Here is a 54,795-nt window from a genome sequence, read left to right as displayed (position 1 = left end):
GCGCGGACCGGTCCCCGCCGACCTCCTCGCGGAGATCGGCGCGGAGGACCTCGGCCAGGAGCCGCCGCTGACCATCCTGCGGACCGAACCGACGGACCAGCCCGGTCTGCACGGCATGCTGCAGCGCCTCCGCAGCCTGGGCCTGGACCTGATGGAGGTCCGCACGACCGGACCGGAGCAGTACGTCGACGACTCGACGTGACCGCTCCCGGCCGCGTGCCCCGCCCCGTCCCCAACCGGCTCGTGCACGAGGGAGCGTGATGCCCTGTGTCTCCCCTCCTGGTGGTGCTGGGCGCCGTCGTCCTGGTGGGGACGACGGTCGTCGTCCTCGCGGTGTGGGCCCGCATCCACTACGCCCGCGAGCTGTCCTCGTTCCTCGTCAAGGTCGGACCGCCCCCGTCGTCGCGCCGGTACGACGCGCGGTGGTGTCGCCGGCGCACGCGCGCGGCGTGGGTCGACGACGTCCTCCTGCTCCGGTCCGGCCTGCTGCGGCTGTGGCTCACACCGCTCGAGGTCGGGGTCGCCCGGGAGGTGACGGTGCAGGCGCTGGAGCCGGGGGAGGTGCGCGGCCTGGGGCGGCGCCCGGTCGCGCTGCGGCTGACCATGCACGACGGCTGTGAGGTGGAGGTGGCCGCGGCGCACGAGGACGCCGGCCGGCTGGTCGGCCCCTTCCTCACCGCGGCCCTGTCCGGTCTCCCCGAGGCCCCCCGCGAGCGGGGCGCCTGACCTGCGGCGGGTCATCCGACCGGGGTGATGAGCCCCCGAGCCGGCGTTCGCGAGGCTCTACCGGCGATCACCCGGACACGAGGGAGGACCCCATGCCGCTGCTCGACCTGTTCTGGACGATGTTCCTCTTCTTCTGCTGGATCCTCTGGTTCTGGTTGCTGTTCCGCGTCTACGCCGACCTCTTCTCGCGCCGCGACATCGGGGGCTGGGCCAAGACCGGCTGGGTGGTCTTCACGATCCTGCTGCCCTTCCTCGGGGTGTTCGTGTACCTGATCTCCCAGGGCCGGTCGATGGCCGAGCGCACCGAGCGCGCGGTCGAGCGGCAGCGTGCCGCCACCGACGCCTACATCCGGTCGGTGGCCTCCACCGCCGACTCGGTCCAGTCGGCGAAGGCCCGCGACCTCCTGGACAGCGGCGCGATCACCCGGGACGAGTACGACCGCCTGGTGCCGAAGGTCCCCAGCTGACCTCGGGGTGGAGGTCGTGTCCCGGACCACGCGAGCACCCCGGTCCACTCCGGGGCCACGGGAGGACGGCGCCCCGCGCGTCGCACCGTCGGGCACCTGGCAGGGGTGGGCCTTCGCCGGCGCCGGGGTCATGTGCCTCATGGGGCTGTCCTGGGCGTTGCTCGGCCTCGTCACCCTCCTCGACGAACAGCTCGTCCTGCTCCGCGAGCGCCCGCTGCCCGTCGACACGAGCCCCACGACGTGGGGATGGGTGCACCTCGTCGGAGGCGTCGCGTCGTTCCTGGTCGGCGCCGGGATCCTCTGGGGCGGGCACCGGTGGGCGCGGACGGCGGGGATCGTCGTGGCGGTCGCCAGTGCCGTCGTCAACCTCGGCTTCCTCGCGGCCACCCCGGTGTGGGCCACGCTCCTGGTCGTGCTCGACGTCCTGGTGGTCTACGCCTTGACCGTCCACGGCCGGGAGATCGACGAGGCACCGCCACACGGTCGGGTCACGCGGCCGGGACCCGACGGGGCTCGCGGGGGAGCAGCAGCGCGGCCACCCACCCGACGATCGCGAAGCCCCCGACCACCACGAGCGCCGTGACGAACGGCGGGTTGCCGGCCGCGCCCGCCGCGACGAGCACCGAGCCGGCGATCGCGACCCCCAGCGACGAGCCGAGGTTCGACACGCTCCGGGACACGCCGGAGATGTCGCCCTGGACCTCCTCGGGCCACGTCGACTGCACCACGTTCACCGAGGCGGTGAGCATCGCGCCCACGCCGAACCCCATGAGGAACAGGCCGGGCCAGAAGGTCCACACGGCGGAGTCGACCCGGGCCAGGGCCAGCAGCAGGGCGAGGCCGCCGACGGTGAGGGTGAACCCGGACCGGATGAGCAGCCGCTGCGGGTGCCGGCTGGCCATCCGCTGGGCCAGGCCGGAGGCCAGCAGGACGCCGACGGTGGCGGGCACCAGCATGAGCCCGGTCTGGATCGCCGAGTAGCCGCGCTCCTGCTGCAGGAACACCGAGATCACGAAGAACGAGCCCTGCATGACCAGCCACTGCACGGTCTGCGTCAGGAGCCCGAGGTTCGACGTCCGGTTCCCGAACAGCCGGACCGAGACCAGCGGCGAGCGGCCGCCGCGCTCCCGGGCCCACGCGTGCAGGAAGAACGCGGCCAGGACGAGCACCCCCAGGCCCACGTACGCCCACACCAGGGGCGATCCCCACCCGTGGGTGTTGGTCTGCAGGATCCCGAAGACGACGAGGAACAGCCCGGCCGCCGACAGGACCGCGCCCAGCAGGTCGAACCGCGGCCGCTGCGCCGGCAGGGGCGGGTCCTCGATCTTCCGGGCCAGCAGCGCGATCGCGGCCACGACGACCACCTGGAGCAGGAACGAGGCCCGCCAGCTGACGTAGCTGGTGATCAGCCCGCCGATCAGCGGACCGGCGGCGGCACCCAGCCCCGCGGCCCCGCTGACGACGCCGAACCACTTGGCGCGGGTCTTCAGGTCGTCGAAGACCACGGTGATGAGGATGTAGATCGGGGGGATGAGCAGCGCCGAGCCGACACCCTCGAGCAGCGAGTAGCCGATCGTCAGCACGCCCAGCCCCTGGGAGAACGCGGCCAGCAGGGCCCCGGCGCCGTAGACGGCCAGGCCCAGGATGAAGCAGTACTTCCGGCCCCAGATGTCGGTGAGCTTGCTCCCCGGGATCATCAGCGCCGCCATCGTCAGCGTGAACAGCGTGATGGTGGTCTGGATCCCCGCGACGTCGGTGTCCAGGTCGTCGGCGATCGTGCTGATCGCGACGTTCATGTTCGACGCGGCGTAGCTGGCGATGAACTGGGCGAGGGCGAGCGGGAGGACGACGGCGCCTGCCGTCGCCGTCGCCGTCGTCCCGGCGCCGGTCCTGGTCATGGTGGGTTCCTCCGGGATCGGCGCCGGGCGGCGGCTGTCCGAGGGCGGTCAGGAGGAGCGCTGCTCCGGGACCTGGTCGGCCAGGGCGGCCGCGCCGAGGACCCCGCGCAGGATCGCGCCGGCGGCCGCGGTCACCCGCGCGCTGCCGACGACGGGGGCGATGGCGACCAGGACGGCCTGCGCCTTCTCCGCCGTCAGGCCGGCCTCGGCCCCCGCGCCGAGGGTGACCGCGTAGGACATCGGCGCGGCGTCCATGGCGACGAGGGCGGCCAGCCGCACGAGCAGGTAGGTCTCGGCGTCCAGACCGGACCGCTCGGCCGCGTCGAGGTTCATCGCGAGGAGCGTCTCGAGGACCGGCGCGTCGCCCTGGGCGATGCTCTCGAGCGCGTTGTCGGGGGTGGTCTGCGTCATGGCTCCTCCTGGACGGGTGGGAACGGACGTCCAGCGTCGGTGTGCCGGCGGTCGCCCGTCCTCACCCGTTGCGGACGAGGGCCGGTCAGCGGGGCGGACGGCCGTCGAGGGCCGCGTCGAGCGTCGTCGCGGCGTCGATGAGCGCCAGGTGGGTGAAGGCCTGCGGGAAGTTGCCGATCTGCTCGCCGGTGAGGGCGATCTCCTCGGAGTACAGGCCCACGTGGTTGCCGTAGGTCAGCATCTTCTCGAAGGCGGTGCGGGCGTCGTCCAGCCGCCCGGCGCGGGTCAGCGCGTCGACGTAGGCGAACGTGCACAGCGAGAACGTGCCCTCCGACCCGCGCAGCCCGTCGGGCGAGGCCTCGGGGTCGTAGCGGTAGACCAGGCTGTCGGTGACCAGCTCGCGGTCCATGGCCGCCAGCGTGGTGGTCCACATCGGGTCGCGGCCGTCGATGAAGCCGACCATGGGCATGCGCAGCAGCGCCGAGTCCAGCACGTCGGTGTCGTAGTGCTGCACGAACGCCTGCCGCTGGAAGTGGAAGCCGCGCTCGAGCACCTGCTCGTAGATCCGGTCCCGTGCGGCGCGCCAGTGCTCCAGCGGAGCCGGCCGGCCGTGCTCGGTGGCCAGCCGGATGCCGCGGTCGAAGGCCACCCAGCACATCACCCGCCCGTAGGTGAACGGCTGCCGGCCGCCGCGGGTCTCCCAGATCCCCTCCTCGGGCTGGTCCCAGTTGTCGACCAGCCAGTCCAGCACCCGGCTGATCGCCGTCCAGCCCTGGTGGGGGAGCGGCAGGCCGGCCCGCAGGCCGGCGTAGACGCTGTCGAACGCCTCGCCGTAGATGTCGAGCTGCAGCTGCTCGGCGGCGCCGTTGCCGATGCGCACCGGGGCAGAGCCGCGGTAGCCGCGCCAGTGGTCGAGCACGTCCTCCTTGAGGTCGGAGGAGCCGTCGATGCGGTACATGATGTTCAGCGGGCCGCTGTCGGAGCCGACCCGCTCGCGGATCCGGTCGCCCAGCCACCGGCCGAACTGCGCGGCCTCCGCGGTCAAGCCCAGCTTGAGCAGCGCGTGCACCGAGAAGGAGGCGTCGCGCACCCAGGTGAAGCGGTAGTCCCAGTTGCGTTCCCCGCCGACCTGCTCGGGCAGCCCCGCGGTGGGCGCGGCCACCAGGCCGCCGGTGGGGGCGTAGGTCATCAGCTTCAGCGTGATCGCCGACCGCTGGACGTCCTCCCGCCAGCGACCGGCGTACGTCGAGCGGGACACCCACGAGCGCCAGAAGGAGACCGTCTCCTGGAACAGTGCCCGGACCTCGGCCGGACGGATCTCCCGCGGGCCCCCCTGCGCGGCCGTCTCCAGCACCACCCCGCGGGTCTGCCCCGCTTCCAGGGGGAGCGTCGCGTGACCGTCGCCGTCCCCGATGCCCTGGATCAGCCGCTCGTCGTCCGGCTCGCGGACGACGTGCAGGGTGAGCCGCTGACCGTTCGCGGCGAAGACGGCGCCGTTCGCCGTCACCTCGAGCTGGTGCGCCTGCCGCCCGTAGTCGAACCGAGGGGCGAGGTCGATGTCGAACGTCATCCGGCCGCGGACGCAGTCGAGGATCCGCACGATCCGGTGTCTGTCGGTGGCGGAGTCCCCGGCCGGCGGCATGAAGTCGACGACCTGCCCCATGCCCTCCTCGGTGAAGAAGCGGGTCACCAGGACGGCGGTGTCGGGCAGGTACATCTGCTTGGAGGTGTAGGCGACGTCGGCCGGGCGGATGCGGAAGTGACCGCCGCGCTCGTCGTCCAGCAGTGCGCCGAAGACGCTGGGCGAGTCGAACCGGGGCGCGCAGAACCAGTCGATCGACCCGTCGGTGGTGACGAGCGCGGCTGTCTGCAGGTCGCCGATGAGCCCGTGCTCGGCGATGGCGGTCTCGATCCTGGGGGTCGCGGTCATGCCGACGACCGTGACCGCCGGTGATCCGCGGACGCCTCATCCCCCGGGGGTGATGAGGCGGAGCTCCACCGGAACCAGGCTGGGCCGCTGACCGCCGGGCTCCGTGCCCGCGGAGGGGAGGAGCCATGCGCCGCTTCGCCGTCGGCCTGCTGGTGCTCGTCAGCGCCGTCTCCCTGGTCCTGGCCAGCACCTCGCTGTGGACCCGACACAACGTGGTGAACACCCAGGTCTTCGTCACTAACGTCGAGACCATGGTCGACCTGCCCCAGGTGGAGGCGCGCATCACCGAGCGCGTCACGTCCACCGTGATGGACAACCCGCAGGTGCAGCAGGCCGTCGACGACGCGCTCACCGTCCTGCCGCCCCGCCTGCAGACGTTCCGGTCGACCGTGGAGGAGGGCATCAGCTCGCTCGTGTCGGCCGGCGTGCGCCGGTTGCTCACCGACGACCCGTTCCGCCCGCTGACGCGGGCCGCGCTCACCTCCGCGCACGACCAGCTCATCGCCGGGGAGCCGGTGCGGTTCACCCTCGGCCAGGCCAAGGAACGAGTGCCCGCCTCCCTGCAGGACGGCCTCGCCGGCCAGGTCCTCGCGCTGGTGCCCGACGACGTGGGCGTGACGATCGTGACCCCGGCCGACGCCCCGCAGCTCTACACCGCGATCGACCTGCTGGAGTCGGTCTGGTGGTGGCTGGGGCTGCTGGCGCTGGGCACGCTCGCCGGCGCGCTCGGCGTGTCCCGTCGCCGCCGCGGCACGCTCCGGGCGTGGGCGGTGACCACCACCGTGCTCACCCTGCTCGTGCTGCTGGCGCTGCGGGTCGGCCGCGGGGTGCTCCTGACGCAGGCACGGGAGGACAACCGGGACGCCGTCGGCGCGATCTACGACGTGCTCGCCGCCAGCCTGCGGTCGTGGACGCTGTGGCTGCTCGCGGCCGCCGTGCTGGTCCTCGTGCTGACCCTGGTCTGGGGCCGGCTCGGCCTCGTGGCCGGGGTGCGGCGCGGGGTCGCCTCGGCCCGAACGCAGGTGCAGCGCCGGCGCGAGGCCCGGGCGGCCGCCGCGTCCGCCGCCGGGGACGCCGCCGAGGACGAGGAGGCTGCCGCGGGTGTCCGGGAACCCTGGACCCAGCGCGTCGCCGTCTGGTGGCAGGGCTTCGCCGAGGGCCTGGACCTGCCGGCACGGACCGCTCGGCTCGGCGTGCTGGTGCGCGACCACCACGTGCCGGCGCGGTGGGCGGGCATCGCCGTCGGCGCGCTGGTGCTGCTGTTCTGGCCCGCACCCACCCTCTCGGTGCTGGTCTGGATCGGGGCGCTGGTCGCGCTCTACGTCGGCGCGCTGGAGTGGATGCGCAGCCGGGCCCCGGCGCAGGCCCCCGGGGCCGTCGAGCAGCCCGCGACCGCAGCGGCACCCGTTCCCGGGTCCGACGGCGTTGCGCTCCCGGGGGCGCCGGCCGTCGTCCCGGCCCCGCGTCCGGGTCCCGTCCCGGCCGACGGCGCGGCGGACCGCGCGCCCGGCAGCACGCTGGTGGCGACCGCGGTCGAGCCGGCTGCACCGGTCCCGGCCGCGCCCGAGCCGGAGCCGGAGCGGTTCGTGCCCGCGGCGCTCACCCCCGAGACGATCTCCACGCTCAACGACCGCCTCGACCTGCTCGTCCGCCTGGGCAGCGCCCGCGACGCCGGGGTCCTCACCGAGGAGGAGTTCCGCCGCGAGAAGGGCCGGCTGCTGGGCGTGTGAAACCGGGCGTCAGCCGGCGTCCCGCGGTGAGCCGGGATCGGTGGGCCGCCGTCGACGGCGGTCGACGGCGGCGAGGAAGAGCTTGAGCACCAGCCCGATCAGCACGAGGTCGCCGACCATCTGCGCGGTGGTGAGGACCCGGGCGACGTCGCTGACCGGGGCGATGTCGCCGAAGCCCACGGTGGCGAAGACCGTGACGACGAAGTAGAGGCCGTCGATGCGGCTGACGGGCTCGCTGAAGGCGCCCGGGTCGCTGCCGGACAGCTGGACGAAGGCGGTGGCGAACAGCAGGAGGAACAGCGGGAGCGACAGCGCGATGCCCTCGACCGCCCGCAGAGCCGGGTGCGGCGCCCGCAGGATCGACCGCACCTGCCAGGTGACCAGCAACCCCACGACCACCACGCCGGCACCGAGCGCGGCGACCGTCCCGGCGGTGAACGCGCGGTCGAGGGGGAGCAGGAAGTAGACGACGAGCAGTCCGGTGCTCGTGAGCAGCGTCCGCACCACGCCGACGAGCAGGGGACGCCGGCCGGGGTCGCCGGGCGCCGGCCAGTCCGCGGGCAGCGGAGCCGCGGCGCCCCGTCCGGAGGATCGCTGGGCGCGGGCGGGGCCGTCCACCCGGTCGATGCTGGCGCGGCGGTGACCGCCGAGGATCACCCGCCCCGGGTGAGCGGCCCTGCCAGCGGCGTGTCCGACCGCCGGATCCCGATCGGCCGGGACCGCCCGTGGGCGGGCGGACGGCCGCCCACGGGCGGCCTGCGGTCAGAGATCGGTGCGAGCCGGGATCCGACCTCGGGCCACGGCGTCGGCCAGCCGGCGGTGGTCGTCCTCGTTCGCGTCGGCGTAGGCCCCGGCGAAGTCGGCGACCGCGGTCTCGAAAGCGGGCGAGGAACCGAGGTACCCGGAGATGGCGATGCGGTCGCCGGACCGCGCGTGGGCGCGGGCGAGGCACCAGGCGCACTGCTCGCCGTAGACCTCGAGACCCTGGGGACGCAGGTCGTCGACCTCGATCGACCCCTTCCAGTCCCGCAGCTGTCGCACGTAGAAGTCGCGCTCGACCCCGTCGATGCCCGCGGTCCGCTGCCAGCCGAGGAAGATGTCGCTGGCCTGCTGCATGAGGCGCTGGCCGGCCACCACGCGCTGGCCCTGGTTGGTGTACCGGCTCCGGCCCACGAACTCCGCGTGCACCGAGGGCCCGGCCTCCTTGATCTGCAGCAGCAGCGGGTCGTCCTCGTCGCGCCCGATGAGCAGGACGACCCAGCAACGGGTTCCGACGCTGCCCACACCGACCACCTTGCGCGCCATGTCCACGTAGGTGTAGCGCTCCAGCAGGGTACGCCGGTCGGACTGCAGCGTGCCGCGGTACTGCCGGATGAGCGAGCGGAACGCCTCCGCCGGGTCGTCGCCCTCCGCTCCGGGAGCGAGGTCGCGCAGCGGCACGAGCAGCGGGGGGTCGCCCTTGATCCGCGGCGCCCCGTCGACGATCTCGGTGAGCTTCCCGAACGCCTGCAGCGTGTCCCGGGTCCGGGCACGCTCGAGGGCCTGCGCCAGTCGGTCGCGTCGCGCGCGGTCCAGCCGATCGGCGAGCTGCACGCTCAGCTGGTCGGCGTCGATGTGCGAGTACCAGACCTCGATGTCGCGGGCGGCAGCGAACTCGGCCATGGCCGTCCGGTAGCGGGCACCGGCGGCGAGCGCGATGGCCCGCCGCCGCTTGCGCGGCACCCCGTTCTGCCGGCCGGCGATCTCCAGACTGGCGACCAGCCGCTTGACGTCGAACTCGAACGGGCCCGGCAGCGTCTCGTCGAAGTCGTTGGCGTCGAACACCAGCCGCCGTTCCGGCGAGCCGAACATCCCGAAGTTCGAGACGTGCGCGTCCCCGCACATCTGCACGGTCAGACCCGAGCGCGGGGTCCCGGCCAGGTCGGCGGCCATGACCCGGGCGGCGCCCCGGTAGAAGGCGAACGGGGACTGCAGCATGCGGCCGTACCGGATCGGCAGCAGGTCCAACACGCGGGTCGCCCCCTGCTCCACGAGCAGGTCCAGCGGGTCGGGCGAGGACGCCGCCCGGGCGAACTCCGCGTGCGCGGCGAGCGGGACCTGCGAGCGCAGCGCCTTGCCGGCGGCGCGCCGCTCCTTCGGGGTGGGCCGGGGAGCCGGGGCGGCGTCCGGGGCGGGACGGTCGTCGCGGGACGCCGGGGCCGCCGTCAGCACGTCGAGCCCACCTGGTCGGCCAGGGCCCGGGCGTCGGTGAGCAGGACACCGACGGCGGAGGCGACGGCGCCCAGCGTCTGGGCCGAGGCGTCCTGCTCCGCCGCGCCGAGAGCGGTGCGCACCTGATCGGCGTCGGCCTGCACGCGGTCGACGTCGTCGGCGTACTCCGCCCCGGCGTCGGTCCGCAGCTGCGCCAGCGCGCTCTCCACCGACGTGAAGGCCTGCTGCACCGCGTCCGTGCCCTGCTGGACGACCTGGACGTCCCCCAGCGCGGTTATCGACGACCGCAGGTCGTCGACGGCCTTGCACACCTCGGCGCTCGATGTCGCCGCGCTCGCTGACGTGGCTGCCGCACTCGACGACGTCGCCGCGCTGGTGGACGACCCCGAGTCCGAGCACGCGGCGATCGCCGCCGCGAGGACGAGGGCTCCGAGTCCGGCTGCGCTTCTCCGCCTCATGACCCGACGGTGCCGGGCCGGGACGGGCGGCTGCGTCATCCAGGGGGGATGAGGTCACCCACCGCGCCGGAGACCAACCTCGGCAGCCAGGAGCGCAGACCGGGGAGGAACCGTCATGACCGCCAACGTGTCCAGCCCCTACGCCGCCGCCCCGTCGGGGCACAAGGGACTGCGGATCGCCGTCGGGCTGCTCGGCGTGGCCGTCGTGGTCGTCGGGATCGTGCTGCTGTTCAACCCGGTCGCCGCGGCCCGCAGCCTGGCGTTGCTGCTCGGCCTGGCCTTCGTGGTCGGCGGGCTGCTGGAGATCGCGGTCGGCTGGGACGCCGAGCGGCACCGCACGGGCTCGCTCGTCCTGGGGGCGGTGCTGGTGATCGGCGGCATCCTCGCGGCGTTCTGGCCCGGCCTCACGCTGTGGACGCTGGTGCTGATCACCGGGCTGTCCCTGATCGTCCACGGCGCCGGCCGGGTCGGCCTCGCCGTCGTCGCGCGGGACGAGATCCCCGGGTGGGGCTGGCTCGTCGCGCTCGGCGCGGTCAACGTCATCGTGGGCGTGCTGGCGATCGTCTGGCCCCAGGCGACCGTGCTGGTGCTCTGCATCGTCTTCGGCCTGCAGGTCGTCTTCCTCGGCCTGGCGCTGGTCGCCGCCGGCTTCTGGCGGTCCGGCACCGAGCGTGCGGTCCCGTCGATGGGCTGAGCTCCACCCCTTCCCAGCCGGCCGCCGGCCGGCACCGATGAGAACAGAGGAGCCGACATGCCAGGACTGCTGCGCGGGATGGCCCGCACCGCCGTCGTCGCGGGGACGGCGACCGCCGTGTCCAACCGCGTCTCCCGCCGCCAGGCCAACCGGTGGGCCAACCAGCAGGCCTACTACGCGCCGGAGCCGCAGTACGCCGAGCCCGCCCCCGCGGCCCCGCCGCGCACAGACACCACCACGAAGCTGGCCCAGCTGCGTGAGCTGGCCCAGCTCCGCGACTCCGGCGTCCTCGACGACGCGGAGTTCGAGCTCCAGAAGAGCCAGATCCTCAACTCCTGACCCCGGACCACCCGGTTCCGGTCGCGCACACACCGAGGAGATGTCCATGGCCACCATGACCGTCTGGAAGTTCCCCACCGCCCACGGTGCGGACCGGGCCGAGGCGACGCTGCGGGACCTGCAGCGCAGAGAGCTGATCCGGATACACGACGCCGCGATCGTCAGCTTCCCGGAGGGGGCCAAGAAGCCGAAGACCCGCCAGCTGACCAACATGGCCGGCGCGGGTGCGCTCGGCGGCGCCTTCTGGGGCCTGCTGTTCGGCCTCATCTTCTTCATCCCGTTCCTCGGGATGGCGATCGGCGCGGGGATGGGGGCGCTCACCGGCAGCATGACCGACGTCGGCATCGACGACAGCTTCATCCGCCGGATGCGCGACGAGATCCAGCCCGGCACCTCGGCGCTGTTCGTCCTCTCCTCGGACGCCGTGATCGACAAGGTGAAGCAGGCCTTCGAGGGTCAGGACATGGTCCTGGTGGAGAGCAACCTCAGCCAGGAGCAGGAGGAGAAGCTGCGTGACGTGTTCGCGGAGGAGCAGGTGACGCCGGCACCGAGGACGCCTGCAGCGACGAGCTGAACGCGACCCCGGTCAGGGGCCCGGCTGCTGCGGCAGCCGGGCCCCTGCCGCGTGCGCTGACCGGGATGCCCGTGTACGGGTGTCACCGCGGCACGGGATCGCCGGCCGTCGCGACGCAGCGGGGCGCACGGTCGGCCGGCTCAGGTGACCAGCCGGGGGGGCCAGCAGGGACGGGGGCCAGTCGGCACGGGGGGCCAGCAGGCACGGGGGGCCAGCAGGCACGGGGGCCGGTCGGCAGGCACGGTCGGCCGGCCGGCACGGTCAGCCGGCCGACGCGGGAGACCAGCCACCACCTCGACCGGCCGGCACGGCCGGCCGGGAGGACCTGTCAGCCCAGCGCCAGGCCCTCGGTCGAGCCGGAGGGGGTGGGGTCGGGCAGCGCGGCCATGCGGAAGGTGTTGGCCAGCCCGGCGAGCCCCGCGAGGATCGGGACGACCAGGGCGATCTGCAGGGACAGGGGCCGGGTCTCCGTGTTGATCCGGATGATCTCCTGCTGGACCGGCTCGGGCTGGCCGGCGAGCAGCTCGGCGAGCCCGGTGTTGCTCATCAACTGCGCGTCCTCGTCCAGCACCTCGGCCACGCGTTGCTGCTCGGCCGGCGACAGGACCTCGCTGTCGTCGGCGGCCACCGTGAACGCCGTGGCGAGCGTCGCCAGCATGATCGCCCCGGCGAAGGCCAGTCCGAAGGAGAGCCCGAAGGACCCGGCCGCCGAGTTCACCCCTGCGGCCTCGCTGACGCGCTCGTCGGAGATCGGGCTCAGCGTGTAGTTGTTCAGCTGGGAGACCAGCAGGCCCAACCCGGATCCGGCGATCAGCAGCGGGACCAGGAGGTACCAGCCGGAGGTCGCCCGCGGCACGAGCGGGAGCAGGACCACCAACCCGGCGGTGAAGAGCCCGAAGCCCCAGCGGACGACGGTCGACGGGCGCCGTCGCCCCGCCCGCTGGCCGGCGAGCAGGGCGATCCCGAACATGCTCAGCGACAGCGGGGCGATGGACAGGCCGGCCTGCAGCGCGTCGTACTCCAGCACCATCTGCAGGTAGATGGGCAGCACGATCATCGTGCCGCCCAGGGCGATCTGCTGGAGCAACTGCTGGGAGACGCCCAGCCGGAAGTACCGGGAGGAGAACAGTCCCGGATCGAGCAGGGTCGGCCGGCCGAGGCGCTTGCCGCGCCGCAGCCACCAGACCAGCGCGCCCATCGCGACCAGCCCGAGCAGCAGGAGCGCGCCGACGGACTCACCGCCCTCCTGCCACACCAGGATGCTGAGCACGATGCCGCCCATCCCGACCACGGAGAGGGCCGCACCGACGACGTCGACGTGCCGTGGACCGGTGTAGGGCACGTCGTGCACCAGCCGGATGCCCGACAGCACGATCGCGATGATCACGGCCTCGAGCAGGAACCCGACCCGCCAGGACAGGAAGGTGGTGATCACCCCGCCCAGGAGCGGCCCCACCGCGGCGGCGATCGCCGCCGCGGCCCCGACCAGGGCGTAGACCCTCGTCCGGGCTGCGCCGTCGAAGTTGCCGTGGACGAGGGACTGCATGGCGGGCAGCAGCAGTGACGCGCCGAGCCCACCGACCAGCGCCCAGAACACGATGATCGCGGTGAGGCTCTGCGCGAGGGTCATGGCCACGGCGCCGACGGCGTAGCCCAGCAGGCCGAGCACGTAGGCCCGCTTGCGCCCGATGAGGTCGCCGACCTTGCCGCCGATCAGGATGAACGCGGCGGACACCAGCGCCTCGAGCGCGATCGCGGACTGCACCCCGGAGACGGTCGTGCCGAGGTCCCGGACCACCGCGGAGATCGACACGTTCATCAGCGACGTGTCGACGACCAGCACGAACATCGCCATCGCCAGCAGGACGGCGAGCAGGCGACCGCCCGTGCCCGACGAGGAAGGGACAGCGTCCGGCTTCTCGATCGTCATCCGGCGATGGTGGCCGCACCAGCGCGGATCCCGGCTCATCCCGACGTGGTGAGCGGCCGGGCGGTCATCCTCCGGGAGTGAGGCACCCGGCGTGCCGGTCTGGTTGGTTCGGCGCCACGTGGTCCGCTCGGTGCCACGGGGAAGCGAGGTCGGCGATGTGCAGGTGGATGGCCTACTGCGGCGATCCGGTCCCCGCCGGGGAACTGCTGTTCCGACCGGCCCACTCGATCATCGACCAGAGCCTGCACGCCCAGCTCGGCGGCTTCACGACCAACGGTGACGGCTTCGGCATCGGCTGGTACGGCGAGGGGGGAGCGCCGGCTGTCTACAAGAGCACACAGCCGGCCTGGAGCGACGAGAACCTGCGGGAGCTGGGCGGGCAGATCCGCACGTCCCTGCTCTTCGCGCACGTCCGCGCCTCCAGCGGGACCCCGGTGCAGCGCAGCAACTGCCACCCGTTCCGGTACGGCCGCTGGCTGTGGATGCACAACGGGTCACTGGCGCGGTTCGCCGAGGTCAAGCGCGACCTGGTGCTGGCGGTCGACCCGTCGCTGTACCCGGCCATCGAGGGGTCGACCGACACCGAGACGCTGTTCTTCCTGGCCCTCACCTTCGGTCTGACCGACGACCCCCCGGGAGCGGTGGCCCGCGCGGTGGGGCTGGTGGAGGACGTCGGCCGGCGCCACGGCGTGGAGTACCCCGTCCACATGACGGTGGCCACCAGCGACGGCGAGTCCATCTGGGTGTTCCGCTACTCCTCCGAGAAGAGCACGAGCTCCCTGTACTTCTCCAGCGACGTCGCCCAGGTGCGGCAGCTGTACCCGGACCTGGAGGCGCTGGACCGGCTCGGGCCCGCCACGCGTTTCATCGTCTCGGAGCCGCTGCGCGAGCTCCCGGGAGCGTGGAACGAGGTCCCCGAGGCGTCGTGGGCGCTGGTCCGGGACGGTCACCAGGAGATCGCGCCATTCGCGCCAGTCCCTCCCGGCTGATCGTCGTCCCCGGCTGCCGGTGGGTGCGAGGTCGAGGACGAGCGGGCACGACGGCCGTCCCTCCCGACGCCGTCCCGGTGCCGGGCCGCGCTGCCTCCTGCCCGTCGCCGAGCGGATCAGCCGGCGGCGGGCTGCCGGTCCCGCCGGCGCTTCCAGACCGCGTCGACCGCGATGCACAGCAGCAGGATCACCACCAGCGTGACGGCGGTGGCCGGCTCCTCGACCAGCGTGGTCAGCGCGAACGTCACCAGGACGCCCACCGTGGTGGCGATCGCCAGCCACAGCACCCAGCCGCGGGCGCCGGTCTCCCCGCGGATGCGCAGGTGTCCGGCCGTCACCAGCGCGAACACCACGAGGGCGACCGCGCTGCCGATCGACGCGATCGCGCTCAGGTCGAAGAAGACGGCCAGCCCGGCTGCCAGCACGACGGTGAGCAGCAGGCCGGCGGGTGCTCGGTCGGCGAACCGGCGGCCGAGCGCCGGCGGGAACTGGCCGCTCCGGGCCATCTCGTCGCACAGGCCCGCGGCGGGGAAGAGGCCCGAGTTGGTGGCGCCCGCCGTGGCGAACAGGGCGGTCACGCTCATCATCCAGTAGCCGAGCTGCCCCAGGACGGGCTGCGCCGCGACCGCCAGCGCGGTACCCCCGGACGCGACCACCTCCTCGACCGTCAGGGTGCCGAACACGCCCAGGGCCACGGCGACGTACACGGCGGTGGCGATGCCCAGGGCGAGGTACACCGCGCGTGGCAGCTGCCGCGCGGGGTCGGCGAGGTCCTTGGCGGTGAACGTGATGACGCCGAAGCCGAGGAAGGCGAAGAAGGTCAGCGCGACGCTGGAGACGATCGCGCGCAGCGAGGGATAGCCGTCGAACGCGAGCAGGCTCAGGTCCGCGTTCCAGATCGTGGCGACGGCGAACACGGTGAGGATGCCGATCACCACGACCACGACGACCGTCTGCGCCCGCGCCACCGCGCGGGAGCCCAAGATGTTCAGCACCGTCATCAGCAGGATGACGAGGACGGCGAGGACCTTGGTCGCGAGCACGCCGCCGTCGAACGTCGCGGCGGCGTAGCTGCCGAAGGAGACCGCCACCATCGCGGTGATGATCGCGTTCGTGGCGAACAGCAGCCACGCGATGATCCCCGTGACGTGCCCGTCGCCGTACCCGCGGCGGACGTACTCCAGGAAGCCGCCGGCCGAGGGGTACCGCGCGCCGAGGCGGGCAAAGGAGTAGCCCTGCAGGAGGGCGACCGCCCCGGCGAACAGGAACGACACCCACACGGCCGCTCCGGCGACCTCCCCCGCGGTGCCGAGCAGCGCGAAGATCCCCGCACCCACCATGGAGCCCACGCCGATGAAGGCGGCCTGGCGCACCGACAGCTTCGTCGACCGTTCCTCCTGAACCGCCATGGCCCCTCCCGCGAGTGCCGCACCCTCGCCGGGGCGCATCGGCTCGGTGGGCGTCGGCGGTCGCGGCGACGGTGGAACCGTCCCCTCCACCGGAACGGTGCTGGTCAGCCTGGTCGGCGACGCCCGGCGGGTCCTCATCCCGCTCGGATGATCAGAGACGACCGGCGCCCTCATCCGCCTGGGGGGATGGCGCGTGCGCTGTGCGGCGCGAGGGTGACCGACGCGCGACGCGACCGGCCCCGGAGGACGACGATGGCGGACCAGAGAGCCCGGCGGATCGCGGACGCCATCAAGCCGCTGCGCGTCAAGCCGGGGAGCAGCGTCCGCCTCGGCAAGGACTTCGACCCCCGGTACAAGGCGAGCTTCGTGCACAAGGAGGACGGGGCGGACCTCCTGCAGACCGGTGTTGCGCTGTTGTCGGAGTACCAGGCCCGCCTGGCCGCGCAGGACACCTACGGGGTGCTGGTCTGCCTGCAGTCCCTGGACGCCGGGGGCAAGGACGGCACCATCCGGCACGTGATGAGCGGCGTCAACCCGCAGGGCGTGCACGTGCAGGGCTTCAAGACGCCCTCGGCCGAGGAGCTCGACCACGACTACCTCTGGCGCTACGCCCGGAAGCTGCCGGCGCGCGGGGAGATCGGCATCTTCAACCGGTCGCACTACGAGGAGGTGCTGGTCGTCCGGGTGCACGAGGAGCTCCTGGAACGCCAGAAGCTGCCACCGGAGGCGCGGGGGTCCGACGTCTGGCGCCGCCGCTACCGGCAGATCAACGACTGGGAGCGATACCTCACCGACAACGGGTTCGTCGTCGTCAAGCTCTTCCTGAACCTGTCCCGGGAGGAGCAGCGCCGGCGCTTCCTCGCCCGCATCGACCGTCCCGAGAAGAACTGGAAGTTCTCCGCCAACGACGTGACCGAGCGCCGGTTCTGGGACGACTACCAGGCCGCCTTCTCCGAGATGCTGTCGGCCACCAGCACGACGTGGGCGCCGTGGTACGTGATCCCGGCCGACCGGAAGTGGTTCGCCCGCATCTGCGTCTCCGCGGTCCTCGCGCACACCCTCATCGGGATCGACCCCCGGTTCCCCGACGTGGGCGACGAGGACCGGGCGCGGCTCCAGGCCGCCCGGGCCGAGCTCGAGGCCGAGGCGCCGGCCGAGTCGCGTGCACCCCAGGACGGACGGCGGGGCGCCGAGGTCCCGACCCCGCGCGAGGGAATCGAGCCGGCCGCGGCCAGCAGCGGGTGAGCGCGTGCCCCCGGGTGGTTCATCCGCGGGGGAGGAGGCCCCGTTCCGGGGCCCCGGCTGCAATGACGCCGTCCCAGCGACTCCCCGGAGGGGGCCATGACCGCATCTGCGCCGCCGGCCGGTCCGGCGACACCGGTCGAGCAGGAGCCCCGCGGCACGCTCGGGCTGGGCGCGGCGACCGCCCTGATCGTCGGCAGCATCATCGGCGTCGGCATCTTCAACCTGCCGGCGTCGCTGGCCGCCTTCGGGCCGATCAGCCTGGTCGCCATGGGGCTGACCACGGTCGGTGCCCTGGCGCTGGCCGTCATGTTCTCCTCGCTGTCCCGGCGGCTGCCCGCCGACGGCGGCCCCTACGCCTACGCCCGGGCGGCGTTCGGCAACCTGGCCGGCTTCTCCAACGCCTGGCTGTACTGGATCACCGCCTGGTCCGGGAACGCGGCGATCGTCGTCGGCTGGGTGCTGTACGTGGAGCAGTTCGTCAACGCCGACCACGACCCGCTGTTCTCCGTCGTCCTCGCGCTGATCGGGCTGTGGCTGCCCGCCGCGATCAACCTCAAGGGCGTCGGGGCGATGGGCACCGTCCAGATGTGGACGTCGGTGCTCAAGTTCGTCCCGCTGGTCTTCATGTCCACCGTCGGGCTCTTCTACGTCCAGAGCGCCAACTTCGCCGTCTGGAACACCAGCGGCCAGAGCACCGTGGCCGCGATCGGCGGGGCGATGGCGCTGTGCCTGTTCAGCTACCTCGGCGTCGAGTGCGCGGCCGTCGCCGCGGCCAAGGTGCGCGACCCCGACACGAACGTCCCGCGTGCCACGATCTACGGCACCCTCGGCACCGCGATCGTGTACCTGCTGTCGCTCACCGCCGTCTTCGGCATCGTGTCCTCCGCCGCGCTGGCGGAGTCGACCGCGCCGTTCGCCACCGCCGTCAACGAGGTCTTCGGCGGCACCTGGGCCGGCTACGTGATGTCGGCGCTGGTCGTCATCTCCGGCTTCGGCGCGCTCAACGGCTGGACGATGATCTGCGCGGAGATGCCGCTGGCCGCCGCCAAGGACGGGCTGTTCCCGAAGGCCTTCGGCAAGCTCAACCGGCACGGCGTGCCCGCCTTCGGCATCCTCTCGTCCGCCGCGCTCGCATCCGTGTTCATGATCATGTCCTACGCCGGCTCGGTCGGCATCACGGTGTTCAACACCCTGGTCTTCATGAGCGGCATCACCGCCGCCATCCCGTACGCCTTCTCGGCCCTGGCCCAGGTCAAGTGGCGGGTCGTCGACCACCGGCAGCTGCACACCCCGCGCTTCGTCCGCGACGTGGGCGTCGCCGTGGTGGGCCTCGTCTTCTCCGTCCTGTTCATCGTCTACTCGCGCAACACCGGCGGGACCCTCCTGCAGGAGTACCTGCCGTTCGTGTTCGCCGGGATCGCCTTCCTCGCCGGCATCCCGATCTACCTGAGGCACCGGACCTCGATGGCCCAGCCGCCCGCCGTCCCGGCCTGGCGGCCCTGACCCCCACGCGAAGGAGCGAGAGCCATGCCGTTCCACGTCGACTCCGAGGTCGGGCAGCTGCGCCAGGTCATCCTGCACCGGCCCGGCCTGGAGCTCACCCGGCTCACCCCGCAGAACGTCGACGACCTGCTGTTCGACGACGTGATGTGGGCCCAGCGTGCCCGGGAGGAGCACGACGCCTTCGCCGAGAAGCTGCGCGCCAAGGGCGTGAAGGTATACCTGTTCCACGACCTGCTGGCCCAGGCGATCGACCAGCCCGGTGCGCGGGAGTTCCTCCAGGAGGAGCTCACCACCGCGACCCGGTTCGGCCCGGCTCTCGACGCCCCGCTGGACGAGCTCATCGGCACCCGGCCGGCCGACCTGGTGGCCGAGGCGCTCGTCGGCGGCGTCCTCAAGTCCGACCTCGACCTGCCCAAGACCTCCAGCCTGCTGCTGGAGTACCTCGACGACGACGACTTCCTGCTCCCGCCGCTGCCCAACCACCTCTTCCAGCGGGACAACTCCGCGTGGGTCTACGACGGGCTCTCCGTGAACCCGATGAGCAAGCCGGCCCGCAAGCGGGAGACGATCAACTCGCGCGTGGTCTGGAACTTCCACCCGATGTTCGCGGCCGACCCGCCGCACTTCTACTACGGCAACGACAGCGGGAACCACGACCCGGCCAACTGCGAGGGCGGCGACATCCTCGTCATCGGCAACGGCACGGTCATGGTCGGCATGGGGGAGCGGACCAGCCCCCAGGGCATCGAGTTCCTCGCCCGCCGCTACTTCGAGCACGGCCGGGTCACCAGGGTCATCGCGGTCGAGCTGCCGAAGACCCGCGCGTTCATGCACCTCGACACGGCCATGACGATGATCGACCGCGACGCCTTCAGCGTGTACCCGCACCTGCCCGAGACGCTCCGGTCGTTCACGCTGACCCCGATCGGCAGCGGGGGCGACTACCAGGTGACCGAGAACCCCGAGCTCTGGCCGGTCGTCGCCGACGCCCTCGGCGTCGAGAAGGTGCGGGTCATGCGCACGCCGATCGACCTGCTCGGCGCGCAGCGCGAGCAGTGGGACGACGGCAACAACTTCCTGGCCGTCGCGCCCGGCGTCATCTTCGGCTACCAGCGCAACACCACGACCAACACGTTCCTGCGCAAGAACGGCATCGAGATCGTGACGATCGCCGGCGAGGAGCTCGGCCGCGGCCGCGGCGGCCCGCGCTGCATGTCCTGCCCCATCGAGCGCGACGCCGTCGCTGACACGGCCGTCGCCTGAGCCCCGGACGGAGCACCCCGTCATGGCCCTCAACCTGCACAACCGCGACTTCCTCAAGGAGGCGGACTTCACCGCCACCGAGCTGCAGTTCCTGCTCGACCTGTCCTACGACCTCAAGCGGGCGAAGGCGTCGGGGAGTGAACGGCAGCGGCTGCGCGGGCGGGACGTCGCGCTGATCTTCGAGAAGACCTCGACCCGCACCCGGTGCGCCTTCGAGGTGGCCGCCTACGACCAGGGCGGGCACGTCACCTACCTGGACCCGGCCTCCTCGCAGATCGGGCACAAGGAGTCCGCCGCCGACACCGCCAAGGTCCTGTCGCGGATGTTCGACGCCATCGAGTTCCGCGGCAAGGCGCAGGCCACGGTGGAGGAGCTGGCCGCCAACTCCGCGGTGCCGGTCTACAACGGGCTGACCGACGAGTGGCACCCCACGCAGATGCTCGCCGACTTCCTCACCATGACCGAGCACGCCCGACGGCCGGCGCACGAGCTGACCTACTGCTTCATGGGCGACGGCCGGTTCAACATGGGCCGCTCGCTGCTCGTGACCGGCGCGATCATGGGCTCGGACGTGCGGATCTGCGCGCCCGAGGCGCTCTGGCCGGACAAGGACGTGCAGGACCTCGCCCGGGAACGGGCCGAGGAGTCCGGCGCGCGGATCACGCTGACCGCCGACCCGGCCGAGGCGCTGCCGGGCGCCGATTTCGTGCACACCGACGTCTGGGTGTCCATGGGGGAGCCCGACGACGTGTGGCGGACCCGGGTGGAGGAGCTGACCCCCTACCAGGTCAACGACCGGGCGATGGAGCTCACCGGCAAGCCGCGGGCGCGGTTCATGCACTGCCTCCCGGCGTTCCACGACACCAACACCGCGGTCGGGCGGAAGGTCGCCGACCTCACCGGCATGACCGGCGGGCTCGAGGTGACCGGCGAGGTGTTCGCCTCGGCGGCCAACATCGCCTTCGACCAGGCCGAGAACCGGCTGCACACGATCAAGGCGGTCATGGTCGCCACCATCGGCGACTGACGCTGCGACGGGAGGGTCGGCCATGAGGATCGTCGTCGCTCTCGGCGGCAATGCCCTGCAGCGCCGGGGCGAGCCGATGACCGTCGAGGGGCAGCGCCACAACGTGGCGGTGGCCTGCAAGTCCCTCGCCCCCGTGGCCGAGGAGCACGAACTGGTGATCTCCCACGGCAACGGGCCGCAGGTCGGCCTGCTGGCGCTGCAGGCCGCCGCCTACGACCCGGCGTCGGTCTACCCCTTCGACGTGCTCGGCGCGCAGACCGACGGGATGATCGGCTACCTCATCGAGCAGGAGCTGGGCAACCTGCTGCCGGCGGACAAGCCGCTGGCCACCGTCCTGACGATGGTGGTGGTCGACCCGGACGACCCGGCGTTCGAGTCCCCGACGAAGTTCGTCGGCCCGGGGTACACCGCCGAGGCCGCCAAGGAGCTCGCCGCGCGGCGCGGCTGGGCCTTCCGCCAGGACGGCGACTCCTGGCGGCGTGTCGTGCCATCGCCGCTGCCCCGGCGGATCGTCGAGATCCGCCCGGTCGAGTGGCTGCTGGCGCGGCAGTGCGTCGTCATCGCCGCCGGTGGCGGCGGGATCCCGACGATGTACCCGCCCGGCACCCGGACCCTGGTCGGCGTCGAGGCGGTCATCGACAAGGACCGCGCCAGCGCCGTCCTCGCCGAGGAGCTGCACGCCGACCTGCTCGTGATCGCGACCGACGTCGACGCGGTGTACCTCGACTGGGGCACCCCCGAGCGGCGGGCGGTCGTCGCCGCGCACCCGGACGCGCTCGACCCCGGCCTGTTCCCCCCGGGCTCCATGGGGCCGAAGGTGGAGGCCGCCGCGCAGTTCGCCCGCGTCTCGGGCCGGTCGGCGGTCATCGGTTCGCTGGACCAGTTGTCCTCGATCCTCGCCGGCGACGGCGGGACCCGGATCTCGGTGCACGCCGAGGGGATGGAGACCCGATGAGCGCCTCGACCGACCCCCGGGTGTCGGCCCAGCCGACGATCCCCGTCCAGCGGACGGTCAGCGCCGAGGCGCTCCCGCCGTACCTGCTCCCGCCCGAGCAGGTGGTCGCCGACCTCGGCGCGGACGTCCGCGTCGGCCTGACCCACCGGGAGGCCGCCCGCCGCCTCCAGGAGGCCGGGCCGAACAAGCTCACCAGCGAGAAGCCGCCGTCGATCTGGGCCGTCGCGCTGTCCCAGCTGCGCGACCCGATGAACATCATGCTGATCGTGGTGGCGGTGGCCAGCCTGCTCATCGCGCAGGTGTCCACCGCGGTGCTCGTGGCCGCGCTGGTCCTGCTCAACGTGGTGCTCGGCACCCGGCAGGAGCTCAAGGCCCGGGCCAGCGTCGACGCGCTGGCGAAGCTCCAGGTGCCGCAGACCCGCGTGCTGCGGGAGGGCCAGTACGAACTCATCCCCGCGGAGGAGGTCGTCCCCGGGGACGTCGTCCGGCTCGAGGCCGGTGACGTGGTGCCCGCCGACGGGCGGATCGTCGCCTCGGCCACGCTGGAGACCCAGGAGGCCGCGCTCACCGGGGAGAGCGCCCCGATCAGCAAGGGCGCGGAGACGCTGCCCGGTCCCGACGTCGCGCTGGGCGACCGCGTCAACATGCTGTTCCAGAACACGTCGGTCACCCGCGGCACCGTGAGCGCGGTCGTCACCGCCACCGGCATGCAGACCGAGATGGGCAAGATCGCGACGATGCTCACCTCGGTCGAGCGGACCCGCTCGCCGCTGCAGAAGGAGCTCGACGGGCTGACCCGGGTGCTCGGCATCGTCGCCTGGACGGCGGTGGCGCTGATCGTCGTGGTCGGGATCGCCCGGGACCTGCCCACCTCCGACGTCCTGCTGCTGGGCACCGCCATGGCGATCTCGGCCATCCCCACCGGCCTGCCCACGTTCGTGCAGGCGATGCTGTCCTACGGCGCCCGGCAGCTGGCCGAGGCCAAGGCGGTGGTCAAGAACCTCACCGACGTCGAGACCCTGGGCGCCACCAGCGCGATCAACACCGACAAGACCGGCACGCTGACCCTCAACGAGATGATGGTCTCGACGCTCTACGTCGACGGGGCCTGGTTCTCGGTCGACGGCGAGGGCTACCGGAAGACCGGCGGGGTCCGCGCGGTCGCCGGCACCCAGCTGCCCGACTTCACCCGGCTGGCCTACGCGCTCGTGCTCGACAGCGATGCGACCGTCGGGGACGACGGCACGGTCATCGGCGACCCCACCGAGGCGGCGCTGGTGGTCCTGGCCGCCAAGCTCGGTGTCGACGCCGGCCAGACCCGGCAGGCCTACCCGCGCCTGGCCGAGGTGCCCTTCGACTCCGACTACAAGTTCATGGCGACCTTCCACCGCGTCGAGATCGACGGTGCCCCGCACCTGGTCGAGCTGGTGAAGGGCGCGCCCGACGTCGTCCTCGGCAGGTGCAGCCGGGCCGGGGGCCCGTTCCGCTCGTCCGCGGTTCCCATCGAGCAGGAACGCGCCCGGATCGAGGCCGCCAACCGGCAGATGGGCGAGAAGGGCCTGCGGGTCCTGGCCTTCGCCGCCCGCCTGGTGCGCGACGACGAGGTCGCCGTTCTGCAGACCGACCCGATGGCGCTGACCACCGACCTCGGCTTCGTCGGGATGGTCGGCATCATCGACCCGCTGCGGCCGTCGGCGAAGGCCGCCGTGGAGACGGCACTGCGGGCCGGCATCGACGTCCGGATGATCACCGGGGACCACGCCGTCACGGCGCACGCCATCGGCGAGCAGCTCGGGTTGGGAGAGGGGGCGATCAGCGGCGCGGAACTGCAGGCGCTGTCGGACGAGGAGCTGCGCCGGCGGCTGCCCCGGCTGCACGTGTTCGGCAGGGTCACGCCGGAGGACAAGCTGCGGCTGGCCCGGATCATGCAGGGCGAGGGTCTGATCGTCGCGATGACCGGGGACGCGGTGAACGACGCAGCGGCGCTCAAGCAGGCCGACATCGGGGTCGCCATGGGCAGCGGCAGCGAGGTGTCCAAGCAGGCGGCGCGGATGGTGCTGACCGACGACAACTTCGGCACGCTGGTGCACGCCGTCGAGCTGGGCCGCAGCATCTACGGCAAGGTCGTCTGCTACATCCGCTACCAGATGAGCCAGCTGCTCTCCCTGGTGCTGCTGTTCGTCGTCGCCACGGTGTTCAACATCAACAGCGGCGTGGCCATGACGCCGCTCATGGTGCTGTTCCTCAACTTCTTCGTGGCCGTCTTCCCGGTCGTGGTGATCCTCCTCGACCCGGCCGACCCGGAGATCATGGACCGGCCGCCGCGGGACCCGAAGGTGCCGATCACCAACGGCCCGGACGTCGCCCGGTGGCTGGTCTACGGCACGGTGCTCTTCCTCGCGGGGCTGGTCCCGCTGATCGCCGGCCCCGACCAGCCCAGCACCGACGCGGCGAGCGCGTCGATGACCATGTGCTACGTCGTCATCGGTCTGGGCACGATCTTCAGTGGCGTGGTGCTGCGCCGGGACCCGACGTCGGGACTGACCCCGCCGATCCTGACCGCGGTCAAGTGGTCGGTGATCCCGGCCGGCCTCCTGGTGCTCTCCACCGAGCTGGACTTCCTGCAGCACGGGCTGCTCACCCAGGGCCTGACCGGGCTGCAGTGGCTGGCCTGCATCGGCCTGGGCCTGGTGATGCCGATCGTGGTCGAGATCGACAAGTGGATCCGCCGGCGCCGCCTGCACCCGCCCGCACCGGTCGTGGTCGAGGCCGCGGTGGCCCCGGCCCGGGCGACGGCGGCGGCCTGAGGTCGGCCCCGATCCCCGGCTTCCCGGGGATCGGGGGCTGGTGTCGCCCGAGGCGGGGTCAGCCGCTCAGGGAGCGCAGGTCCCCGGGTGTGGGCTCGCCGTCCGCCGACCCGGGGGCGACCGCGGCCGCGGGCTCACCGACCCGCCGTCCCAGACCGAGCCGGTTGCGCAGGCGCACGGCCCAGCGGTCCGGGGCCCGGTCGAACTCGGCGGCCAGGATCGTCGTCCCGACGAAGATGAAGGCGATGCACAGCAGCCACCCGATGAGCGCCAGCGTCACGCCGAACAACCCGTACCGCAGGCTGTAGGTGGACATCAGCCGGGGCATGTAGACCGTGGTGGCGAGGGCGTAGACCCCCGCGCAGGCGGCGGTGAGCGCCCCGGTAGGCAGCAGCCGGCGCCAGGAGACCCGCCGGTCCAGCAGCAGCCACGGGATGGTCGTCCAGAGCAGCAGGCTCCCCAGGACCGAGATCGTCCCGCCCAGCGCCCACCCGGCCGGCAGGGCGCCGACCAGCGTGCGGAGCAGGAGGAGCAGGCTCAGCTCCACCAGCAGGACGGCCAGGGCGGCGGCGGCGTTGAGCGAGCCCCGGACCCCGCGGCGCGGCGGGAGCTGCCAGGCGTCCTGGTACATCCGTTGCATCCGCCGGGTCAGCGAGACGCCGGAGAACACGAGGAGCACCACACTGAACACGCCGGTGGAGGCTGCGGAGGGGTGCGCGAAGAGTTCGCGCACCGCGTCGGCGGCCGAGCCCTCCAGGGTGAACTTGCGGATGAGGAGGTCGGCGACCAGGTCGCGGTGGTCGGACGGTGCCAGCCCGGAGGCGAGCAGGACCAGCGGGATCAGCGCGGTGAAGGCCTGGGCGGCGATGGCGGTCGCCCGGTCGATCCCCTGGAGGGCCATGAAGGAGCCGACGGAGCGGCCCAGCAGTGTCGTCTCCAGCCGGCGCAGGGTGCGGGACGCGGCACCGACCCCGGTGGTGCCCGCCGGGCTGGGGCTCTGCTGGGCCACGACCGCCTCCTCCGCCGCAGCCGACGGTAGGAGCTCACCGGTACCGACCGGCGTCCCCCCGCGGGGATGACCCGACCCGCTGCGGCGGCCCGGCGACTCACCCCGGGCGGAGGAGGCCCCGCCCCTCTGACGGCAGCATCATTCCGACCGGTCCCGACCGCGGCCGAGTGAGAGGACGAGCCAGTGGTCACGACAGTGGATCAGGTATCGACGGGGTCGGCCGACGCCGCCGTGGTCGCGCAGACCCTCCGGATCGGTCACGGCGCGCTGCTGCGGGCGCTGCAGGGCAACACCGTCAACGTGCCCCTCCCCGTTCTCGGCACCGTGCGGCTGCCGCCGCTGGACAGCCTCGTCTGGTTCGGCGGGCTGGCCACGCTGGCCGCGGTCGGCGTCATCGAGTGGCCCGTCGCTGCGGCCATCGGCGTCGGGCACCTGCTCGTACAGCAGGAGCACTTCCGGATCCTGCACGACTTCGGAGAGGGGCTCGTGAAGGCCTGACCGCCGACCGTGGCCCCTGGTCGCGGCGCGGCCGGGTCGTCGCGGGGTCGCCCGGAGCGGACGAGGTGATGCCGGTGTCCCGGCGGGACGCTCGACACTCGGACGACGGAGGGTGGCGGACATGCTGCGAGGTCGACGGGCGGAGCGACGCGAGGAACGACGCGACGAGCGGCACGAGGAGCGGCGCGGTGCGGCCCACTATCGGATGCGCCAGCGGCTCATGTCGATCGGCGACGACTTCTGGATCGAGGACGACACGGGGCAGCGGGTCTACAAGGTGGACGGCAAGGCGCTCCGGCTGCGCAAGACCCTGGTCTTCGAGGACGCGGACGGTCGCGCGCTGGCGAAGATCCAGGAACGGGTGGCCCGGCTCAGGGACTCGATGGAGATCGAGGACCCCGACGGCCACCGGCTCGCGATGGTCCGGGAGGCACTCGTCACCCCCCTGCGGGACCGCTGGGCCGTCACGGTCGAGAACGGACCGGACCTGGAGGTCCAGGGCAACGTCCTCGACCACGAGTACACCTTCACCGACGGCCGCACCCCGGTGGCCACCGTGTCGAAGAGGTGGTTCCGGCTCGCCGACACCTACGGCGTGGAGGTCGCCCCCGGCCAGGACCCGGTGGTCGTGCTGGCGGCCACGGTCGCCATCGACGCGATGGCGCACGAAGGGCGCTGACGACCGTCGGCGCTGAGGGCAGCCGACCGTGGAGACGGCCGTCCTCGTCGTGGCCGCGGCGGTCTTCCTGTGGGGCGTGGTGTCGGCGCGGCTGGAGCGCGCGGACCTGAGCGCTCCGATCGTGTTCGTGCTGCTCGGCGCCCTGCTGGCCGCGGCCGGGCTGGTCGACGCCACCACCGCTCCGGAGACCCTCAAGCCGCTGGTCGAGGTCACCCTCGTCTGGGTGCTCTTCGCCGATGCCGCGCGCGTCCGGGTCCACGACCTGCGTTCCGACGCCGGGCGCTACGTCCGGCTGCTCGCGATCGGCCTGCCGATGACCGTGGTCGCCGGCTGGGGGCTCGCGGCGGGGCTGTTCCCCGATCTCGGACCGTGGCTCGCCCTGCTGGTCGGCGCCGCCCTGGCACCCACCGACGCCGCGCTCGGGACCCCGGTGGTGACCAACCCGGCGGTGCCGTCCCGGGTGCGGCGGCTGATCAACGTGGAGAGCGGGCTCAACGACGGGATAGCCACGCCCGTCGTCGTGTTCGCGGTCGCCGGGGCGTCGTCGGCGGAGGGGCGTGCGGAGGCCCCCGGGCTGGCGCCGGCGCTGCTCGAGCTGGCGGTCGGCGTGTTCGCGGGGGTGGCCGTCGGCGCGGCCGGCGGGGAGCTGCTGCGCCGGGCGCGTGACCGGGGATGGGTCGCGGAGGACTTCGCGGGGCCCGCCGTGCTCGCGCTGGCCCTCACCGCCTACGCGGCGGCGCTGGCCGTGCACGGCAACGGGTTCGTCGCGGCGTTCTGCGGCGGGCTGGCCTTCGCCGCGAGGACCGGCCCGCGCGGCCCCGCCGAGCTGGTCTTCACCGAGCAGACCGGCGCCCTGGTGTCGCTGCTGGTGTGGTCGGCCTTCGGCGCAGTCGCGGTCCCGATCCTGCTCGACCGCGGGACCTGGAGCGTGGCGCTGTACGCGGTGCTCAGCCTGACCGTCGTGCGGATGGTCCCGGTGACCCTGGCGCTGATCGGCTCCGGTCTGGACCGGCCCACCGTCGCGTTCATCGGCTGGTTCGGCCCCCGCGGCCTGGCGTCCCTGGTGTTCGCCCTGCTGGCGCTCGAGGACCTGGGGCCGGCCGCCGACGAGGCCGTGGCGGTCATCGCCGGCACCGTCCTCCTCAGCGTCCTCGCCCACGGGGTCAGCGCCGCGCCGCTGGCGGCGCGCTACGGCCGCAGCGCCGCGGCGCGCTGCCCTGAGCCCGGCGGCCCGGTCCCCGACCTGCCGGTGCGCGGACTGCCACGTCGTCGCCACCCCCATCGCGTGTGAGCGGCCGGCGGGAGCCGCTCAGCCCGGCGGCAGCTGCTGCGCCCGGGAGCGCCACTCGGTGGGGCTGACGCCGGAGCGCGCGCGGAACCACCGGGAGAAGGCGCTGGGCGCGGTGAACCCCAGCAGCTCGGAGACCTCGGTCAGCGAGTACCGCTCGGCCGCGAGATAGCGCTCGGCCAGCGCCTCCCGCGTCGCGTGCACGATCCCGGAGAACGACTCGCCCTCGGCTGCCAGGTGCCGGTGCAGGGTCCGCTGGGTCACCCCGAGGCTGCGCGCGACCTGCGCGGTGGAGCAGCGGCCGAGCGGGATCAGCATCTCGACCAGCTCGCGGACCTGGCCGGTGGCCGTCGGGGCCCGCGGGCTGCCGAGCACCTCGAGGAACCGCCGCGCGTAGGGCCGCAGCAGCGGGTCGACCGCGGTGTTCGCGGCGTCGAGGCCGCCGGCGTAGAAGACGAGCCCGGTGAACGCGTGACCGAACTGCAGCCGCGGCCCGAGGACGGCGTGGTGCGCAGCGGCCGAGGCCGGCGCCCCGTGGGAGAAGCACACCGTCAGCGGCTCCCACCGGTCGCCGAGCAGCTCGCGGACGATCCCCAGCAGCGCCGCGGTCGCCAGCTCCAGCGCCTGCCGGGTCGGCGCGGGCTCGCCGAACTCGAACCACAGCCGCACGGTCGCCAGGTCACCGCCCTCGTCCAGCCGCAACCGCAGCGCCTCGTTGTAGCTGTGCTCGTACCGGATGAGCAGGGCCAGCGCGTCGCGCAGCCGGGGCTCCTGGCGCAGCACCACGCTCAGCGGCCCCAGCGTGGCCAGCCTCCGCAGGCCGGCCAGCCGCAGACCGAAGTCCGCACGGCCGGACAGGCGGGCCGAGCGCTCCAGCAGCCGCGCGACCGCCGCGGCGGGGAGCCACGTGTCCGGGACGGCGAGGTCGGCGACGTCCAGCCCCGCCTCCCGCAGCAGGTGAGCCGGGTCGAGCCCGCAGGAGCGTGCCAGACCCACGTACCCGTCGAGCGTCGCGCTGCGGACCGAGGGGGTCATCCGGGCTCCACTCGGCAGGGGTGTCCGAACAGGCTAAGACCTCTGTCCGGATCGGTACAGCCCCGGGCGGTGGCGCCTGCCACAGTTCTCGGCATTGGAGAGAGCGGTCGGACCGCCTCCCGCACGGCGGCGGAGACCCCCCGCACCGCCGGGACCCACCCGCACGCGCCCCCGCCGTGCCGTCGCGTGCCCGCGAGAAGGAGAGACCGTCATGGCCCAGGGCATCCGCTTCCACGAGACCGGCGGCCCGGAGGTGCTGCGCTGGGAGTCCCTCCCGGTCGGCGAGCCCGGCCCCGGGCAGGCGCGGGTCCGCCACGAGGCGGTCGGGCTCAACTTCGCCGACACCTACTTCCGGAGCGGGCTCTACCCGGCGGCGCTCCCGGCCGGGATGGGTGTGGAGGCCGCCGGCGTGGTCGAGGCCGTCGGGCCCGGCGTCACCGATTTCGCGCCGGGGGACCGGGTGACCTACACCGGCAGCCCGCTGGGCGCCTACAGCACCGAGCGGGTCATGGACACCGCCCCGCTGATCCCGCTGCCCGACGCCATCCCGGCCGAGACCGCGGCCGCCATGACGATGCGCGGGCTGACCTGCGGCTACCTGCTGCGGAGGATCACCGACCTGCAGCCCGGGACGACCGTCCTCCTGCACGCCGCGGCCGGAGGGGTGGGGCTCCTCTTCACCCAGTGGGCCCGGCTGCTCGGCGTCGACGTGATCGGCACCGTCTCCACCGACGAGAAGGCCGAGATCGCCCGGGCGCACGGCTGCGCGCACACCATCGTCCACCCGCGCGAGGACGTCGCGGCCCGGGTGCGCGAGCTCACCGACGGGGCGGGCGTCCCGGTCGTCTTCGACAGCATCGGCGCGACCACGTTCGCCTCCTCCCTGGACTCGCTGCGCCGGCGCGGCCTGCTCGTGTGCTTCGGGACGTCGTCCGGGCCCGTCCCGCCGATCGACGCGATGCAGCTGGCGGTCAAGGGGTCGCTGTTCGTGACCCGCCCCGCCCTGGCCGACTACATCGCCGACCCGGCCGAGCGGGCGGCCCTGGCCGGTGAGCTGTTCGACCACGTCGTCTCCGGCCGGATCACCGTCGAGATCAACCAGCGCTACGCCCTCGAGGACGCCGTCTCGGCCCACCGCGACCTCGAGTCCGGCCGCAGCGTCGGCTCGTCGGTCTTCTGCCTGGGGTCGGTCGCCGCGTGAGCCCGCCGCCCCCGTCCCACCCCACCCCCCACCGAGACAGGAGAAACGCCATGACCACCGTCCTCGCCCCCGCCGACCACCGGCGGCCGCTGCCGTCGTTCCACGTCGGGTCCCGCGCCGTCGAGGTGGTCCCCCTGACCGCCACCATCGGCGCCGAGCTGCGCTGCGTCAGCCTCGCCGAGGCGTCCCGGGACGACGATCTGTTCGCCACGCTCCGGGCGCTGCTGCTGGAGTACAAGGTCCTCTTCGTCCGCGACCAGGACATCACCCGCGCCGAGCACGTCGCGCTGGCCGAGCGGTTCGGGCCGCTCGAGGACCACCCGGTCGCCGGCAGCGACCCCGACCACCCCGGCCTGGTCCGGATCTACAAGGACCTCGACAGCCCGCCCGAGCACTACGAGAACGCCTTCCACTGCGACGCCACCTGGCGCGAGGTCCCGCCCCTGGGCTCGGTGCTCCGCTGCGTGCAGACGCCCCCGGTCGGCGGCGACACCATCTGGGTGAACATGGCCGAGGCCTACCGGCGGCTGCCCGGGCACGTGAAGGAGCGGATCGCCGGCCTGCGCGCGCGGCACAGCATCGAGGCCAGCTTCGGGGCAGCGATGCCCGACGAGCAGCGGCGCGCCCTGCACGCCCGGTTCCCCGACGCCGAGCACCCCGTGGTACGGACCCACCCGGAGACGGGGGAGGAGTTCCTCTTCGTCAACGCGTTCACGACGCACTTCGTCAACTACCACACGCCGGAGAACGTGCGCTTCGGCTTCGACTACTCGCCCGGTGCAAGCGAGCTGCTCAACCTCCTGATCCGCCAGGCGGCGGTCCCGGAGTACCAGGTCCGCTGGCGGTGGACGGAGAACAGCTTCGCCATCTGGGACAACCGCTGCACCCAGCACTACGCCGTCCAGGACTACTGGCCCGGCGTCCGCAAGATGGAGCGCGCCGGGATCGTCGGCGCCCAGTTCTGACCCGCATCCCCTCGATCCCCAGGAGAACTGCCGTGCACTTCCTCGACGACGCCCTGTTCCCCGAGAACCAGGAGAAGCTGGTCATCACCGCGGCCCCCTACGGGCCGGAGTGGGAGCCGGCCGACTTCCCCGAGGACATCCCGCTGACCATGGACCAGCACGTCCAGCAGGCCGTGGACTGCTGGGAGGCCGGCGCCACGGTGCTGCACATCCACGTGCGCGAGCTCGACGGCAAGGGCTCCAAGCGGCTGTCCCAGTTCAACGAGCTGCTGCGCCGGCTGCGCGAGGCCGTGCCGGAGATGGTCCTGCAGGTCGGCGGCTCGATCTCCTTCGCCCCCGAGGGCGACGGGGCCGACGCGAAGTGGCTCTCGGACGACACCCGGCACATGCTCGCCGAGCTCGACCCGAAGCCCGACCAGGTGACCATCGCGATCAACACCTCGCAGATGAACATCGTCGAGCTGATGACCGACTCGGACGTCGCCGGCACCTCGTTCCAGCGCCCCGAGCTCTACGAGACCTACCGCAACATGGAGGTGCCGGCGAGCCCGGCGTGGGTCGAGGAGCACCTCCGGCGCCTGGTCGCGAACGGCATCCAGCCGCACTTCCAGCTGGCCCACTCCGCGCAGCTGGAGACCGTGGAGCGGCTGGTCCGCCGCGGGGTCTACACCGGCCCGCTGAACATCACCTGGGTGGCCATCGGCGGCGGCTTCGACGGGCCGAACCCCTACACGATGATGGAGTTCGTCCGCCGGGTGCCCGACGGCGCGTCCCTGACGCTCGAGAGCATCATGCGCAACGTCCTGCCGATCAACACGATGGCGATCGCCCTCGGCCTGCACACCCGCTGCGGCAACGAGGACACCCTCTGGGGCCGGCTCGGCGAGAAGTGCACCTCCGCGGACGCCGTCCGCCAGCTGGTGCGGATCGCGAACGAGCTCGGCCGCGAGGTCGCCACCGGCAAGGAAGCCCGCGAACTCTACCGGCTCGGCGAGTACTGGGGCAGCGCCGACGAGGCGCTGGCCAGGCTCGGCTACCCGCCGAACCGCAGGCCCGGCCAGGTCGGCTTCCTGCACCACGCCTGACCCGACGGTCCGACGACCGTCCGCGGGGGTGCGCGCCTCCGGGTGCGCACCCCCCGCCCGTCGTCGACGGCGGACGCCGCGTCCCCCGTCGACCGCGTCCACGCGCACGCCGGAACGGGGCACGGCGTCCTACCCTCCGTCGCACTGGAGCGTCGCCATGACATCGCTGCTCGCCGAGGGCCCCGTCGCCGGCCCGGCCCCCTCACCCCGGTCCCGCCGGGTGTTCCCCTGGGTGGTCTTCGCCCTCACGTTCGCCCTGCTGCTCTCGGACTACATGTCCCGGCAGGTCCTGTCCGCCGTCTTCCCCTTCCTGAAGGCGGAGTGGGCGCTGACCGACACGCAGCTCGGCGCGCTCACCAGCGTCGTGGCGCTGACCGTCGGGCTGCTGGCCGTCCCGCTGTCCCTGCTCGGCGACCGCTGGGGCCGGGGGCGCGCGATCGTCCTCATGGCCACGATCTGGAGCCTGGCCACGGCCGGCTCCGCCGTCGCGGCGAACTACGAGCAGCTGGTCCTGGCCCGCGTCTTCATCGGCGTCGGTGAGGCCGCCTACGGCAGCGTCGGGCTGGCCGTGGTCCTGGCCGTGTTCCCCGCCTACCGCCGGGCGTCCTTCACCGGCGCGTTCATGGCCGGGGGGTCGTTCGGCTCGGTGCTCGGCGTCGCGCTCGGTGGCTGGCTGGCCGTCCAGTTCGGCTGGCGCTGGTCGTTCGCGGCCATGGCCGTCCTCGGCCTGGTCCTGGTGGCCCTCTACCGGCTGCTGGTCAGCGACGCGAAGCTCGCGCGGCACCGCGTCGCGGACGCCGCCGAGGGCGAGCCGGTGGCGACGGGGGGCCGGGCGCGGCTGCGGACGCTGGTCAGCACCCCGTCGGTGGTCTGCGCCTACGTCGGCAGCGGCCTGCAGCTGTTCATCGCCGGCTCGCTGTTCGCCTGGCTGCCCAGCTACCTCAACCGCGCCTACGGCCTGCCGCCGGACCGGGCAGCCGCCGTCGCCGCCGTCGCCATCCTGTCCATGGGCCTGGGCATGATCGTGTGCGGCTGGGTCACCGACCGGCTGAGCCGGCGCGCGGCCATCCGCAAGTGGACGTCGGCGATCGCCTACTCCGTCGTGTCGCTGGTCTGCCTCGGGATCGGGTTCAGCCTGGCGCCCGGTGCGGGGCAGCTCCTGCTCCTGGCGGTCGGCGTCTTCTTCGTCGCCGGCACCACCGGCCCGGCCGGCGCCATGGTGTCCAACCTGACCCACGAGTCGATCCGGGCGACCGCGTTCGGCGTGCTCACCCTGGCCAACAGCCTGCTGGGGCTCGCCGCGGGACCGCTGGTCACGGGCATCCTCGCCGACCGGCTGGGCCTGGTCGGTGCGATGCAGCTGGTGCCCCTGGCCGCAGCCGGCGCGCTGGTCGCGCTGGTCCTGGGCTGCCGGGCCTACCCGGCGAGCCTCGCCCGGGTGCACGCCGCGAGCGCCCGGTGAGCGCAGCCGTCGTCCCGGTCCCCGCGCCGCCCGGTGGAGCTGCGGGTCCCGGGGACGGCCCGGCCGCCGGCGAGCAGGCCCGGCCCCGCCGATGGCCGGGGCTGCTCGCCGCCGCAGGGGGCCTGGGCGCGGCGCTGCTGGCCCACCACCTGGTGCCCGCGGTCGGCGTCCTCACCTGGGCCGTGGCGCTCGGGATGGTCGCCGGCAACACCCGGCTGCTGCCCGCGGCGGCGCGGCCGGCACTCAGCCACCTGACACGGCGGCTGCTGCGGACCGGCATCGTGCTGCTCGGGTTCGGGGTGTCCTTCGGGGCGATCGTGGCGCTGGGGCCCGGCACGATCGCGCTCGTCGCGGGCACCCTCGTCGCCACGCTCGTGGTCACCACGTGGCTGGGCCACCGGGCGAGGCTGGGCCGGGCGCGCAGCCTGCTGATCGGAACCGGCTTCGCCATCTGCGGCGCCTCGGCCATCGCCGCCATGGAGGAGACCGCGGGCGCCGACGAGGAGGACGTCGCGGTGGGCATCGCGATGGTCACCCTGTTCGGCACCGTGGCGATGGTGCTGCTGCCCCTGCTGCAGCGACCGCTCGGGCTCAGCGACGTCCAGTTCGGGATCTGGGCCGGCGCGAGCATCCAGGAGGTCGGCCAGGTCGTCGCGGCAGCCGGCGCCGGTGGCGCGGCGGTCGTGGGGGTCGCCGTCGTGGTCAAGCTGACGCGGGTGCTGCTGCTGGCGCCGGTGGTCGCGGCGGTCAGCGTCCGGCGCCGGATGGCCGACCCCGAGCGGCGCCCGGCCGGGAAGCGGCCGCCGCTGGTCCCGCTGTTCGTGCTCGGGTTCCTCGCCTGCGTCGCGCTGCGCAGCACCGGGGTGGTCCCCGCGGGGGTGCTGGCGGTCGTCGAGCACGTCCAGGTGGCGACGCTGGGGGCGGCGCTGTTCGGGATGGGCGTCGGCGTCCGGCTCTCGTCACTGTTCCGGGGCAGCGGTCGGGTGCTGCTCGTCGCGGCGGTCTCCACCCTGTTCGTCGCCGGGGTGTCCCTCGCCGGCGTGGTGCTCCTGGGCGGGTGACCCGGTCGGGGCCGGTCAGTGGACCAGCGCCTTCAGCCCGATCAGCCCGGCCCCGATCAGCGCCACGAGCGCGCCCTTGAGCAGCGCGTGGTGGGACGCCGCGCCGGCGAACCGGGCCGCCCAGTAGCCGTAGAAGCCGATCAGGCCCAGGCCGGTCCACTTGGCGACGGTGAACGCGGTGTGGACCTCGAGCAGCCCGAGCGCGGACAGCACGAAGAACACGGCGGGGAAGGCGACGCCGAAGCCGACCGCCGCGGCGTCCTCGGCCATGTGCCCGAACTGCGGCCGGGTGACCGGCCTGCGGGTGCTGGTCTCCGCGCCGACGACCTCGCTGTAGACCTCGGCGAGCCCCACCGCCAGGGCCGTGCCGAGCAGCCAGACGGCCATGACCCACGCCGCCGGCGGGTGCTTCTCGATCGCCACGACCAGGGCCAGCCCGATGATCGAGCCGTAGACCACCTTGCCGACCTGCCGGGACCCCAGGTGCGCTTCCAGACTCGCCCGCATGGCGGCAGGGTCGACCCGTGCCGGTGCGGCGCGCACCGTCCGGGCCGGAGGATGTGTCGACCTGCCGGGCCGCGCTCAGCGTCAGCCGACGGCTCCGGGGACGACGGCGAACAGCCGTTCCCGCACGGACTCGCGCAGCATGAGGGTCTCCTCGATCCGGACGAGCTGCTCCTCGTCGGCGGGCAACCCGAACACGCTGCTGAGGAAGCGCGGCAGGTCGGCGCGGTAGTCGTGCTGCGTCGCCGCGAAGGCCCCCGACGAGGTCTGCGCGTTCTTCATGTCCACCAGGCCCTGGAAGAACGAGGTCACCGGCCGCCACCGCATGGCCGGCGGGATGCCGCGGGGGCTCCCGACGGCGACCGGCTCGAGCGGTGGCCGCGCGGGGCCCAGCCAGTCCGGGGGGTACCAGAGCAGGTCCTGGCCGAACTTCGTCACCCCGTCGTTGTCGTGGCTGAGCAGGACGAAGCGCGGCGCGCGGCCCCGCTGCTCGACGATGGCGGCGTACTGGGCGTGGTCGTTGACCACGGCGACGGCGTCGGCGTCCACGTCCAGGCGGTCGCCGCGGGTGACCTGGCGCATCCACCCGCTCCCGTACGGCGTGCCGATCCACAGCGCGCGGTCGATCCCCATCGCGTCGAGACCGAGCGTCCCCCAGTGCAGGAACACGTCCTGGCTGGTGTGCGCGCCGAGGCTCTCGCCGAACAGCGCGATGCGCGGACGGCGACCCGGGCGCTCGCGTAGTCGCTGCAGGACCCGCAGCCACAGCAGCCGGTTCTGCTCCCGCGCGGTGTGCACCATCCCGAGGGACAGCGGCGACGGTCGGCGCGAGTACTGCAGGGTCACCGTGGCGACGTCGCCGAGCGCGAGGTACTGCAGCGCGGCCACCGCGACGTAGTTGACGTAGCCGGTGCCGGTCGGGGAGACCAGGACCAGCAGCGACCGGTCGAACGCGCCGGTCCGTTCCAGTTCGGCCATCGCGAGGTCCACCCGGGCCCGCGGGGTGGGCGCGTTGTCCAGCCCGACGTACACCTGGACGGGGGCGGCGCGTGCCGGCGTGCCCATGACGGTCTCGATCGACAGGTCCGGCACGCCGTCCGGGAGTCCCTCGAGCGGCTGCGGGCGGACCGAGGCCAGCGCGTGCAGCCGGCCGTCGCGCCCCATGCCCTCCCAGGCGACCAGGCTGCCGGGGCCGCCGCTGACCGTCGGCGGCACCCACCGGTCGCCCTCGCCCGGCTCGAGCACCGGGACGTCGACCGACGTCCGCGCCTCGATCCGCCGCATCGCCCGGTGCCACACCGTGGAGACGCCGAGCCCCAGGCCGGCGAGGGAGCCCGCGTGGCCGGCCAGTCGCCAGACCTCGGGCGGACCGGGCAGGACGGCGGCCAACCGGCGGGCGGCGAGGTCGGTGAGGGCGTGCTCGCCGTAGGCGACGCCGCCGAGGGACCCGACGATCCCCGACGCGACGGCCAGCGAGGTCAACGGCGAGGGGGCCGGGGGACCGTCGGTGCTCTCCGTGTGCCCGCGCGCCCGCAGCCGGTCCAGCGCGAACGCGACGCCGAGGCCGACGGGGACCGCCAGGGGGACGGCGGCCAGGCGTCCGCCGAGCCGGAGGCGATCGTCGAGCGCACGCGTGCCGAGCTGGGCGCCGCCGAGCAGCGCGCCGCCGAGGCCGGCGGCACCGAACCGCCAGGCGGCCTGGCGCACGGCTCCCCGCAGCGTGTCGTCGGCCCGCGGCGGCAGGGCCCGGAGCACGGCGAGCCCGGCGGGCACGGCCGCGCAGTCGAGCGCCATCGTGGCGGCGCGCTGCGCGGCCGGGGACCGTCTCCCGGCGAGGACACGGGCGGTGGCCACCAGCACGTCCTGCGCCCCGACCGACAGCAGGTAGTGCACCCCGGTGGCCAGCCCGGTCACCAGGCCCTGGTCGAGCGCGGTGCGCGGCGAGAGCGACGGGGTGAACGTGCCGGGAGCCGTCGCCGCGGCCACCACCAGCCCGACGTCCGGCGGGGAGCCCGGCGCCGGCCACCGCACCGGGATCCGTCGTCGCGTGCGCGCTGCTGCTCGTCCCATGGCCGGATGGTGGCCGCGGGCCGGCGTCCGCGGCTCATCCTCCTGGTAGGAGTTGCGCCCGCCGCGGTCTCCGTAGCGTCGTCCCTCCTCCGAGGGGAGCGGGCGATGACGACCGAACCGGTGACCAGGCCCCCCGACGACCGCACCGACGTCGTGTCCACGCCGCCGGCGCCGCCGGCCGACCCGCAGCGACGTGCCCGGCGGTGGACGCGGTGGCTCCCGCGGTACACGTGGAGCGGGACGGTGGGCGCGGTCCTGCTCGGCTGCGCCTCGCTCACCCCGTCGCTGCTGCCCCGGGGCTGGCTGCTGCAGGGCCTCATCGCCGGGATCACCGCGGCCATCGGCTACGGCGGAGGGGTGGCGGTCGCCTGGTTCGTCGCCGAGGTCACCGAACGCCGGCTCTCCGCCGGGACCCGGCGCCTCGCCTGGCGGGCGCTGGCCGTCGCCGGGCCGGCGCTGGTCCTGGTCGCACTGGGCTTCGGCGCGTACTGGCAGCGGCAGATCCACCTGATCATGGGCCTGGACCCGCCGGAGGGGTTCTCCTCGCTCGGCATCGTCGTCGTGGCGGTGCTGGTGTTCGCCGGACTGGTCGCGATCGCCCGCATCGTCCGGCGCGCGGCCCGCTGGCTGGTCCGGGTCCTGGGGCGGGCGCTGCCGGGGCGGGTCGCCCGCCCGCTCGGGGTCGTCGCCGTCGTCGTCCTGCTGGTCTTCCTGCTCAACGGCGTCCTCTTCCAGGGGCTGGTCGAGGCCATGAACTCCACGTTCAGCGTCAAGGACGACGGCACGGAGGAGGGCGCCGTCCGCCCCACGATCCCCGAGCGGTCGGGCAGCCCCGGGTCGCTCGTGCCCTGGGACCAGTTGGGTCTGCAGGGGCGCAACTTCGTCGGCACCGGGCCGACGCCGGAGGAGCTCACCGCCTTCTCCGGCCGCCCGGCGCGCCAGCCGGTCCGCGCCTACGCCGGCCTGGCGGCCGCCGAGGACGTGGGCGACCGCGCGGCCCTGGCCGTCCGCGACCTCGAGCGAGCGGGTGGCTTCGACCGGGAGGTCCTCGTCGTGGTCACCACCACCGGCACCGGCTGGGTCGACCCGGCGGCCAGCGGCGCGCTGGAGTACGCGCTCAACGGCGACAGCGCGATGGTGGCGATGCAGTACTCGTACCTGCCCAGCTGGCTGTCCTTCCTCGTCGACCAGGCCAAGGCCCGGGACGCCGGGCGGGCGCTGTTCGACGCCGTGTACGGGACCTGGGCGCAGCTGCCGCCGGACGACCGGCCGGAGCTGTACGTCTTCGGGGAGAGCCTCGGGACCTTCGGCGGCGAGGCCGCGTTCAGCGGCCTGGCCGACATCCAGAACCGCACCGCCGGGGTGGTGTGGGCCGGGCCGCCGAACTTCAACGAGCTGTGGCGCGGCCTGGTGGCCGACCGGGACGCCGGCTCGCCGGAGTGGCTGCCGGTGTACGACGAGGGCCGGACCGCGCGGTTCGCCGACGAGGCGCCCGACCTCGCCGCACCGCCGGCCCCGTGGGAGACGCCCCGGGTGGTCTACCTGCAGAACGCCTCCGACCCGATCGTGTGGTGGTCCCCGCGGCTGCTGCTGAGCCGACCCGACTGGCTCGAGGGCGCACGCGGGCCGGACGTGTCGCCGGACATGGCCTGGCTGCCGTTCGTCACCTTCTGGCAGGTCACGGCCGACCTGGTGTTCTCGACCGGGGTGCCCGACGGGCACGGCCACAAGTACGAGGCCGACTACGCGGACGCGTGGGCGGAGGTGGTCCAGCCGCCCGGCTGGACCGACGCCGACACCGACCGGCTGCGGCAGCTGGTCGGCGGCGGCTGACGTGCCCAGGCCGCGGGAGTGACGACGTCGGCCGCCCGCCGCCGGCGGTACCGCCTGTTCTCCGGCGCCGTCGTCGTCGCGATCGCCGCGGTCGACGTCGTCGACCACCTGCTGCACCCGCCCTGGTGGGTGCGCGGGCTGCAGGGCGCCGCGCTGCTGGCCTGGGCGCGGTTGGACGGACTGACCTGGGCCCAGCTCGGTCTGGGCCGGGACCGGCTGCGGTCGGGCTGCCGCTGGGCGCTCGGGGCGGTCGCCGTCGTCGCCGGCGTCTACGTGGTCGGCGTGCTGCTCCCGCTGACCCGGCCGGCGTTCCAGGACGAGCGCTACGACCTCCCGCTGCCCGACGCGCTGCGCACCGCACTGGTGGTCATCCCGCTGGGCACGGTGCTGCTCGAGGAGCTGGCCTTCCGCTCGGTGCTGTGGGGGGCCCTGTCCCGCCACTGCCGCCCGTGGCAGGTGCTGGTCACCACCGCGGTGCTCTTCGGGTTGTGGCACGTCTTCCCGGCGCTGGGCATCGGCAGCACCAACCGCGGCGTCTCCGGCGCGGTCGGGGACGCGGGCAGCGGCGTCGTCGTGCTCGCCACCGTCGCCTTCACCACGGTCGGCGGCCTGGTCTTCGGGGAGCTGCGCCGGCGCAGCGGCAGCGTCGTCGCGAGCGCGGGAGCGCACTGGGCCACCAACTCCCTGGGCGTCCTGTTCGGCCTCCTCGCCCGGCAACTGGACGCGACGGCACGCTGACCTGCGGCGTCCGGGGGCGCGGTCACCCTCCGCGGGTGATGCCGGCCGGCCCGGCCGCCGCCACGGTGACACCGGTCCGCCGCCGGAGCCGTCGGGGACCAGGAGGTGCGCCGGTGACCGCGCTCGTGACGGGGGTCGTCCCCGAGGACGACGACCCGCTTCCTCTCGGGGTGTCGTTCGTCGACGTCCTGGTGGCCCGGGTCGCCGCCGAGTACGGCGCGGACCCCGCGGAGGTGCGCGACCGGGCCGTGGCGGCGCTGGCCGCGTTCGCCGGCGCCCGGGTGCAGGCGTTCGTCCCGATCCTGGTGGAGAAGAGGGTGCGGGAGACCTACCGCGGCGGCCGGTGAGGGGGCGGCCATGACCCCGGTCCCGCCCGGCCTGCGCGCGCTGACCGGCTACCGCCGGCAGTGGCTGGTCAAGGACGTCGTCGCGGGGGTCGTGCTCACCACGCTGCTGGTGCCGCAGGGGATGGCCTACGCCCAGCTCGCCGGGCTGCCGTCGATCACCGGCCTGTACACGACGATCACCTGCCTGCTCGCCTACGCGCTGTTCGGCCCGTCGCGCATCCTCGTGCTCGGCCCCGACTCCTCGCTGGGGCCGATGATCGCGGCGACCGTGCTGCCGCTGGTGGCCGCGGGCGGGGACCCCGAGCGGGCGGTCGCGCTGGCCTCGATGCTGGCGATCATGACCGCGGCGGTGATGATCGCGGCGGGCTGGGCCGGGCTGGGCTTCGTCGCCGACCTGCTCTCCAAGCCGACCATGATCGGCTACATGAACGGGCTGGCGCTGACCATCCTGGTCGGCCAGCTGCCCAAGCTGCTCGGGTTCTCGGTGGACGCCGACGGGCTGCTGGCGGAGGTGGTGGCCTTCGCCCGGGGGGTCGCGGCGGGGGAGACGGTACCGGCCGCCGCGGCGGTCGGGATCGGCGGCATCGCGGTGGTCCTCGCGCTGCGCCGGTGGGCGCCCCGGGTGCCGGGCGTGCTGGTCATGGTCGTCCTGGCCATCGCCGTGAGCAGCGCCTTCGACCTGGGGCAGCGGGGCGTGAGCCTGGTCGGGGTGCTGCCGGAGGGCTTCCCGCCGCTGACCGTCCCCGCGATCGCCTGGTCCGACGTCGCACCGCTGCTCGCCGGGGCGCTGGCGATCGCGCTGGTCTCGCTCGCCGACACGATCTCCACCGCGTCGTCCTTCGCCGAGCGCACCGGCCAGGAGGTGCGCGGCAACCAGGAGATGGTCGGCATCGGCGCGGCGAACCTGGCCGCCGGCCTGTTCCAGGGCTTCCCGGTCAGCACCAGCGCCTCGCGCACCGCGGTGGCCGAGCGCGCGGGGATGCGCTCGCAGCTGACCGGGGTCACCGGCGCCGTCCTCATCATCGTGATGATCGTGTTCCTGCCGGGCCTGTTCCGGGACCTGCCGCAGGCGGCACTGGCGGCGGTGGTGATCACCGCGTCCCTCTCCCTGGCCGACGTGCCCGGCACCGCGCGCCTGTGGCGCCAGCGGCGCGTCGAGTTCAGCCTGTCGCTCGTCGCGTTCGCCGGGGTGGCGCTGCTCGGCGTCCTGCCCGGCATCGCAGTCGCCGTCGGCCTGTCGATCCTCAACGTCTTCCGCCGGGCGTGGCGCCCGTACCAGACCGTCCTCGGCCTGGCCGACGGCGTGGCCGGGTACCACGACGTCCGCTCGTACCCGGACGCGCGGCAGCTCCCGGGGCTGGTGATCTACCGGTTCGACGCGCCGCTGTTCTTCGCCAACGCCAAGACCTTCCGCGACGAGGTCAGGGCCATCGCCCGCGCCGAGCCCGCGCCCCGGTGGATCCTGGTCGCCGCCGAGCCGATCACCGACGTCGACACCACGGCCGCCGACGTCCTGTTCGACCTCGACCGGATGCTGGACGAGCACGGTCAGACCCTGGTGTTCGCCGAACTCAAGGACCCGGTCCGGCGCAAGGTCGAGCGCTACGGGCTGACCCGCGAGATCGAGCCGCACCACTTCTTCCCGACGGTCGAGGCCGCCGTCGACGCCTTCCAGCAGCAGACCGGCGCCACGTGGCCGGCACCCCGCCCGGCGCCGGACGTGGAGAGCGGGGTCCTCCAGCGACCGGACCCGCCACCCCACGTGCAGGCGTGAGGCCGGGCGCGCGGCGTGGTCAGCCGTCCCGCCGGGCCGGGGGAGGGGTGGGGTCCGCGCCCACCGGCGCGGTCCGTGGCCTGGGAAGCGGGGCCGCGGCGCTGCGGCCGAGGGCCAGGTGCCAGAGCGCCGCCCAGTGCAGGCGCCCGCGCGGCGGCCGGATGCCCGGCCGCTCCCGCGGCAGCCGCACCCGCAGCGCGCCCGGCCGGACGACGCAGCGGACCGGCGTGGACAGCTGCACCGTCTCGCCGTCGATCCCGACCGGGACCTCGGGGACGTCGGCGGTCACCAGCACCTCCCGCGTCTCCGCGCGCCGCATCCCGCGCCGGTGGGCGCCCTGCAGCAGCCCGACGGCCTGCCGCGCGGTGTCCACCCGCACCGCGATCACGCCGAGCACGCCGCGGTCGAGCCGCGAGCGCCGGCCCATCCCGGCGAGGTCGGAGTCCTCGTAGGGGTTGTTGCTCACCAGCAGCGCCTGCGGTGCGTCGATGATCGCGTCCCCGGCCTCGGCCACCAGGTGGGCGCCGCGCCGGCGGCTGAGCAGGTCCGGCAGCGCCGCCAGGGTGGTGCCGCGCTTGTCGTCGCGGTAGGCGGGGTCCTCCACGATCTCGGCGTACGCCCCGAACGAGGCGTTGTTGACGAACGGCCGCCCGTTGACCTCGCCCAGGTCGATCCGGGCCTCCACCCCGTCGCGCAGCGCCTCGAGGCAGCGGGCGGGGTCCTGGCGGTCCAGTCCGAGGTCGAGGGCGAAGTGGTTGCGGGTGCCGGCGCTGACCACCAGGAACGGCACCCCGTGCTCGGCGGCGACCTGCGCCACCAGCGCCTGCGTGCCGTCGCCGCCGGCCACGCCGAGCAGGTCCGCGCCGCGGGCGAGCGCGTCCCGCGCCAGCTGCTGGACGTCGGTGCCGGGCCGGTCGAGCAGCGCCACCTCCGCGCCGAGCTCCTCGGCCCGCTCCCGCAGCCGGAACCGGCCGACCTTGCCCCCGCCCGAGCGCGGGTTCATGACCACGAACGGGCGCCGGGGCGGGGGGACCTCGGTCACCGGCAGCACCCACTCCGACCGGTCCGGGGCCAGCGCGGTGTGCGCCGCGGCCACCCCCACGGCCAGCAGCACCGCGGCCACGACCGCCACCCACAGCAGGCCGGCGACCGCGAAGACCACGACCAGCGCCACCGGCGCGCCCAGGGCCAGGGCGAGCGCGAGCCAGCGCACCGGCCCGCGGTGCAGCAGGACCCAGAAGCCCGCGGCCACGACGACAACGACGGCCGCGACGGTCAGCAGCACCAGCCACAGGCCGCCATCCCCGGCGAAGGACAGGAGGAGCAGGAAGGCGGCGGCGACCAGGACCAGGGCGCCCCGCGCCCACCACCGCCGGGCACGCACCGAACCCACCGCACACCTCCCTGGGCCGTCGTGCCGCGATGCTCCCGGGCCGGGGCCGCCGGGTGCTCACCCTCCCCGGACGGTTCTGCGCGGCGCGGTGCGGGGTGCCGGGAGCGGGGTGGGGACCGGTCGCGCCGTCCCCGGCGGGGGAGCGGTGCCGGCCGCGGTCCGGGCGGCCCGCCGCCAGTCGCTCGGGCTGGTGCCGAACCGCCCGCGGAACCAGCGGGTGAAGGCGCTGGGCGCCCGGAAGCCGAGCAAGCCGGACACCTCGGTGAGCGAGTACCGGTCGGAGGACAGGTAGCGCTCGACGAGTCCGGCCCGGGTGGCGTGCACGACCGACGAGAAGCTCTCGCCCTCCTCGGCCAGGCGCTGCTGGAGCACCCGCGGGCGCAGCCCCAGGTGCCGGCTCACCTGCTGCACCGAGCAGCGGCCCAGCGGCAGCAGCATCTCCACGGTCTCCGCCACCTGGTCGACTGCCGTCCGCGCCCCGGGCGCCACGACCGTGTGCAGGAACCGCTGGCTGTAGGGACGCAGGGACGGGTCGGAGATGACGACGGGAGCGGCCAGGTCCTGCGAGCGGAACACCAGGCAGGTGGCGTCCTGCCCGAACCGGACCCCCGGGCCGAACACCCGGTGGTAGGCGCCCGGGTCGGCCGGCTGCGGTCGGGCGAAGGACGCCGACAGCGGCGTCCAGCCGCCGCCCACCAGCGCCCGGATCACCCCCAGGACCGCCGCCATGGTCAGGTCGAGCGCCTGGTCGGTCGGCGCGGGCTCCCCGAACTCCAGCCACAGCGTGAGCGTGGCCAGGCCGTCGAGGCTGGCCAGGCGCACGTGCAGGGCCTCGTTGTACACGCGCTCGTACCGGATCAGCAGGTCCAGGGCACTGCCGAGGTCCGGCTCGTCGCGGAGCACGACGCTGATCGGCCCGAGGGCGCCGAGCCGCCGCAGCTCGGCCAGGCGCAGTCCGAGGTCCGGGCAGTCGGCGTCCCGGGCGGAACGCTCGAGCACGCGGGCGACGGCGGCACCGGGGAGCCACCGGTCCGGGACGTCGAGATCGGAGACGTCCAGGCCCTCGGAGACCAACGCGACGGCCGGGTCCAGGCCGAGCGACCGCGCCAGGTCGGCGTACCCGGTGAGCGCCGCACTCCGCACGCGAGGCCGCATCGGCGTCCCCTCCTCGGCGATGCGCGAAAAGGTAAGAGGCGGAACCCGATCCGTAAAGCGCCCTCCGGCCCTCCTCCCTACCGTGGCACCACCGGATGGTGGACGACCGGTCGTGCTGTGGTCCCCCTCCGCCCGTGCCCCTCGGAGGACGCCGTGCCGTGTCCGTCCCGCACCGTCGCTCCACCGGGGTGGTGCGTCCCCGCGCCGCGCCGGCCCGTCCAGGAGGGCGCCATGCCGTCACTGATCCCGCGCCCCGGAGGAGCCCGTCCCGCCGACGGGGTCGCCGTCCTCACCGACCGCGACGTGGAGCTGTTGCGCCACCTGGCGGAGGGCCGGTCGACGGCCCAGATCGCGGCGGCCATGGCGGTCACGAGCAACACCGCCCGCACCCGCATCCGCCGGGTCCGGGGCAAGCTGGCGGCCGCCGGGCGCCCGCAGGTCGTGGCGGCCGCGCGGGGGCGCGGGGTCATCTGACGCCGCCGGACATCCGCGTCTCCCGTGGCCGAGTCGCGGATGTCCGGCGGTGGGTCACACTGGGGGCACCTCGCCAGGCGGGCGACAGAGGGCCCGCGGGTCCGTGGTGCGCGCGCCTGGCGAGGCCCGGCACACGCCCAGCCCGGTCGTCTCTCCGGCGGGACCTGCCGGCCGCGGCCGGACCGCCCGCCGGCGTCCTGCGGCCCTGACCGGCGCCGGGGCAGGATCGGGCGCATGGACTGCCGCGCCCGGGACCTCGGCCGGTGAGCGGGCCGCGGACGCGCGGCCGGTTCCCGCGGGCGGTCTACGGCCGGGGCGACGAGCCCGACCCCCGGTTCAGCCTGGCCAACGAGCGCACCTTCCTCGCCTGGATCCGCACCTCGCTGGCCCTGGCCGCCGCCGGCGTGGCCCTGGAGGCGCTGGAGTTCCCGCCGTCGCCGGGCCTGCGCCTGGCCTGCGTCCTGGTGCTGGTCGGGCTGGGCATCCTGGCGCCGCTGCAGGCCTGGTGGGGGTGGGTGGCCACGGAGCGGGCGATGCGCCTCGGGCGGCCGCTGCCGGCGCCCCGGCTCTCGCCGGTCATCGCCGCGGGCACGCTGGCCGCCGGCGTCCTCCTGCTGCTGGGCGTGCTGCTGCGGTGAGCGGGGCGCCGGACCGGGTCTTCGACGCCGGCCTGCAGGCCGAGCGGACCGCGCTGGCCTGGCGGCGCACCGCCCTGGCCCTCGGCGTGGGCGCGGTGGGCGCCGGCCGGTTGGCCGCGCCGGTGGTCGGCGCGCTCGCCGTCGCCCTGGCCGCGCTGGGGCTGGTCCAGGCCGTCGCCGTGGCCGTCGCCGCCCAGCGCAGGTACCGGCTGGCCTCCCGGTCCCTGACCGCGCGCGGCGACCTCTCGGCGGTCTCCTCCGGGCTGCCGATCGCGGCGCTGGCCCTGACCGGGGTCACCGTCGGGCTGCTCGCGCTGGCCTTCGTCCTCGACCCCCGTAGCTGAGCCGGCCGCTCAGGCGGGCGCCAGCCGGCGGCACTCCGGGCACGGGTCGGCCGAGCCCAGCCCGCGCCGTCCGCTCCAGCTGCCCTGCACGACGGCGACCGGGGTGCCGCAGACGGCGACCCACGGCGGCGGTCCGTCGGCGGCGTCCCGGGGGACCGCGTGCGCCCGCCCGGACTCCTGCTCCCGGCCGGCGGCGTGCGCGCTGCTCGTCATGGGCTCCAGCATGGGCGGCCCGGGAAACCGGTCGACGGGCCGGTCCCGCGGCGGCCAGGGTGTCGGCCGTGGAGCACCGGATCCCCGTGGCGCCGGACGTCGAGCTGTGGGCCGAGGAGCGCGGCGACCCCGCCTCCGCGCCGCTGCTGCTGGTCATGGGCGCCAACGCCAGCGGGGTGGTCTGGCCCGACGCGCTGGTCGACCGGCTCGCCCGGCAGCACCGCGTGGTCCGCTACGACCACCGCGACACCGGCCGCTCCACGCGCGCGTTCGCGCAGCGGCCCTACGCCGTCCGGGACCTCGCCACCGACGCCGTCCGCCTGCTCGACGCGCTCGGCATCGACCGTGCGCACGTGGTCGGCATGTCGATGGGCGGCACGCTGGTCCAGCTGCTCCTCCTGGACGCGCCCGGCCGGCTGCGCAGCGCCACGGTCCTGTGCACCTCCGCGCTGGGCACCGGCCTCGCCGACGTCACCGGGGAAGGCGCGCTGCCGGGGCCCGACCCCCGACTGCTCGCCCACTGGGAGTCGATGGGGGAGGAGCGGGACGCCGGCGCCGAGCTGGCCTGGCGGGTCGAGCACTGGCGGCTGCTCTCGGGAGGAGGCCTGCCGTTCGACCCGGCGGAGTTCCGCGCGCTGGAGGAGCGGGTGGTCGCCCACAGCGGCACCCACCGCAGCCCGCTCGCCCACGCGCTCGCCGACCGGTCCGGACTCGACCGAGGCGCCGAGCTGGCCGCCGTCCGGGTGCCGACGCTGGTGGTCGAGGCGCCGGCGGACCCGATCAACCCACCGCCGCACGCGGCGCACCTCGCGGGGCTCATCGGCTCCGCCCGGCTGGTGACCCTCCCCGGCACGGGCCACGCGCTGCCGGCCGCCGCGGTGGTCCCGCTGGCCGAGGCGATCACCCGGCACACCGCCGCGGCCGACGCACGGGATCAGCCTGCGGCCCCTTGATCGGCTCCCGGCCCGGAGGCAGGCTGTGACCCACAACACAGACCGGGTCAGCCGCCGGGAGGCCGTCGTGGAAGCACGAGTCGGGGACAGGATCGTCGTCCACTCCACCCACCAGGGAGAGCCGGAGCGCCACGGCAGGGTGCTCGAGGTACGCGGCCAGGGCGGCGGACCGCCCTACGTCGTCCAGTGGGACCCCGACGGGCACACCGGGGTCTTCCACCCGGCCGCGGGCTCGTGCGCCGTCGTCCCCGAGCCGGCGAACGGCTGAGCCCGTGGCCAAGGACACCGGGCCCGCCCCGGCCCCGCGCCCCGCCGAGAGGGTCCGCAACGTGGCCCTCGTGGGCCACGCGGGCGCGGGCAAGACCACCCTCGCCGAGGCCCTGCTGGTCGCCACCGGGGCGATCCCGCGGGCCGGCCGGGTGGAGGAGGGCACCACCTGCCTGGACAACGAGGAGGTGGAGGTCCGGCAACAGCGGTCGGTGTCGCTCGGCGTGGCCACCGTCGAGCACGCCGACCACCGCATCACCCTGCTCGACACCCCCGGCTCGCCGGACTTCGTCGGTGAGCTGCGGGCCGGGCTGCGGGCCGCCGACGCCGCCCTGTTCGTCGTCTCCGCGGTCAACGGGGTCGACGCGGGCACCGTGCAGCTGTGGGAGGAGTGCGCGGCGGTCGGCATGCCGCGCGCGGTGGTCGTCACCCAGCTGGACCGCGCACGGGCCGACGTCGAGGAGACCGTCCGGCTGTGCCAGACGATGCTCGGCGCGGGTGTCTACCCCGTGCACCTCGTCGAGCGGGGACCGGACGGATCCGTCACGGGGGTGACCTCGCTGCTCGACCCGGGCGCGGACGCCCCGGACGCCGACCGGCTCCGCAGCGAGCTCATCGAGGGCATCATCGGCGAGAGCGAGGACGAGGCGCTCATGGAGCGCTACCTCGCCGGTGACGAACTGGTCCAGAACGACCTCATCAGCGACCTGGAGACCGCCGTCGCCCGCGGCCACTTCCACCCCGTGCTCTGCGCGGCGCCGCTGCAGGGCATCGGCATCGACCCGCTGCTCTACCTGCTGGTCAACGGCTTCCCGTGCCCGATGGAGCACGGCTGTCCGCCGGTCACCCGCCTGGACGGCTCGCCGGCGCCCGCCCTGTCCTGCGACCCGGACGGGCCGCTGGTCGCCGAGGTGGTCAAGACCACGACCGACCCCTACCTCGGCCGGGTCTCGCTGGTGCGGGTGTTCTCCGGCACGCTGCGGCCCGACGCCCCCATCCACGTCTCCGGGCACGGCATGGCCGAGCGCGGCCACCCCGACCACGACGTCGACGAGCGCATCGGTGCGGTCTCCTCGCCGCTCGGGTCGAGCCTGCGCCCGGTCGCGGCCTGCCCCGCCGGGGACGTCTGCGCCGTCGCCCGCCTGACCTCGGCCGAGACCGGCGACACGCTGTCCTCACCGGAGGACCCGCGGCTGGTCCCGCCGTGGGACCTGCCCACCCCGCAGCTGCCGGTCGCGCTGGAGGCGGCGTCCCGGGCCGACGAGGACCGGCTGGCCACCGCGCTCACCCGCCTCGTCGCCGAGGACCCGACGGTGCGCCTGGAGCGCCGCCCCGACACCGGGCAGCTGCTGCTCTGGTGCGTCGGGGAGGCCCACGCCGAGGTGCTGCTGGAGCGGCTCCGCGCCCGGCACGGCGTCACCGTGCAGACCGTGCCCGTGCGCGTGCCCATGGTGGAGACCCTCGCCGGGCCGGCGAAGGTCACCGGCCGGCACGTCAAGCAGTCCGGCGGGCACGGGCAGTACGCGATCGTCATCGTGGAGGCCGAGCCCGGGGCGCCGGGGTCGGGCGTGGTGTTCGAGCAGCGGATCGTCGGCGGGACGGTGCCCAGCCAGTTCCACGGCAGCGTGGAGAAGGGCATCCGGTCGCAGGCCGAGCGCGGCGTCTCCGGCGACCGCCCGATCGTCGACGTCCACCTCGTCCTCGTCGACGGCAAGGCCCACTCGGTGGACTCCTCCGACGCGGCCTTCCAGGCCGCCGGGGCGCTGGCCCTGCGGGAGGCGGTCGCCGCCGCCGGCACCCGGGTGCTCGAGCCGTGGTGCGAGGTGCAGGTGGTCGTCCCGGGCGAGTACGTGGGCGCGGTGATGAGCGACCTGTCCTCCCGGCGGGCGCGGGTCACCGGCAGCGACGCCGACCCCGACCGCGACCGGACGACGGTCCGCGCCGAGGTGCCCGAGGTCGAGCTGCTCACCTACGCCGGCGCGCTGCGCTCGGTCTCCCACGGCACCGGCAGCTTCACCCGCCGGCCGATGGGGTACGAGCCGGCGCCGCCGTCGCTGACCGCCGTGCCCGCCTGAAGAACGGACCCCCGGCAGGGGCGCCGCCCGTCCCGGTGGCAGCCGGGGCGGGGTCGCCCTGCCCGGCGGGCCCCGGGGGTGACGCGCGTCCCGGTGCGCCGCCGGTGGGACCGTCGGCGGAACGCACTAGCCTCGCAGGCGGTGTTCAGCGGGGTGGAGGTCACGTGACGTCGTCCAACGGTCCCTCGGCGGCTGCCCCGGCTCCGGTGTCGGGTGCGGCGCTGCCCGACCGGCCGGTCGTCACCGACCGCAACGAGCTGCCCGACCGTGTGTGGACGGTCCCCAACGCGCTGTCGGTGCTGCGCCTGCTCGGCGTGCCGCTGTTCCTCTGGCTGCTGCTCGGGCCGCACGCCGACGGCTGGGCGGTGCTCGTGCTGGCCCTCGCCGGCGTCAGCGACTGGGCCGACGGGAAGATCGCCCGCGCGCTGGGCCAGTCCAGCCGGCTGGGCGCGCTGCTCGACCCGGCCGCCGACCGGCTCTACATCGTGGCCACGCTCATCGCGTTCGTGCTGCGCGACGTCGTCCCGTTCTGGGTGGTCGCCGTCCTCGTGGGCCGCGAGGTGGTGCTGGGCCTGATGCTGCTGGTCCTGCGGTGGTACGGCTACCCGCCGCTGCAGGTGCACTACCTGGGCAAGGCGGCGACGTTCAACCTGCTCTACGCCTTCCCCCTGCTGCTGCTGGCCGACGGGGACGGGCCGGTGGTCGCCGTCGCCCAGCCGATCGCCTACGCCTTCACCATCTGGGGCGGCGCGCTGTACGTCCTGGCCGGCGTCCTCTACGTCGTGCAGGTGGTCGGCATCGTGCGCGCCGAACGCGCCGCCGCGGGAGCCGCGCCGTGACGTCCACCCTGCAGCGCGGCGGCGGGCCGCGCTCACTGGGCGCCTCCCTCCTCGACCAGGTGCTGGCCGAGACCCTCGACCCCGCGTACCGCCAGGCCGCCGAGGCCCGGGCGGCCCGCGCGGCCGGGGGCGCCCCGCCGCGGCCCCGCCGGTGGGGCCAGGTGGCGGTGGCGGTCGTGCTCGCCGTCGCCGGCGTGCTGGCCGCGGTGACCTACGACCAGGCGGCGGCCGGCGCGCAGGGCCGCGAGGGAGTGCGCGCGGCGCTGGTGGCCGACATCGCCCAGGAGTCGGACACCAACGACGAGCTCACCGCCGAGCTCGAGCAGCTGCGCGCGGACGTCAACGCCGCCCGCGACGACGCGCTGGCGGCGACCGGCGAGGGCCAGCGGGCGCTCGAGGACGTGGAGGACGCCGAGATGGCCGCCGCGCTCCAGCCGGTCACCGGCCCGGGCCTGCTGGTCACCCTCGCCGACGCCGAGCCCGACGCCGACGCCGACCCGGTGGGCGGAGCGGGGGAGGAGGACCCCCGCGGGCAGGTCCTCGACGGCGACCTGCAGGTGGTGGTCAACGCCCTCTGGGCGGCCGGCGCCGAGGCCGTCAGCATCAACGGCCGGCGGCTCGGGCCGACCACCGCGATCCGGTTCGCCGGCGAGGCCGTGCTGGTCGACTTCCGGCCGGTCACCAACCCCTACCTGGTCAGCGCCATCGGCGACCCGGAGACCCTGCGGTCCCGGTTCCTGGCCAGCCCGGAGGTCATCGCCCTGGCCGGCTACTCCGAGTCCTTCGGCCTGCGTTTCGACTTCGCCCAGGAGGACGAGCTGTCCCTGCCCACCGGGAGCTCACCAGAGCTCCGCTCCGCCACCCCGGTGACCGAGGAGCCCGACGCGCCGGCTCCCGACCCCACCCCGGGAGGCTGACCGTGATCCCCGTCATCGGCCTCGCGCTCGGCGTGGTCCTCGGCCTCTTCTTCGACCCGACCGTCCCGCTGTGGCTGCAGCCCTACCTGCCGATCGCCGTCGTGGCCGCGCTCGACGCCGTGTTCGGCGGCGTCCGGGCCCGCTTCGACGGCATCTTCGACGCGAAGGTGTTCGTCATCTCCTTCGTCTCCAACGTGGTCGTGGCCGCGCTGATCGTGTTCCTCGGCGACCAGCTGGGGGTGGGCGCGCAGCTGTCGACCGCGGTGGTCGTCGTGCTCGGCATCCGCATCTTCGGCAACGCCGCGGCCATCCGACGGCACGTGTTCCGGGCATGAGCGGCGACGACCGGGCCGCCCCGGGACCCGACGCACCGGTCCCGGACGACGCCCCGCGGCCCGCTCCGGAGGAGAGTGCGCCGGCCGGCGCGCCCGCCGGGCCCTCCGCCGAGGCGGCCGCGGATCCGCCGCGGGGGGAGCCCGAGCTCCCGGCGGCCGAGGAGGAGTCCCGCCCGGCCGAGGAGGAGCGGCCGGCCGCCGAGGAGCCCGAGCCGCCGGCGGCCGAGGGGGAGCAGTCGGCCGCCGCGGCGGGGTCACCGGCCGCCGCGGCCGAGCCGCCGGCTCCGCCTGCCGCCGCAGCCCGCCGGCGCCGGCGGGACCCGCTGGCGGCGCTGCTCATCGGCGTCCTCACGCTGTTGCTGGGGTTCGCCTTCGCCGTCCAGGTGCGCAACTCCGGCACCGACGAGGACCTCGCCGGGGCGCGCGAGGAGGACCTGGTGCGCATCCTCGACGAGCTCAACGCCAGCGAGGATCGGCTGCGCGCCCAGATCGCCGACCAGCGCACCGACCTGCGGCGGCTGAACAACTCCGACAACCAGTCCGAGGCCGCCCTCGAGGAGGCGCGGCAACGGGCCGAGGCCCTCGGCATCCTCAACGGCACCGTCGCCGCGCAGGGCCCGGGGCTGGTCATGACCGTCCGCGACCCGGAGGGACGGGTGCGGGTGGCCGACCTGCTCGACGCCGTCCAGGAGCTGCGCGGCGCCGGTGCCGAGACCATGCAGATCGACGGCGTCCGGGTCGGGGTGTCCACCGCGGTCACCGGCGAGCCCGGGGCGCTGCAGGTGGACGGCGAGCCGGTCAGCAGCCCCTACGAGGTCCACGTCATCGGCTCCCCGCAGGACCTCGAGACCGCGATGAACATCCCCGGCGGGGTGGTGGACCGGGTGGGCCGCCAGGGCGGGACGGTGGAGATCACGCAGTCCGACCGGGTGGTCGTCGACGCGTTGCGGCCCCTGGACACGCCTCAATACGCTTCGCCGGACGACGGCGACGACTGACGCCCCCGCCGCACGCGCCGACCCACGAACTGGAGACCACGCCGCATGAGCACGCCCGACGACCGCCGCTACACCGAGCAGCACGAGTGGGCCCTGGTCCAGCGGGGCGAGGGCGCGGCGACCGTCGTCCGGGTGGGCATCACCGACCACGCCCAGGACGCGCTCGGCGACATCGTCTTCGTGCAACTGCCGGAGGTCGGGGCGGACGTCGCGCCGGGCAACCCGATCGGCGAGGTGGAGTCCACCAAGTCGGTGTCGGACGTCTACTCGCCGGTCGCCGGGGTCGTCGCCGCGGTGAACGAGGTGCTCACCGACGCGCCGGAGACGATCAACGCCGACCCCTACGGCGCCGGCTGGCTGGTGGAGATCACCGTGGCCGAGGGGGACGGCGACCCCACTGCGGACCTGCTGGACGCCGCCGCCTACCAGGCCCTCGTCGACGCCTCCTGACCCGCCGGCCGGCTCCGGCGACACCGTCGGCGAGCCGGTCACCTGACCCGCCGCAGCGCCGACGGCGATCACTATGCTCACCTGGGGCGAGGGGCCGCGCCGCCTGCCGAAGGCGACGCCAGCCTCACCCTGGACCTCCGGTTGACCCTCGGGTCGGCCGCTGGTTCCATGACCAACGGCCCGCCGTGACCCACACGGCGGCCGACCCGCGACGGGCCGTCCGGCCCGTCGTCCGCCGGCCGCCCGCGGCCCATCCCTGAGTCCGCGGCGGTGCCACCCCCTGCACCGGAGGAGACAGACGTGCACTGCACTCGCTGTGGCCACAACAACCCCGAGGGCAGTCGCTTCTGCGCGCAGTGCGGCGCAGCGCTGTCCCAGGAGCGGATCGGCGAGTCCACCAGCGTCATCCCCAAGGTCGGCGGCGAGGACTCGGCGGAGACGCCGGAGGTCACCGAGACCGACGCCCACGCCGGCGCCATCGAGTCGCTGCCGGCCGGGTCGGCGCTGCTGGTCGTCAAGCGCGGCCCGAACGCCGGCAGCCGCTTCCTGCTCGACCAGGACGTGACCACCGCCGGGCGTCACCCCGACAGCGACATCTTCCTCGACGACGTCACCGTCAGCCGCCGCCACGTGGAGTTCCACCGCGAGGGCGGCGGGTTCTCCGTGCACGACGTCGGCAGCCTCAACGGCACCTACGTCAACCGCGAGCCGGTCGACGTCGCGACCCTCGCCGGCGGCGACGAGGTGCAGATCGGCAAGTTCCGGCTGGTGTACCTCACCGGTCCGCGGACGGGCGAGCCCGCTCCTCGCTCGTGACGGCTCCGGCGGACGGGCTCCCGGACCGGGACGCGGTCCCCGCGGCAGCGACGGCAGCGTGACCGCGGTGGCCTCGCGCGCGAGTGCGTTCGGGGACGCCGGCGGCCAGCACACCCCTCGCCTGACCATCGGTGAGGTGCTGACCGTCCTCCGCGACGACTTCCCCGACGTGACGATCAGCAAGATCCGGTACCTGGAGTCCGAGGACCTGGTCCACCCGCAGCGCACGCCGTCGGGGTACCGGAAGTTCTCCTCGGCCGACGTGGCCCGGCTGCGGTACGTCCTGGCCGCCCAGCGCGACCAGTACCTGCCGCTGCGGGTCATCAAGGAACACCTCGACGCCCTCGACCGCGGCGAGCCGCTGCCGGGGGCGACGCCGTCGACGGCCGAGGAGCCGAGCGGGGAGCCGGAGGCCGGCAGCCTGCCGCCGGAGCAGTTCGCCGCGGCGGCCGGGCTCGAGCCGGGGCAGCTGGCCGACTGCGTGCAGTTCGGCCTGCTCGCCCCGGACGCCGACGGCCGCCACCCCTCGGCCGACCTGCCGATCGCCCGCGCGGCGGCGGGGCTGGCCCGGCACGGCATCGAGCCGCGGCACCTGCGCGTGTACCAGAACGGCGCCGAGCGCGAGGCCGGCCTGGTCGAGCAGCTGGTCGCCCCGGTGCTGCGCGCCCGGTCGGAGGAGGCCCGGACCCGGGCCACCGAGAAGCTGCGCGAGCTGGCCAGCCTGTCCGCGCAGCTGCACGGCGCGTTGCTGGAGGCGCGCCTCCGGGACCTCCTGCGTCCCTGACTCGGGCGTACCGTGTTCGAGGTCGGGGT

The 54,795-nt window shown here is 74.4% G+C and carries 55 protein-coding genes (1 of these 55 only partly in view); 40 read left to right on the top strand and 15 right to left on the bottom strand.

Annotated features, from left to right (window positions below; all coding sequences use genetic code 11):
* The 4 genes from ACI79D_RS10930 to ACI79D_RS10915 all read left to right on the top strand — a co-directional run.
* Positions 1 to 202 carry the 3' portion of a hypothetical protein gene (locus ACI79D_RS10930; protein WP_456918430.1) on the top strand. 29 nt of this gene lie to the left of the window's left edge, so the window shows 202 of its 231 coding nt (coding positions 30-231); the start codon falls outside the window, past its left edge; it ends in the stop codon at positions 200 to 202.
* A 65-nt stretch (positions 203 to 267) separates the two neighbouring features.
* On the top strand, positions 268 to 726 hold the full coding sequence (locus tag ACI79D_RS10925) for a hypothetical protein (RefSeq protein WP_456918429.1): 459 nt from the start codon (positions 268 to 270) through the stop codon (positions 724 to 726).
* Positions 727 to 818: 92 nt separating this feature from the next.
* Entirely contained in the window at positions 819 to 1,193 is a 375-nt protein-coding gene (locus ACI79D_RS10920) for a PLD nuclease N-terminal domain-containing protein (RefSeq protein ID WP_456918428.1), read from the top strand.
* A gap of 7 nt (positions 1,194 to 1,200) precedes the next feature.
* Complete coding sequence (locus ACI79D_RS10915) at positions 1,201 to 1,776, top strand: DUF7144 family membrane protein (protein ID WP_456918427.1); 576 nt, start codon at positions 1,201 to 1,203, stop codon at positions 1,774 to 1,776.
* On the opposite strand, the gene ACI79D_RS10910 is transcribed toward ACI79D_RS10915, so the two are convergent.
* The 3 genes from ACI79D_RS10910 to ACI79D_RS10900 all read right to left on the bottom strand — a co-directional run bounded on the left by ACI79D_RS10910 (position 1,682) and on the right by ACI79D_RS10900 (position 5,432).
* Positions 1,682 to 3,091: an MFS transporter gene (locus ACI79D_RS10910; RefSeq protein ID WP_456918426.1), complete on the bottom strand. Its 1,410-nt coding sequence runs from the start codon at positions 3,089 to 3,091 to the stop codon at positions 1,682 to 1,684. The two genes, ACI79D_RS10915 and ACI79D_RS10910, sit on opposite strands and share 95 nt — an antisense overlap.
* Positions 3,092 to 3,139: 48 nt before the next feature.
* Positions 3,140 to 3,502 carry a carboxymuconolactone decarboxylase family protein gene (locus ACI79D_RS10905; RefSeq protein WP_456918425.1) on the bottom strand — a complete coding sequence of 121 codons (363 nt, stop codon included), beginning with the start codon at positions 3,500 to 3,502 and terminating at the stop codon, positions 3,140 to 3,142.
* Positions 3,503 to 3,587: 85 nt separating this feature from the next.
* On the bottom strand, positions 3,588 to 5,432 hold the full coding sequence (locus tag ACI79D_RS10900; protein WP_456918424.1) for a glycoside hydrolase family 15 protein: 1,845 nt from the start codon (positions 5,430 to 5,432) through the stop codon (positions 3,588 to 3,590).
* Between the two features lie 125 nt (positions 5,433 to 5,557).
* Here ACI79D_RS10900 and ACI79D_RS10895 point away from each other — a divergent pair, with 125 nt between their 5' ends.
* Positions 5,558 to 7,162, top strand: coding sequence for a hypothetical protein (locus tag ACI79D_RS10895; protein ID WP_456918423.1), 1,605 nt, complete (start codon positions 5,558 to 5,560; stop codon positions 7,160 to 7,162).
* 9 nt (positions 7,163 to 7,171) lie between these two features.
* On the opposite strand, the gene ACI79D_RS10890 is transcribed toward ACI79D_RS10895, so the two are convergent.
* From ACI79D_RS10890 to ACI79D_RS10880, 3 genes are all read right to left on the bottom strand, one after another.
* Positions 7,172 to 7,780 (bottom strand): potassium channel family protein, encoded by a 609-nt coding sequence (locus tag ACI79D_RS10890; RefSeq protein WP_456918422.1) that lies wholly within the window; start codon positions 7,778 to 7,780, stop codon positions 7,172 to 7,174.
* Between the two features lie 144 nt (positions 7,781 to 7,924).
* Positions 7,925 to 9,373: a DUF2252 domain-containing protein gene (locus tag ACI79D_RS10885; protein WP_456918421.1), complete on the bottom strand. Its 1,449-nt coding sequence runs from the start codon at positions 9,371 to 9,373 to the stop codon at positions 7,925 to 7,927.
* Positions 9,367 to 9,684: a hypothetical protein gene (locus ACI79D_RS10880; protein WP_456918420.1), complete on the bottom strand. Its 318-nt coding sequence runs from the start codon at positions 9,682 to 9,684 to the stop codon at positions 9,367 to 9,369. Before ACI79D_RS10880 ends, ACI79D_RS10885 begins: the two co-directional genes overlap by 7 nt.
* 262 nt (positions 9,685 to 9,946) lie before the next feature.
* On the opposite strand from ACI79D_RS10880, the gene ACI79D_RS10875 reads away from it, so the two are divergent.
* Genes ACI79D_RS10875 through ACI79D_RS10865 form a run of 3 tightly spaced genes read left to right on the top strand, consistent with a single transcriptional unit; the run spans position 9,947 to position 11,438 of the window.
* Complete coding sequence (locus ACI79D_RS10875) at positions 9,947 to 10,525, top strand: HdeD family acid-resistance protein (protein ID WP_456918419.1); 579 nt, start codon at positions 9,947 to 9,949, stop codon at positions 10,523 to 10,525.
* Between the two features lie 57 nt (positions 10,526 to 10,582).
* Positions 10,583 to 10,864: an SHOCT domain-containing protein gene (locus tag ACI79D_RS10870; protein WP_456918418.1), complete on the top strand. Its 282-nt coding sequence runs from the start codon at positions 10,583 to 10,585 to the stop codon at positions 10,862 to 10,864.
* Positions 10,865 to 10,910: 46 nt separating this feature from the next.
* Positions 10,911 to 11,438, top strand: a complete 528-nt coding sequence (locus tag ACI79D_RS10865) for a DUF1269 domain-containing protein (protein ID WP_456918417.1) — start codon at positions 10,911 to 10,913, stop codon at positions 11,436 to 11,438.
* Between the two features lie 328 nt (positions 11,439 to 11,766).
* Here ACI79D_RS10865 and ACI79D_RS10860 read toward each other — a convergent pair whose 3' ends face one another.
* Complete coding sequence (locus ACI79D_RS10860) at positions 11,767 to 13,368, bottom strand: MFS transporter (RefSeq protein ID WP_456918416.1); 1,602 nt, start codon at positions 13,366 to 13,368, stop codon at positions 11,767 to 11,769.
* Between the two features lie 155 nt (positions 13,369 to 13,523).
* On the opposite strand from ACI79D_RS10860, the gene ACI79D_RS10855 reads away from it, so the two are divergent.
* Positions 13,524 to 14,357 carry a class II glutamine amidotransferase gene (locus ACI79D_RS10855; protein WP_456918415.1) on the top strand — a complete coding sequence of 278 codons (834 nt, stop codon included), beginning with the start codon at positions 13,524 to 13,526 and terminating at the stop codon, positions 14,355 to 14,357.
* Between the two features lie 116 nt (positions 14,358 to 14,473).
* Here the strand turns inward: ACI79D_RS10855 and ACI79D_RS10850 are convergent, their stop codons facing one another.
* Complete coding sequence (locus ACI79D_RS10850; RefSeq protein WP_456918414.1) at positions 14,474 to 15,766, bottom strand: APC family permease; 1,293 nt, start codon at positions 15,764 to 15,766, stop codon at positions 14,474 to 14,476.
* A gap of 252 nt (positions 15,767 to 16,018) precedes the next feature.
* On the opposite strand from ACI79D_RS10850, the gene ACI79D_RS10845 reads away from it, so the two are divergent.
* The 6 genes from ACI79D_RS10845 to ACI79D_RS10820 all read left to right on the top strand — a co-directional run bounded on the left by ACI79D_RS10845 (position 16,019) and on the right by ACI79D_RS10820 (position 24,566).
* Positions 16,019 to 17,011 (top strand): polyphosphate kinase 2 family protein, encoded by a 993-nt coding sequence (locus ACI79D_RS10845; protein WP_456918412.1) that lies wholly within the window; start codon positions 16,019 to 16,021, stop codon positions 17,009 to 17,011.
* A gap of 96 nt (positions 17,012 to 17,107) precedes the next feature.
* Positions 17,108 to 18,514: an amino acid permease gene (locus ACI79D_RS10840; protein WP_456918410.1), complete on the top strand. Its 1,407-nt coding sequence runs from the start codon at positions 17,108 to 17,110 to the stop codon at positions 18,512 to 18,514.
* 24 nt (positions 18,515 to 18,538) lie between these two features.
* Positions 18,539 to 19,777: an arginine deiminase gene (locus ACI79D_RS10835; RefSeq protein WP_456918409.1), complete on the top strand. Its 1,239-nt coding sequence runs from the start codon at positions 18,539 to 18,541 to the stop codon at positions 19,775 to 19,777.
* 22 nt (positions 19,778 to 19,799) lie between these two features.
* Complete coding sequence (gene argF / locus ACI79D_RS10830) at positions 19,800 to 20,804, top strand: ornithine carbamoyltransferase (RefSeq protein ID WP_456918408.1); 1,005 nt, start codon at positions 19,800 to 19,802, stop codon at positions 20,802 to 20,804.
* A gap of 22 nt (positions 20,805 to 20,826) precedes the next feature.
* Positions 20,827 to 21,759, top strand: a complete 933-nt coding sequence (gene arcC, locus ACI79D_RS10825; RefSeq protein ID WP_456918406.1) for a carbamate kinase — start codon at positions 20,827 to 20,829, stop codon at positions 21,757 to 21,759.
* A complete protein-coding gene (locus tag ACI79D_RS10820; protein WP_456918404.1) occupies positions 21,756 to 24,566 on the top strand; it encodes a cation-translocating P-type ATPase in 2,811 nt (936 codons plus the stop codon). The genes arcC and ACI79D_RS10820 overlap by 4 nt, the downstream gene beginning before the upstream one ends.
* Positions 24,567 to 24,624: 58 nt before the next feature.
* On the opposite strand, the gene ACI79D_RS10815 is transcribed toward ACI79D_RS10820, so the two are convergent.
* Positions 24,625 to 25,575, bottom strand: coding sequence for a YhjD/YihY/BrkB family envelope integrity protein (locus ACI79D_RS10815; protein ID WP_456918403.1), 951 nt, complete (start codon positions 25,573 to 25,575; stop codon positions 24,625 to 24,627).
* A 195-nt stretch (positions 25,576 to 25,770) separates the two neighbouring features.
* Between ACI79D_RS10815 and ACI79D_RS10810 the strand changes: the two genes are divergently transcribed.
* The 3 genes from ACI79D_RS10810 to ACI79D_RS10800 all read left to right on the top strand — a co-directional run bounded on the left by ACI79D_RS10810 (position 25,771) and on the right by ACI79D_RS10800 (position 28,043).
* Positions 25,771 to 26,073, top strand: coding sequence for a hypothetical protein (locus tag ACI79D_RS10810; protein WP_456918402.1), 303 nt, complete (start codon positions 25,771 to 25,773; stop codon positions 26,071 to 26,073).
* Positions 26,074 to 26,194: 121 nt separating this feature from the next.
* Entirely contained in the window at positions 26,195 to 26,752 is a 558-nt protein-coding gene (locus ACI79D_RS10805; protein ID WP_456918401.1) for an LURP-one-related/scramblase family protein, read from the top strand.
* Between the two features lie 28 nt (positions 26,753 to 26,780).
* Positions 26,781 to 28,043, top strand: a complete 1,263-nt coding sequence (locus ACI79D_RS10800) for a cation:proton antiporter domain-containing protein (protein WP_456918399.1) — start codon at positions 26,781 to 26,783, stop codon at positions 28,041 to 28,043.
* A gap of 18 nt (positions 28,044 to 28,061) precedes the next feature.
* Here the strand turns inward: ACI79D_RS10800 and ACI79D_RS10795 are convergent, their stop codons facing one another.
* Positions 28,062 to 29,075 carry an AraC family transcriptional regulator gene (locus tag ACI79D_RS10795; protein WP_456918398.1) on the bottom strand — a complete coding sequence of 338 codons (1,014 nt, stop codon included), beginning with the start codon at positions 29,073 to 29,075 and terminating at the stop codon, positions 28,062 to 28,064.
* Between the two features lie 211 nt (positions 29,076 to 29,286).
* On the opposite strand from ACI79D_RS10795, the gene ACI79D_RS10790 reads away from it, so the two are divergent.
* From ACI79D_RS10790 to ACI79D_RS10770, 5 genes are all read left to right on the top strand, one after another.
* A complete protein-coding gene (locus tag ACI79D_RS10790) occupies positions 29,287 to 30,276 on the top strand; it encodes a quinone oxidoreductase family protein (protein ID WP_456918397.1) in 990 nt (329 codons plus the stop codon).
* 50 nt (positions 30,277 to 30,326) lie between these two features.
* A complete protein-coding gene (locus ACI79D_RS10785) occupies positions 30,327 to 31,241 on the top strand; it encodes a TauD/TfdA dioxygenase family protein (RefSeq protein WP_456918396.1) in 915 nt (304 codons plus the stop codon).
* 32 nt (positions 31,242 to 31,273) lie between these two features.
* The gene (locus ACI79D_RS10780; RefSeq protein ID WP_456918395.1) at positions 31,274 to 32,326 is read left to right on the top strand and encodes a 3-keto-5-aminohexanoate cleavage protein; all 1,053 of its coding nucleotides are present in this window, start codon (positions 31,274 to 31,276) and stop codon (positions 32,324 to 32,326) included.
* A gap of 157 nt (positions 32,327 to 32,483) precedes the next feature.
* Positions 32,484 to 33,788 (top strand): MFS transporter, encoded by a 1,305-nt coding sequence (locus ACI79D_RS10775; RefSeq protein ID WP_456918394.1) that lies wholly within the window; start codon positions 32,484 to 32,486, stop codon positions 33,786 to 33,788.
* Positions 33,785 to 34,849, top strand: coding sequence for a YeiH family protein (locus ACI79D_RS10770; RefSeq protein ID WP_456918393.1), 1,065 nt, complete (start codon positions 33,785 to 33,787; stop codon positions 34,847 to 34,849). The genes ACI79D_RS10775 and ACI79D_RS10770 overlap by 4 nt, the downstream gene beginning before the upstream one ends.
* A gap of 15 nt (positions 34,850 to 34,864) precedes the next feature.
* Here ACI79D_RS10770 and ACI79D_RS10765 read toward each other — a convergent pair whose 3' ends face one another.
* Together ACI79D_RS10765 and ACI79D_RS10760 are read right to left on the bottom strand one after the other, a co-directional pair.
* On the bottom strand, positions 34,865 to 35,356 hold the full coding sequence (locus ACI79D_RS10765) for a hypothetical protein (protein ID WP_456918392.1): 492 nt from the start codon (positions 35,354 to 35,356) through the stop codon (positions 34,865 to 34,867).
* An 81-nt stretch (positions 35,357 to 35,437) separates the two neighbouring features.
* Entirely contained in the window at positions 35,438 to 37,423 is a 1,986-nt protein-coding gene (locus ACI79D_RS10760; protein ID WP_456918391.1) for an alpha/beta-hydrolase family protein, read from the bottom strand.
* Positions 37,424 to 37,528: 105 nt separating this feature from the next.
* Between ACI79D_RS10760 and ACI79D_RS10755 the strand changes: the two genes are divergently transcribed.
* The 4 genes from ACI79D_RS10755 (at position 37,529) to ACI79D_RS10740 (ending at position 42,115) form a co-directional block, all read left to right on the top strand.
* On the top strand, positions 37,529 to 39,256 hold the full coding sequence (locus tag ACI79D_RS10755) for an alpha/beta hydrolase (RefSeq protein ID WP_456918389.1): 1,728 nt from the start codon (positions 37,529 to 37,531) through the stop codon (positions 39,254 to 39,256).
* Between the two features lie 18 nt (positions 39,257 to 39,274).
* A complete protein-coding gene (locus ACI79D_RS10750; RefSeq protein ID WP_456918388.1) occupies positions 39,275 to 39,994 on the top strand; it encodes a CPBP family intramembrane glutamic endopeptidase in 720 nt (239 codons plus the stop codon).
* A 113-nt stretch (positions 39,995 to 40,107) separates the two neighbouring features.
* The gene (locus ACI79D_RS10745; protein WP_456918386.1) at positions 40,108 to 40,341 is read left to right on the top strand and encodes a three-helix bundle dimerization domain-containing protein; all 234 of its coding nucleotides are present in this window, start codon (positions 40,108 to 40,110) and stop codon (positions 40,339 to 40,341) included.
* 10 nt (positions 40,342 to 40,351) lie between these two features.
* Positions 40,352 to 42,115: a SulP family inorganic anion transporter gene (locus ACI79D_RS10740; protein ID WP_456918385.1), complete on the top strand. Its 1,764-nt coding sequence runs from the start codon at positions 40,352 to 40,354 to the stop codon at positions 42,113 to 42,115.
* A gap of 19 nt (positions 42,116 to 42,134) precedes the next feature.
* Here the strand turns inward: ACI79D_RS10740 and ACI79D_RS10735 are convergent, their stop codons facing one another.
* Both ACI79D_RS10735 and ACI79D_RS10730 read right to left on the bottom strand, forming a co-directional pair.
* Entirely contained in the window at positions 42,135 to 43,508 is a 1,374-nt protein-coding gene (locus tag ACI79D_RS10735) for a diacylglycerol/lipid kinase family protein (RefSeq protein ID WP_456918384.1), read from the bottom strand.
* Between the two features lie 57 nt (positions 43,509 to 43,565).
* Positions 43,566 to 44,663: an AraC family transcriptional regulator gene (locus ACI79D_RS10730; protein ID WP_456918382.1), complete on the bottom strand. Its 1,098-nt coding sequence runs from the start codon at positions 44,661 to 44,663 to the stop codon at positions 43,566 to 43,568.
* Positions 44,664 to 44,894: 231 nt separating this feature from the next.
* Between ACI79D_RS10730 and ACI79D_RS10725 the strand changes: the two genes are divergently transcribed.
* From ACI79D_RS10725 to ACI79D_RS10715, 3 genes are all read left to right on the top strand, one after another.
* Entirely contained in the window at positions 44,895 to 45,137 is a 243-nt protein-coding gene (locus ACI79D_RS10725; protein ID WP_456918381.1) for a response regulator transcription factor, read from the top strand.
* Between the two features lie 263 nt (positions 45,138 to 45,400).
* Positions 45,401 to 45,775, top strand: a complete 375-nt coding sequence (locus ACI79D_RS10720) for a YidH family protein (protein ID WP_456918380.1) — start codon at positions 45,401 to 45,403, stop codon at positions 45,773 to 45,775.
* Positions 45,772 to 46,119 carry a DUF202 domain-containing protein gene (locus ACI79D_RS10715; protein WP_456918378.1) on the top strand — a complete coding sequence of 116 codons (348 nt, stop codon included), beginning with the start codon at positions 45,772 to 45,774 and terminating at the stop codon, positions 46,117 to 46,119. Before ACI79D_RS10720 ends, ACI79D_RS10715 begins: the two co-directional genes overlap by 4 nt.
* Positions 46,120 to 46,128: 9 nt before the next feature.
* Here ACI79D_RS10715 and ACI79D_RS10710 read toward each other — a convergent pair whose 3' ends face one another.
* Positions 46,129 to 46,332, bottom strand: coding sequence for a hypothetical protein (locus tag ACI79D_RS10710; RefSeq protein WP_456918377.1), 204 nt, complete (start codon positions 46,330 to 46,332; stop codon positions 46,129 to 46,131).
* Between the two features lie 68 nt (positions 46,333 to 46,400).
* Between ACI79D_RS10710 and ACI79D_RS10705 the strand changes: the two genes are divergently transcribed.
* The 10 genes from ACI79D_RS10705 to ftsR all read left to right on the top strand — a co-directional run bounded on the left by ACI79D_RS10705 (position 46,401) and on the right by ftsR (position 54,766).
* On the top strand, positions 46,401 to 47,285 hold the full coding sequence (locus ACI79D_RS10705) for an alpha/beta fold hydrolase (protein ID WP_456918375.1): 885 nt from the start codon (positions 46,401 to 46,403) through the stop codon (positions 47,283 to 47,285).
* Positions 47,286 to 47,352: 67 nt separating this feature from the next.
* Positions 47,353 to 47,553, top strand: a complete 201-nt coding sequence (locus tag ACI79D_RS10700) for a DUF1918 domain-containing protein (RefSeq protein WP_456918374.1) — start codon at positions 47,353 to 47,355, stop codon at positions 47,551 to 47,553.
* Positions 47,554 to 47,557: 4 nt separating this feature from the next.
* On the top strand, positions 47,558 to 49,627 hold the full coding sequence (locus tag ACI79D_RS10695; protein WP_456918373.1) for an elongation factor G-like protein EF-G2: 2,070 nt from the start codon (positions 47,558 to 47,560) through the stop codon (positions 49,625 to 49,627).
* Between the two features lie 164 nt (positions 49,628 to 49,791).
* Positions 49,792 to 50,466, top strand: a complete 675-nt coding sequence (locus tag ACI79D_RS10690; RefSeq protein ID WP_456918372.1) for a CDP-alcohol phosphatidyltransferase family protein — start codon at positions 49,792 to 49,794, stop codon at positions 50,464 to 50,466.
* Positions 50,463 to 51,383, top strand: coding sequence for a DUF881 domain-containing protein (locus tag ACI79D_RS10685; RefSeq protein ID WP_456918371.1), 921 nt, complete (start codon positions 50,463 to 50,465; stop codon positions 51,381 to 51,383). Before ACI79D_RS10690 ends, ACI79D_RS10685 begins: the two co-directional genes overlap by 4 nt.
* A 2-nt stretch (positions 51,384 to 51,385) precedes the next feature.
* Positions 51,386 to 51,718, top strand: coding sequence for a small basic family protein (locus tag ACI79D_RS10680; protein ID WP_456918370.1), 333 nt, complete (start codon positions 51,386 to 51,388; stop codon positions 51,716 to 51,718).
* Entirely contained in the window at positions 51,715 to 52,716 is a 1,002-nt protein-coding gene (locus ACI79D_RS10675) for a DUF881 domain-containing protein (protein WP_456918369.1), read from the top strand. Before ACI79D_RS10680 ends, ACI79D_RS10675 begins: the two co-directional genes overlap by 4 nt.
* 45 nt (positions 52,717 to 52,761) lie before the next feature.
* Positions 52,762 to 53,166, top strand: a complete 405-nt coding sequence (gcvH, locus tag ACI79D_RS10670) for a glycine cleavage system protein GcvH (protein WP_456918368.1) — start codon at positions 52,762 to 52,764, stop codon at positions 53,164 to 53,166.
* 300 nt (positions 53,167 to 53,466) lie between these two features.
* Positions 53,467 to 53,982 carry an oxoglutarate dehydrogenase inhibitor Odhl gene (gene odhI, locus ACI79D_RS10665; protein ID WP_456918367.1) on the top strand — a complete coding sequence of 172 codons (516 nt, stop codon included), beginning with the start codon at positions 53,467 to 53,469 and terminating at the stop codon, positions 53,980 to 53,982.
* A gap of 67 nt (positions 53,983 to 54,049) precedes the next feature.
* Complete coding sequence (ftsR, locus tag ACI79D_RS10660; protein WP_456918366.1) at positions 54,050 to 54,766, top strand: transcriptional regulator FtsR; 717 nt, start codon at positions 54,050 to 54,052, stop codon at positions 54,764 to 54,766.
* Positions 54,767 to 54,795: the final 29 nt, after the last annotated feature.

The sequence above is a fragment of the Geodermatophilus sp. SYSU D00708 genome (genome assembly GCF_054050115.1).
Note: the sequence above shows the minus strand (reverse complement) of the source record. Positions and strands in the feature narration are given on the sequence as shown.

Coding starts and splice junctions, on each gene's coding strand:
- ACI79D_RS10755 (WP_456918389.1), top strand. CDS start 37,529: ATGACGACCGAACCGGTGACCAGGCCCCCCGACGACCGCACCGACGTC.
- ACI79D_RS10760 (WP_456918391.1), bottom strand. CDS start 37,423: ATGGGACGAGCAGCAGCGCGCACGCGACGACGGATCCCGGTGCGGTGG.
- ACI79D_RS10740 (WP_456918385.1), top strand. CDS start 40,352: ATGACCCCGGTCCCGCCCGGCCTGCGCGCGCTGACCGGCTACCGCCGG.
- ACI79D_RS10905 (WP_456918425.1), bottom strand. CDS start 3,502: ATGACGCAGACCACCCCCGACAACGCGCTCGAGAGCATCGCCCAGGGC.
- ACI79D_RS10860 (WP_456918416.1), bottom strand. CDS start 13,368: ATGACGATCGAGAAGCCGGACGCTGTCCCTTCCTCGTCGGGCACGGGC.
- ACI79D_RS10910 (WP_456918426.1), bottom strand. CDS start 3,091: ATGACCAGGACCGGCGCCGGGACGACGGCGACGGCGACGGCAGGCGCC.
- arcC (WP_456918406.1), top strand. CDS start 20,827: ATGAGGATCGTCGTCGCTCTCGGCGGCAATGCCCTGCAGCGCCGGGGC.
- ACI79D_RS10840 (WP_456918410.1), top strand. CDS start 17,108: ATGACCGCATCTGCGCCGCCGGCCGGTCCGGCGACACCGGTCGAGCAG.
- ACI79D_RS10725 (WP_456918381.1), top strand. CDS start 44,895: ATGCCGTCACTGATCCCGCGCCCCGGAGGAGCCCGTCCCGCCGACGGG.
- ACI79D_RS10675 (WP_456918369.1), top strand. CDS start 51,715: ATGAGCGGCGACGACCGGGCCGCCCCGGGACCCGACGCACCGGTCCCG.
- ACI79D_RS10855 (WP_456918415.1), top strand. CDS start 13,524: ATGTGCAGGTGGATGGCCTACTGCGGCGATCCGGTCCCCGCCGGGGAA.
- ACI79D_RS10900 (WP_456918424.1), bottom strand. CDS start 5,432: ATGACCGCGACCCCCAGGATCGAGACCGCCATCGCCGAGCACGGGCTC.
- ACI79D_RS10920 (WP_456918428.1), top strand. CDS start 819: ATGCCGCTGCTCGACCTGTTCTGGACGATGTTCCTCTTCTTCTGCTGG.
- ACI79D_RS10790 (WP_456918397.1), top strand. CDS start 29,287: ATGGCCCAGGGCATCCGCTTCCACGAGACCGGCGGCCCGGAGGTGCTG.
- ACI79D_RS10775 (WP_456918394.1), top strand. CDS start 32,484: ATGACATCGCTGCTCGCCGAGGGCCCCGTCGCCGGCCCGGCCCCCTCA.
- ACI79D_RS10785 (WP_456918396.1), top strand. CDS start 30,327: ATGACCACCGTCCTCGCCCCCGCCGACCACCGGCGGCCGCTGCCGTCG.
- ACI79D_RS10865 (WP_456918417.1), top strand. CDS start 10,911: ATGGCCACCATGACCGTCTGGAAGTTCCCCACCGCCCACGGTGCGGAC.
- ACI79D_RS10710 (WP_456918377.1), bottom strand. CDS start 46,332: ATGACGAGCAGCGCGCACGCCGCCGGCCGGGAGCAGGAGTCCGGGCGG.
- ACI79D_RS10765 (WP_456918392.1), bottom strand. CDS start 35,356: ATGCGGGCGAGTCTGGAAGCGCACCTGGGGTCCCGGCAGGTCGGCAAG.
- ACI79D_RS10805 (WP_456918401.1), top strand. CDS start 26,195: ATGCTGCGAGGTCGACGGGCGGAGCGACGCGAGGAACGACGCGACGAG.
- ACI79D_RS10820 (WP_456918404.1), top strand. CDS start 21,756: ATGAGCGCCTCGACCGACCCCCGGGTGTCGGCCCAGCCGACGATCCCC.
- ACI79D_RS10730 (WP_456918382.1), bottom strand. CDS start 44,663: ATGCGGCCTCGCGTGCGGAGTGCGGCGCTCACCGGGTACGCCGACCTG.
- ACI79D_RS10835 (WP_456918409.1), top strand. CDS start 18,539: ATGCCGTTCCACGTCGACTCCGAGGTCGGGCAGCTGCGCCAGGTCATC.
- ACI79D_RS10795 (WP_456918398.1), bottom strand. CDS start 29,075: ATGACCCCCTCGGTCCGCAGCGCGACGCTCGACGGGTACGTGGGTCTG.
- ACI79D_RS10850 (WP_456918414.1), bottom strand. CDS start 15,766: ATGGCGGTTCAGGAGGAACGGTCGACGAAGCTGTCGGTGCGCCAGGCC.
- argF (WP_456918408.1), top strand. CDS start 19,800: ATGGCCCTCAACCTGCACAACCGCGACTTCCTCAAGGAGGCGGACTTC.
- ACI79D_RS10845 (WP_456918412.1), top strand. CDS start 16,019: ATGGCGGACCAGAGAGCCCGGCGGATCGCGGACGCCATCAAGCCGCTG.
- gcvH (WP_456918368.1), top strand. CDS start 52,762: ATGAGCACGCCCGACGACCGCCGCTACACCGAGCAGCACGAGTGGGCC.
- ACI79D_RS10895 (WP_456918423.1), top strand. CDS start 5,558: ATGCGCCGCTTCGCCGTCGGCCTGCTGGTGCTCGTCAGCGCCGTCTCC.
- ACI79D_RS10870 (WP_456918418.1), top strand. CDS start 10,583: ATGCCAGGACTGCTGCGCGGGATGGCCCGCACCGCCGTCGTCGCGGGG.
- ACI79D_RS10875 (WP_456918419.1), top strand. CDS start 9,947: ATGACCGCCAACGTGTCCAGCCCCTACGCCGCCGCCCCGTCGGGGCAC.